Genomic DNA, 57,671 nt, shown 5'->3' with positions numbered 1-57,671 from the left:
CGGACCACGTCCACCACCTCCCAGGCGACGTCCCGTCCGGTGGGCGCGACGGTCCCGAACGGGGTGTGCAGCACGCCGGTGTGGGTGCCGGTCAGCAACTGCTCGACCGCCGCGCCACCGGCCGTGCGTACCGCACCGAGCGGCTCGACCCGCAGGTCGGGAAAGGCACCAGTCCAGGTACGCAGCAGGGCCGGCAACTCGCTCGGACGCACCGTGACGCCCGGCATGGCGTAGTGGGCGTCCGTCGCGTACAGCTCCGGCAGGCAAGCCACGTCCCGCCGCAGGAGCATCTCGTACTGCTGCTGGATCAACCGGTCCGCGCCACGCATCACGCCTCCCCACGCGGGACAGGTTCCGCCCGCGCCCGCAGCTAGGGCATTACCCGCCGATCAGCCCGCCCAACCCGCGACGGATCGACCGACGGCCCACCGTGGTCAGCCGGTGCCGACCATCCGGCTTGCCGCCCACACCCGCATGATGTCGCGTACCGAGATCACCCCGGCGACCTCACGACCGTCGAGGACGACGAGGTGCCGGAAGCCACCCCGAGCCATCGCCGCCGCCGCTTCCTCGATCGTCCATTCCGGCCCCGCGTAGACGACGTCCCAGGTCAGGTGGGCCCCGGTCCGCTCTATATCGCAGTCGAGCCCGGCTCCGATCGCGTTGAGCACGTCGCGCTCCGTCATGATCCCGATCCCCTCGGAATCCGGGTCGATCACCACTGCCGACCCGATACGGCGCTCCGACATCATCCGCGCCGCCTGCCGGAGCGTGTGCTCCGGACCGACCACGAGGATCTCACTGGACATGGCTTCCCGAACCTGCATGACACATCACCCCTTTGGGACGGCTGCACCCGGTTACCCGCAATGGTGAGCCCCGCAGGTTTCCAGGACAAGACCGGACATCGTCGTGCCGGTACAGTCGCGACTACTCTGCTTGACGTGCCCACCGAGCCGCTGCGCTGCGCGGGAGCGCTGATCGTCGCCCCCGACGGACGCCTGTTCTTCCAACGCCGCTCGCCACACCGGCGGCTCTTCCCCAACTGCTGGGACATCGTCGGCGGGCACCTCGAACCGGGCGAGTCCGTGCAGGACGCGCTGCATCGGGAGGTCACCGAGGAGACCGGCTGGCGGGTCACCGAGGTGATCGCCGAGATCGGCGAGTACCGCTACGTCGGGGACGACGGCCTGGCCCGGATCGAGAGTGACTGGCTGGTTCGGGTCGACGGCGATCTGGCCGCTCCCGTGCTGGAGGCGGGCAAGCACACCGAGTACCGCTGGCTCGGCCCCGGCGACCTCGACCTGCTCGACGAGCACCGTGACGTCAACGACGGGCTGATCCGGCACATCGCCGAGCGGGCCTTCGCCGTCCTGCGGTCCGCCGGTTCGTGAGGGTCGGGCCCCGGTACACGGGTGACGAGCCGACCCGGCGGTTCTGCCGGGGCTGACCGGGGTTGCCGCCGGACGGGGACGACCGGTGGCCGGTTGACCGGCGACGGCGCCGCCCCGGGCGGCGCTATCCTCCTTCGGTGAACGCTGCGAGAACAGGAACTGATGCGGGCATGGTCGGAATGGTGCTGGCAGCTGGCGCGGGTCGCCGGCTGCGCCCGTACACCGACACCCTGCCCAAGGCGCTGGTGCCGGTGGACGGTGAGATCACCATCCTCGACATCGCGCTGCGCAACCTGGCCGAGGTGGGGCTCACCGAGGTCGTGGTGGTGGTCGGCTACGCCGCCGACGCCGTCCGCGAACGCCAGGCGGAGCTGGAGCGTCGGTACGGCGTCACGATCACCCTGGTGCCCAACGACAAGGCCGAGGAGTGGAACAACGCGTACTCCCTCTGGCTGGCGCGTGACTGGTTCTCCCGAGGCGTTCTGCTGGTCAACGGCGACACCGTGCACCCGGTGAGCATCGAGAAGACCCTGCTGGCCGAGCGGGGGCCGGGCGTGCTGCTCGCGGTCGACACCCTCAAGCCGCTGGCCGAGGAGGAGATGAAGACCACCTTCGACGCCGCCGGCCAACTCACCCGGATCACCAAGCTGATGGACCCGGGCGAGGCGTACGGCGAGTACATCGGGGCCACCCTCATCGAGCCGCAGGTGGCCGAGGCGCTCGCCGACGCCCTGGAGGCGACCTGGCGACGTGACCCGAACCTGTACTACGAGGACGGGTACCAGGAGTTCGCCGACCGTGGCGGCGAGGTCCGGGCCGCACCGATCGGTGATGTGGCCTGGGTCGAGGTCGACAACCACGCCGACCTGGCCCGGGCGCGGGAGATCGCGTGCCGCTACTAGCCCGTACCGTCGCGACGCCGCTGTCGATCGAGGTCCGCCGGGGTGCGGTGGCCGACCTCGGCTCGCTGCTGGCCGACCGCCGGATCTCCAGCGGCGGCGACGTCGCGGTGGTGGTCGGCCCGGGTCAGGGCGAGAAGATCGTCGAGCTGTGCCGGCCCTCGCTCGGGTCGGCCGACGTGTTCACCGTCGCCGGCGGCAGCGTCGACTCCGCCAACGAGCTCGGCGACCAGCTGCGTCGCCGCAACTACGACGCCGTCGTCGGTATCGGTGGCGGAAAGACCATCGACACCGCCAAGTACGCCGCCACCCGCTACGGCATCCCGATGGTCACCGTGGCGACCAGCCTCGCCAACGACGGGATCGCCTCTCCGGTGGCGTCGCTTACCCACGAGGGCGGCAAGGGCTCGTACGGGGTGCACATCCCGATCGCCGTCCTGGTCGACCTCGACTTCGTGGAGAACGGCCCGGATCGGCAGACCCAGGCCGGCATCGGCGACGCGGTGAGCAACCTCAGCGCCTGCGCCGACTGGGAACTGGCCCACGAGGTGCGCGGCGAGCCGATCGACGGGCTGGCCGTGACGCTGGCCCGCACCGGCGCGGAGGCGCTGGTCAACCATCCCGGGAAGATCACCGACGACGGGTTCCTGACCACGCTGGCCGAGGCGCTGATCCTGGGCGGCATCTCGATGTCGATCTGCGGGTCCAGCCGGCCGGCCAGCGGCGGCGACCACGAGATCTCGCACGCCATCGACCACCTCTTCCCGAGCACCGCCTCGCACGGGGAACAGGCCGGCCTCGGCGCGCTGTTCTGCACCTTCCTCCGGGGCGACCTGGAACGGTTCGGCCAGCTCGCCCGCTGCCTGCACCGGCACGGGCTGTCCACCCGACCCGCCGACCTCGGGCTGACCGACGAGCAGTTCGTCGAGGCGGTGGCCTTCGCCCCGCACACCCGGCCCGACCGTTACACGATCCTCGAGCACCTGGCGCTGTCCGCCGACGACCTACGTACCCGGCTGGGAGACTACGTTGACGCCCTTCGTGAGCACCTTGGCTGAGCCGTCCCACCCCACGGTCACCGACTTCCACCGGGTGAACCGGGGCGGTGGCCTGTTCAGCGAGTCGGTCAGCCAGTGGATCGGCGCGGTCTTCGCGCTCGTCGCCCAGCGTCTCGGGCTCCGGCCGACCGCGTTGACCATCACCAACCTGCTGCTCGGGCTGGCCACCTCGGTCACCGTGGTCGCGCTCGCCGGCCCGGTCGCCAGCGGGGACGTGCCGGCTCCGGTGGTCGGGCTTGTCGCCCTGGTCGGCTGGCAGATCGCGTACGCCCTGGACTGCGCCGACGGTCAACTGGCCCGGGTGACCGGGCAGGGCAGCGCGGCGGGCGCCCGGGTCGACGTGCTCTGTGACGTGGCCGCCCAGATCGCCCTGGTCGCCGCCCTGTCCGCCACCGCCGTGGCGCAGCAGCCGGCGACGCCGACCTGGCTGGTGGCGGCGTTCGCCGGCACCTGGATGGTCAACCTGGTCACCTCGGTGATGCAGTCCGGCCCGAACGCGGCCAGCATGGTCACCTCCACCAGCCTGCCCGTACGCCTGGTAAAGCTGGTCCGCGACTACGGCGCCGTCATCTTCGTGGCCGCCCTGGTCCTGGCCCTGGCCCCAGCCCTCACCCTGTGGGTGATGCTCGCCTTCATCGCAGTCAACGGGGGCTTCCTCCTGGCCAGCATCGCCTTCTCGGCCCGCGCCAGCCTCCGCTGACCGACGTCGCGGCACCCGTTCGTGAGATGCGGGATGTCGCGGCTTCCTGTCGCCGGGAAGCCGCGACATCCCGCAAGCCGTGCCGCCCTCAGCGGCGCAGGCCGGCGTAGATGTCGATCAGGCGCTGGGTGACGGTGTCCGGGTGGAAGTTGCGCTCGTAACGCAGCCGGGCGGCAGTCGAGAGCGCCGAGGCACCGGCGGCGGCCATCGGCAGGGCGGCGGCCAGGGCGGCCGGCTCCGGCGGCACGACCCAGCCCGCCTCGCCGGTCATCACACCGGCCGGCACCGCCCACCGCTGCCCGGCAGCGTTGCCCGGTACCGAGGACCCGGCGTCGGGCCGGTCGCCGGAGTCCGGAGCCGAGGAGCCGGGCACGGCACCGGAGACGGCTGGGGCGGACGCCGAGGCGGCCACGGCCGGACCGGTACCGGCGGGCTCCCGAGGGGTGTCCGCGCCGACCAGGTAGGGAATGCCGCCGAGTGCGGTGCCGAGCACCGGCCGGCCGCTGGCCAACGCCTCGATGATCACGGTCGGCAGCACGTCGTGCCAGGTGGACGTCGCCAGCACCACGGCGCTGTCGGCCAGCGCCTGCCGGACGCCGGCCCGGTCCAGCGGGCCGAGGTAGGCCACGTCGGAGCGCTCTGCCGCCAGCGCTTCGACAAGCGGGCGCAGCTCACCGTCTCCGGCGACGCGCAGCGGGCCCAAGGCGCCGTCCGGGTGTCGCCGCCAGGCCTCCACTAGCAGGTCGAGGCCCTTCTCGGGGGAGAGCCGGCCGAGGAACAGGAAACCCTGGCCCAGCGGTGCGGGCGCGCCCGGGTCGGGGATTCCGTTCGGCTTCACGACGATTCGCGAATCGGGGATGCCGTAGTCACGCAGGTGATCGGCGACCGCGGTGGTCAGCGCGATGAACCGGTCCACCGACTTCCAGGTGCCCCGGTGCACGGCCAGCGTGGTGGCCATCAGCGCGCTCTGCGCCCGCGATCCCCGGTAGCAGCGGTGCACCACCGCCGGCACGCCCAGGGCCCGGCCCCGGCAGTCCTGGCAGATCATGCCGTCCCGGAAGTACAGCCCCGAGGAGCAGACCTGTCGGTAGTTGTGCACCGTCTGCACCACCGGCACCCCGTGCCGGTGCGCGGTCCGCACCACCCAGGGCGACAGCAGTGGGTACGGGTTGTGCAGGTGCAGCACGTCCGGCCGGTGCTCGGTGAGCAGCTGGGCCAACTCCTGCTGGGCGCGGGGAGCGTAGATCGGGGAGATCGGCAGCAGCGCCTTCGCCGTCCTCGGCATCGTCGGGATCTCGTCCGAACTGCGCAGGAACGGCAGCACCTCCACCCCGGCGGCGGTGAGCTGGGCGATCTCGGCGTCGACGATGGTGTTCTCACCGGACGGCTGAGCTTCTCGGTACCGGTTGTGCGCCACCACGATTCTCACGGGAAAGAAGGCTACCGTTGGACGATGCCCGAACTACCGGAGGTGGAGGCGCTCGCCGGTTACCTGCGACAGCGTGCGGTGGGCCGGCGTGTCGACCGTCTGGAGGTCGCCGCCATCAGCGCCCTGAAGACGTACGACCCGGCGCCGACCGCCGTCGCGGGCCGGGCGGTGATCGACGCCCGGCGGTACGGCAAGTTCCTCGACGTGGTCTTCGACGGCGGTCTGCACCTGGTGGTCCACCTGGCCCGCGCCGGCTGGTTGCACTACCGGGAGGCGTTCGCCTCGACCGTTCCGCTACGCCCCGGCAAGGGACCGATCGCGATCCGGGTACGCCTCGACGACGGCTCCGGCTTCGACCTGACCGAGGCCGGTACGCAGAAGAAGCTCGCCGCCTACCTGGTGACGGACCCGCAGGCGGTGCCGGGGGTGGCCAAGCTCGGGCCGGACGCGCTCTCGGCCGACCTGGCCACCTTCGCCAGCGCGCTGCGTGGCCGCCGGGGCCAGGTCAAGGGGGTGCTCACCGACCAGTCGGTGCTCGGCGGGGTCGGCAACGCGTACTCCGACGAGATCCTGCACGCCGCGAAGCTGTCGCCGTTCGCGTTGACCGACCGGCTGTCCGACGATCAGATGGCGACCCTGCACGCGGCGACCCGTCGGGTGCTGGGTGACGCGGTGACCAGGTCGCTGGGGCAGCGGGCGGCGGAGTTGAAGGGCGAGAAGCGGTCCGGGCTGAAGGTGCACGCCCGCACCGGGCTGCCCTGTCCGGTCTGCGGCGACACCGTCCGGGAGGTCTCGTTCGCCGACTCCAGCCTCCAGTACTGCCCGACCTGCCAGACCGGCGGAAAGCCCCTTGCTGACCGACGGTTGTCCAGACTCGTACGGTGAGTAACGCCACTCACTGATTACGGAGCGGAATCGGACGCGCGGTGCGCAACCACCGGTCCGGCGCTCTACCGGGGCCGCCATCCATCGGTATAGTGGCCCCGGTCCCCGGCTTCCGAATGGCATGGGGCCGGCCAGATCCCAGGCGGTAGGTGGCCGCCGCGCAATGTCCCTCGGGTCGGCGACGGAACGGAACTCGCGTGGGAAACTGGAACGGTGAGCGACCCGGGCGGTCACGGCGAGTGAACGCCATGGGTCATGCGGGAGGACATGGGTGAGGTGACGGCTAGCCTCCAGCGCCCGGTGACCAACGAAGGCCGGAGCAGACTCGTGCGGCACGTCGACAGCTTCGAGATCCAGCCGCCCAACCCGCCGTCTCCGAACGGCGTACCCCGATCGGCGTGGGCCCGGGCCCGGCGGCGCGTGTCGCGCTGGCACCGGCCGTACACGGCGATCCTGCTGCTGCTCGACTTCGCCGCCGCGGCCTTCGCCAGTTACACCGCGATCCGCACCTTCGACCAGGCCACCGCGGGTTTCCACCAGGCCCAGAACGATCCGACCTGGTTCTACACGGTGGCGTTCCTGCTGCTGCCACTCGGCTGGCTGGTCACCCTCTGGTTCAACGGGGCCTACGACCGGCGCTGTCTCGGGCTGGGGCCGGACGAGTTCAAGCGGGTGATCCGGGCCGGGGTCGCCGTCTGCGCGGCGCTGTCGTTCCTCGCCTTCGCCACCAAGACCGACCTGTCCCGGTTCACCGTCGGTACGGCGCTGCTGCTGGCGCTGCTGCTGATCCTGCTGGGCCGGATCCTGGCCCGTTTCGTGCTGCACACCGTCCGGCGCAACATCCAGCAGGCGGCGCACCGGATGGTGCTGGTCGGCACCCTGCCGGAGTGCCTGGAGGTGTACACGGCCGTCACCCGCACCCCGGCCGCCGGGCTGGTCCCGGTCGCCATCCACATCACCGACGGGTACGCGGCCGCCAAGGGCGTGCAGACGCCGGTCCCGGTGTACGCCGGTCGCGACGTGCTGGCCCTGGTCCGCGAGATGGGCGCGGACACCATCGCGGTCTGCGGCTCGGCCAGCGCCGAGCCCGGTGAGCTGCGCCGCCTGGCCTGGCAGTTGGAGGGTTCCGGGGTCGACCTGGTGGTGGCCCCACAGCTGACCGACATCGCCGGGCCCCGGGTGCACATCCGCCCGATCGAGGGCCTGCCGCTGCTGCACGTCGAGGAGCCCACCCTCTCCGGGCCGGCGCTGCTGGCCAAGAACATGATGGACCGGGTCGCCGCCGGGCTCGGACTGCTCGCGCTGATCCCGGTGTTCATCGCGATCGCCATCGCGATCCGGATCTCCGACCCGGGTCCGGTCTTCTTCCGGCAACCCCGGGTGGGACACGAGGGGCGCACGTTCCGGGTGTGGAAGTTCCGGACCATGTACGTCGACGCGGAGGACCGGCTGGCCAGCCTGGTCGACCAGAACGAGACCGACGGCATGCTGTTCAAGATGAAGCAGGATCCACGGGTGTTCCCGGTGGGCCGTTTCCTGCGCGCCTCGTCGCTCGACGAGCTGCCGCAGCTGATCAACGTGCTCAAGGGTGAGATGTCGCTGGTCGGGCCGCGTCCGCTGCCCGCCGACGACGGTGACTTCCTCGGTGATGTCCGACGCCGACTGCTGGTCCGCCCGGGAATGACCGGATTGTGGCAGGTGTCTGGTCGCTCCGATCTCTCCTGGGACGAGGCGGTCCGACTGGACCTGTACTACGTCGACAACTGGTCGCTGGCGTACGACCTGAGCATCCTGTGGCGCACGGTCGGCGTGGTGGTCGCGCGCAAGGGCGCCTACTGACCGGCGTCCACCCCTTTCCCGCAGCGTCCGCAACCAGCAGGATCGTCGACGTGGGTGGCAACATCTCCGCCGTGATCGGCGTCTTCTCACTGGTCAGTGTGCTGGCCGGGGCGCTGTACGCGGTCGGCCGGCTGCGCGGTCGGCGCGGCATCGCCACGCCCGGGCAACGGGCGACCTACGAGGTGCTGCACACCGCCGGACTGGCGGCCGAACCGCTGCGGGCCGGGCTGAACCCGGCCGGCGCGGCGAAGGCCGCCCGTCACCTGCGCACCCTGGTCGGCGCGGAAGGGCTGGCGTTGACCGACGCCGACGACCTGCTCGCGCTGGACGGACGCGGCGCGCACCACCGGGAGCAGCTCCGGACCGCCGCCCGACGGGTGATCGCCTCCGAGCGTTCCACCGTGCTGGGCGAGGCGGAGCTGACCTGCGACCGGATCGACTGTCCGGTCCGGGGCGCGGTGGTGGCCCCGCTCGGTGGGGCGTCGGGCCGGATCGCCGGTGCGCTGGTCGCCGTCACCGACGGTGCACCGGCACCCGGTCTGGTCCAGGCCACCCTGGAGACCGCCCACTGGGCCGGCAGCCAACTGGCCCTGGCGGAGCTGGACTCGTCCCGGGAGCGGTTGGCCCGGGCTGAGGTACGCGCCCTGCGCGCCCAGATCAGCCCGCACTTCATCTACAACGCGCTGACCGCGATCGGTTCCTTCGTCCGTACCGACCCGGAACGGGCCCGGGAGCTGATCCTGGAGTTCGCCGAGTTCACCCGGTACTCGTTCCGGGCGCACGGCGAGTTCACCACGCTGGCCGAGGAGCTGCGCTCGATCGACCGCTACCTGACCATCGAACGGGCCAGGTTCGGCGACCGGCTCCAGGTGCGGCTCCAGATCGCCCCCGAGGTGCTGCCGGTGATCCTGCCGTTCCTGTGCCTGCAACCACTTGTCGAGAACGCGGTACGCCACGGGTTGTCGCGCAAGCCGGGCACGGGCATGGTGAGCATCGAGGCCCGGGACGCGGGCGCCGAATGCCACATAACGGTGGAGGACGACGGAGTGGGGATGGATCCGGCCACGCTGACCGCGGGGATCGCCGAGCTGGCCGGGTCGACCGGCGACCCGGGGGACGATCCGGGCCAGCACGTCGGGTTGTCGAACGTCGACGAGCGCCTGCGGTCGGTCTTCGGCGACGGCTTCGGCCTGGTCGTCGAGACCGGCGTCGGCTCGGGTACGAAGGTGAGCATGCGGGTGCCGAAGTTCCACCCCGGCGTACGGGCCGGTTCGTGACCGGCTCCGGCCCGGCCCCCGGCACCGGCTTCCTGCGGGTGCTGGCGGTCGACGACGAGCCACCGGCACTCGACGAGTTGGCGTACCACCTGCGGGCCGACCCCCGGGTGGCCCGGCTGCACACGGCCGGTGACGCGACCGAGGCGCTGCGGGTGCTGCGCGACGACGACGTGGACGTGGTCTTCCTGGACATCCGGATGCCCGGCCTGGACGGCATGGAGCTGGCCCGGGTACTGCGCCGCTTCGCCCGCCCCCCGGCGATCGTCTTCGTCACCGCGTACGACGACGGTGCCGCGGACGCCTTCGACGTGGGCGCCACCGACTACGTGCGCAAGCCGGTACGCGCCGAGCGGTTGGCCGAGGCGCTGCGCCGGGTGGTCGGCTCGCGGGTGGTACCCACCCATCCCGCCGCGCTGGCCCGGGCCGAGGAGGATCCCACCATCCCGGTCGAGCTGGCCGGCACCACCCGGATGCTGCCCCGGTCCGCGGTGCGGTGGGTCGAGGCGCAGGGCGACTACGCCCGGCTGCACACGGCGGACGGGTCGCACCTGGTACGGGTTTCCCTGGCGACGCTCGCCGAACGATGGGCCGATGCGGGGTTCGTCCGGATCCACCGGTCGTACCTGGTGCAGTTGCGGCTCATCGCCGAACTCCGCCTGGTCAACTCCGGCTACGTGGTGGTCATCGACGACACCGAGCTGCCGGTGAGCCGGCGGCACACCCGGGAGCTGAAGGACAAGCTGGTCCGGGCCGCCAAGCAGGAGTGGAGCCGCTGACCGACGGTGTTGTCCACCGGGTTGTCCACAGGCCCGACCGGTTGTCCACACCGTTGTCCACAGGCCGCTTGACATTCCCGTCGGGCCGACGAGACTGCCGGGATGGCCGCCGAGGATGCACCGCCGGCACCCCGCCGCCCCGACCCCGCCGGAACTCCCGATGCGACCGCCGGATCCGGACCACCGGCGCGTACCCGGGTGGTGCTGGCGGAGGTGTCCCGCCGGTCGCGCTGGCCCGCCGGCACCCACACCGAACTGACCCAGCAGACCCGGGTCGGTGAGGCGCTCGTTCGCGGCCTGGTCCGCGCTCAGCTGGCGCTGGCCCTGCAACTGTCGGCGGTGGTGATGGTCGGGCTGGGCGGGCTGCCCTGGCTGTTCGCCATCGCACCCTCCGTCGGCCGGATGACCGTGCTCGGCGTCAACCTGCCGTGGCTGCTGCTCGGGGTGCTCTCCTTCCCGTTCCTGGTCGCCGTCGGGTGGACGTACGTCCGCCTGGCCGAGCGCAACGAGCAGGACTTCACCGACCTGGTCCAGCGGCCGGAGCGCTGACGTGGGCAACGATCTCGTCGTACCGGCGATCGTGGCGGTCACCCTGGTCACCGTCGCCATCGGCTTCTACGGGCTGCGGCTGGCCCGCACCACCTCCGACTTCCTGGTCGCCTCCCGGGTGGTCAGCCCCACCTGGAACGCCGCCGCGATCGGCGGCGAGTACCTGTCGGCGGCGAGCTTCCTCGGCGTCGCCGGGCTGATCCTCAAGTACGGCGTGGACGTGCTCTGGTATCCGGTCGGGTTCGCCGCCGGCTACCTGGCCCTGCTGCTGTTCGTTGCCGCGCCGCTGCGTCGGTCCGGCGCCTTCACCCTGCCCGACTTCTGCGAACTGCGGCTCGGCTCCCGCCGGCTACGGACGCTGGCCACCGTCTTCGTGATCTTCATCGGGTGGCTGTACCTGGTGCCGCAGCTCCAAGGTGCCGGTCTGACGCTGGCCACGCTGGCCGGCTCGCCGTACCCGGTCGGCGCGCTGGTGGTGGCCGCCGTCGTCACCGCGAACGTGGCCCTGGGTGGGATGCGGGCGGTCACCTTCGTGCAGGCGTTCCAGTACTGGCTCAAGCTGACCGCGCTGGCCGTACCGGCGATCTTTTTGGCCTTGCAGTGGCAGGCCGACGGTCGCCCGGCGGTGACCCCGCCCGACGGAGCCACGTTCCGGACGGCGACCACCGTGGTGGTCGAGCAACGCGCCGTGCTCACCCTCTCCGACGGTCAGACCCTGGAGGTACGCCCCGGCGACGAGCTGAGCTTCGCCGAGGGTGAACCGGTGCCGGAGGTCTCCGGGGTGGCCAACGGGGCCGCCGACTGGCTGCTGCCCAGCGACGCCGGTTCCGACGACCGGGGACTGTTCGGCACGTACTCGCTGATCCTGGCCACCTTTCTGGGCACCATGGGGTTGCCGCACGTGCTTGTCCGCTTCTACACCAACCCTGACGGGGCCGCCGCCCGGCGGACCACGCTGGTGGTCCTGGCCCTCGTCGGGGTCTTCTACCTGCTGCCCACCATCTACGGCGTACTGGGCCGGATCTACACACCGCAACTGCTGGTCACCGGCCAGACCGACGCGGTGGTGGTGCTGCTGCCCGAGGCGGCGCTCGGTGCCGGGACCACCGGCCGGCTACTGGCGGCGCTGGTCGCCGCCGGGGCGTTCGCGGCCTTCCTGTCCACCTCGTCCGGGCTGCTCACCAGCGTCGCCGGGGTGATCTCCACCGACGTGCTCGGTCGGGGCTCGGTGCGCGGTTTCCGGCTGGCCACGGTGATCGCCGGGGTGGTGCCGACGGTTCTCGCCCTCAACGTCTCCGGTCTGGACGTCTCGCAGGTGGTGGGCCTGGCGTTCGCGGTCGCCGCGTCCAGTTTCTGCCCGCTGCTGGTGCTCGGCATCTGGTGGCGGGGTCTCACCGACGCGGGCGCCGCCGCCGGGATCCTCGTCGGCGGCGGGGCCGCCGTGGCGTCGGTCCTGGTCACCGTCCTCGGCCCGGCCCTGACCGGCTGGCCGGCCACCCTCATCGCCCAGCCGGCCGCCTGGACGGTGCCGCTTGCCTTCACGGTGATGATCGCGGTGTCGCTGGCCACCCGCCGTCGCGCCCCGACCGACATCGGCCGCACCATGCTCCGCCTGCACGCCCCCGACGCCCTCCACTCTTGAGCGCGCCCTTGCGGCACCGGCTCGGCGCTGGTCCGCCTCGGGGATGAGCTGCGGATCCTCCTCCGGTCGGGCGGCGGGCTGGTCGGCACGGGATACGGTCGGGCGCATGACTGGTGAGCACCCGGCGTTGGCGCTGCGCGGCCTGGCCAAGAGCTTCGACGGCAAGGTCGCGGTGGCCGGCGTGGATCTCGACGTCCCAGCCGGCTCGTTCTACGGGCTGCTCGGCCCGAACGGCGCCGGCAAGACCACCACCCTGTCGATGGCCGTCGGGTTGCTACGGCCCGATTCCGGCGGCGCCTGGGTGCTCGGCCACGACGTGTGGGCCGATCCGGTCACCGCGAAGCAGTTGCTCGGCGTCATGCCGGACGGGGTACGCCTGTTCGACCGGCTCAGCGGGGCCGAGTTGCTGGCGTACCACGGTCTGCTGCGCGGCATGGACCCGGCCGTGGTCGACCAGCGGGCGGCGGAGCTGCTCGACGTGCTGGCCCTCGCCGACGCCGGCCGGACCCTGGTGGTCGACTACTCCGCGGGCATGAAGAAGAAGATCGGTCTGGCCTGCGCGTTGTTGCACGGTCCCCGGGTGCTCGTGCTCGACGAACCGTTCGAGGCGGTCGACCCGGTCTCGGCGGCACTCATCCGGGACATCCTGAAGCGGTACGTGGCCGGCGGCGGGACGGTGGTCTTCTCCAGCCACGTCATGGAGGTCGTGCAACGGCTCTGCACGCACGTGGCGATCCTCGCCGCCGGCACCATCAAGCGGGTCGGCACGCTGGAGCAGGTACGCGGCGACCGCTCGCTGGAGGACGTCTTCGTCGAGGTGGTCGGCGGGCGTACCGCCACCGGTGAGGAGCTGGCGTGGCTGTCCCGGTGACCGCACCGGCGAGCCAGGTGCGGTCGGTCTCGGCGCGTCACTTCGTCAAGCTGAAGCTGCGGGTGATGGGCAACAACTTCCGCGGTCAGGGCTGGCGGGTGGCGCTGTTCCTGGTCGGCTCGCTGATCGGGCTCTGGTTCGCGATCGCTGCCTTCTTCGGCCTGGCCGCTCCCGGGCTGGCCGGCGACGACCGGTACGCCCTGCTGGTCGCCGCGTTCGCCGGTGGTCTGACGGTGCTCGGTTGGCTGCTGCTGCCGCTGGTCTTCTTCGGCGTCGACGAGACCCTCGACCCGGCCCGCTTCGCGCTGCTGCCGCTGTCCCGACGCACCCTGGTGACCGGGCTGTTCGCGGCGGCGCTGGTGAGCGTGCCCACGGTCGCCGCGCTGCTGGCCCTCTCCGGGCTGGTGGTCACCGCCGGGGTGTTCGGCGGCTGGTCGGCCGCCCTGGTCGCCGCCGTCGGGGTGGTCTGCGGGCTGCTCCTCTGCGTCGCCGGTGCCCGAGCGGTGACCAGCGCGTTCGCCTCCATGCTCCGCTCCCGCCGGGTACGCGACCTGGCCGCCGTCCTGCTCGCGGTGCTCGCCGCCTCGCTCGGCCCGTTGCAGCTCGCCGGCGTGGCCGCGATCCAGGACACCGACTGGGACCGGCTCACCGGCGTGGCGACGGTGATCGGGTGGACTCCCCTCGGTGCCCCCTGGACGGTGGGTATCGACGTGGCGCAGGGCCGGGCCTGGGCCGCGCCCGTGAAGCTGCTGATCACCGTGGTGACGATCGTCGCGCTGCTGGCCTGGTGGTCACGCTCGCTGGAGTCGGCGATGGTGGGCGCGGCGACCGCCGGACCCACCCGGGCACGGCCCGGAGTCACCGGCGGCGTGGTGGCCCAGCTCTTCCCCCGGGCCACCGGCTGGCTGCACCGGGACCGGTTCGGTGCCCTGGTCGCCCGGGAGGCCCGCTACTGGTGGCGGGACGCCCGACGACGCGCCAACCTGATCACCATCGCGGTGGTCGGTCTCTTCGTGCCGGTGATGGTCAATTTCGGTGGGCAGGGCTTCACCTTCGACAGCGAGCAGGGCTTCAGCGCCGCCGGGGACTCCTCGCCGGTGCTGGTCAGCCTCTCCATGCTCTTCGTCGGTCTGCTCGCCGCGGTGACGCTGGCCAACCAGTTCGGCTTCGACGGCAGCGCGTACGCGGCAAACGTGGTGGCCGGTGTGCCGGGGCGGCTGGAGCTGCGCGCCCGGATCACCGCGTTCTCGCTCTACGTGCTGCCGATGCTGGCGGTGGTCGCCGTGGTGATCGCGCTGGTGCTCGGCGAGCCGACGTGGATCGGATTCATGGCGGGTGCACTGGTCGCCACCTACGGTGCCGGGTTGGCGGTCAACTCGTTCGTCTCGGTGCTGGGCGCGTACTCGCTGCCGGAGACGAGCAACCCGTTCGCGATGAACAGCGGAGCCGGGGTGGTCAAGGGCATGCTGACCCTGCTGGCCATGGTGGCCACCGGGGCGCTCGCCGCACCGATGGTGCTCGCCGCGGCACTGCTCGGCGACGCGTGGCTCTGGCTGGGCCTGCCGCTGGGCGTGGCCTACGGCGTCGGCGCGGCGCTGCTCGGCGCGTACCTGGCCGGCGACGTGCTGGACCGCCGCCAGCCCGAACTGCTCGCCCTGGTCACCCCCCGCCGCTGACCGTCGCACCAGATGCGGCATGTCGCGGTGTCCCTACCGGGAGACACCCCAACATGCCGCATCTCGCGAGCTGTAGCCGAGGCCCACGAACCGGGCGGACGGGTCACAATGTTTCACGTGAATCATGAGCCGGGTGCCCGGATCCACCACACCGACCCGTTCGCCGCGCCGGCCGAGGATCGTTCGCCCGTACGCCGGCTGCGGGGCCGGCTCGCCGCGCCGGTGACCCTCTGGACGGCGCCGGGGCCGGCCGGCCTGACGGTGTCGTCGACCCTGGTGCGAGAGCCGGGCCGACTGCTCGGGCTGGTGGACGCCGAGTCAGGCTGTGGGCGGCGGTCGAGGAGGCCGGCCGTTTCGCCGTGGCCCCGCTCGGTCCGTCGCACCGGCAGCTCGCCGACGGTTCGCCGGCCTGTTCCCTCGCCGGGCGGCCTGTTTCGCCATCGGTGGCTGGCTGGACACGCGGGCCGGTGCCGGACGACGCGGGCGGCCAGGCCGGCTGCCGCCTCGACGGTGCCCGGCAGTACGGCTGGGGTCTGCTGGTGGGGCGACCATCGAGCGGGTGGAACTGACCGACGACGTGGAGCCGCTGCTGCACCACCAGGGCCGCTACCGGGGGACTGGCCTGACCGTCCCGACGGACCGGCCACCGGGCTCCTTTAGGCTGACAACTCATGAAGGTTGAGCAGCGCTGGTCCCGGTCGCACCATCCTGGTCACCGGCCGGGGCCAGGTTCGTCCGTCGCACCTGGTGGATTCCCTGATCGAGCGCGGCTGCACGGTCGTCGCCCTCGACAACTTCGTCACCGGGTCCAAGGAGAACGTCGCACACCTGCTCGACACGCCGACCTTCACGCGCTGGTGGAGGGCCGACATCTCCGACAGGTTGCCTTCATCCGGCGGTGGCGGAGCGGTTCGACGCGATCCTGCACGTAAGCCTCGCCAGCCAGCCCGACGGACTTCGAGAAGCTGCCGGTGGAGATCCTGCAGGTCGGCTCCGGTGGCCGCCCTGCCGCCTGCTGGAGCGGGCCGCAGCCGACGCGCCCGGTTCCTGCTGGCCTCCACCTCGGAGGCGTACGGCGACGAAGGAGCACCCGCAGCGGGGAGACGTACTGGGGCAACGTCAACCCGATCGGCATTCGCAACACGTCTACGACGAGGCGGAAGCGCTTCTCGGAGGCCGCGACGATGGCGTACCGCCGCAGTCGAGGCGTGGACGCACGATCGTGCGGATCTTCAACACCACAGCGGGCCGAGGATGCGGCCCGACAGGCAGGCCATCCGGCCTTCATCTCGCAAACGTGCAGGGCGAGCCGATCACGGTACCTGGCACCGGCAACCAATTCCATCTGCTACGTCGCCGACCTGGTCGGGGCATCCTGCTGTTGCTGGACTCGACCGAGCGGGCCGGTGAACTGCGGCACCGGCACGAGATGAGCATGCGGGAGCTGGCCGAGACGATCATGTCGCTCTGCGACAGCCGCTCTCCAGGTGACATTCGTCACGCGTAGCGCCGACGATCGAGTGCGTCGTCCGGATCTCACCCTCGCCCGAGAAGCGCTTCGGCCACGAACTCGACCGTCGCGCCGGAGGAGGGACTGCGGCGCACCATCGAACGCTTCCGCAAGCGGCTGGGGTAGTCGCACGGACGGGGCAGGGCGACACCGCCGTCGTCCCCGGAAACCGCGGTAGGGGCGAGACTGGCTCGTGCTGCGTACATTGAGTTACATGTCAGCGACCATTTCCGCCGCCCTGCCGGCCCTTCACCTGCACCGCAGCGCCGGGCGGCAGTGCCGGGTGGGACGCGGGGGCCGGGCCGGCGGACCGGCCGACGCCAGTGGCACCCGGCGTACGACGACGAGCCGGTCCCGCCTGCCGCCCGGAGACCGCGCGGTCCGCTGGTCCGGGTGACTCCGGTGGCGTCCGTCGCCGCGACGGCGGCGACCGCACTGGCGCCGCATCGCACTGGTGGCCGGCGTCGCCGTGCTCGTGCTGGCCCTGATCGGCGGCGCGGGTGCCTGGTTCTACGCCCGCAGCCTGGACAACAACATGGCCCGCACCGACCCGTTCTCGGAGATCACCGGCGACCGGCCGGCCAAGGCGGTGAACGGTGCGCTCAACATCCTGATGGTGGGCACCGACTCGCGGGATCCGGACGCGCCGATGGACCGGGCCGGTGAGTGGCGGGCCGACACGATCATCGTCATGCACATCCCCGCCGACCACAAGCAGGCGTACCTCGTCTCCATCCCCCGGGACCTGTACGTGCCGATCCCGGAGAGCGCCGGTGCCGGATGTGAGACGGGTCAACGACGCAAGATCAACGCTGCGTTCGCGTTCGGTGGTCTACCCCTGGCGGTACGCACGGTCGAGTGCTTCACCGACGTGCACATCGATCACGTGATGGCCATCGACTTCGCCGGGTTCAAGCAGGTCACCGACGCCCTCGGCGGGGTGGACCTGGAGGTGGAGCGGACCATCACCTCGATCCACAAGCCGTACCGGAAGTTCACCAAGGGCACCAACCACATGAACGGCGCCGAGGCCCTGGACTGGATCCGTCAACGCAAGCAGTTCCCGGACGGCGACTTCGCCCGGATGCGCCACCAGCAGGATTTCCTCCGGGCGCTGATGGACAAGGCGGCGAGCACGGGCACGCTCACCAACCCGAAGAAGCTCAACGCCTTCCTCCAGTCGGTCACCGAAGCGGTCACCGTCGACCAGGGCTTCTCGCTCACCGACATGGCGGTGCAGTTCCGCAATCTGCGCGGCGAGAACCTGACCTTCGTCACCAGTCCGCACCTGGGCAGCCAGACCATCAACGGTGAGTCGGTGGTCGTCTCCGACCGGGAGAAGGCGCTGACGATGTACCGGGCGATGGCCGGGGACACGATGGCCGACTGGATGCGGGCCAACAAGCAGTCGACCACCGGCAACGGCTGACCACGACCGGTACGCCAGGAACGGCCGATCGTCTACTTTGCTGTGGACGATCGGCCATTTCGGCAGGATGACGTGGTAAAGAACGTGAACTGGACACCACGTGAACTCGCCAGCACCGGAATGCGAACGTAAAGTGTTCCCGCCCCCTTCTGCGTACACGAGCTGGAGCACGCATGCCGGTTCACAGCCCCTCCCTGCTTGAGCCGCCGCGCGCGTCCGCCGCCCCGCCCACCCGCAACGACGGGTCCGGCAAATCCGGCAAGAAGCGCACCCGGCGCAAGGATCCCCTCTGGGCCCGACTCACCGTGGTCTTCGGTGCCGCGCTGATGATGACGAGCGGTGTGGCGATCGTCGGCAGCAAGGCGGTGATCAGTCAGGCCACCGGCAGCATCTCCCAGCGCAACCTGCTCGGCGAGGCCGGCAAGACCTCCGCGGAGGGTGGGGCCGACCTCAAGGGCCCCATCGACATGCTGCTGCTGGGGGTCGACGCCCGGGAGCGCTGGGCGGCCGACGACGTACGCGCGGACAGCATCATCGTGCTGCACATCCCGGCCACCCACGACCAGGCGTACCTGATCTCGATCCCCCGGGACACCGAGGCGCGGATCCCGGCGTTCGAGAAGACCGGTTACCCGGGCGGCGTCGGTAAGATCAACGGCGCGTTCCAGGCCGGTGCCCAGAACGGCGGCGGCTGGGAGGGCGGTGCCCAGTTGATGGCGCAGACCATCAAGGGCATGACCGGGGTCAGCTTCGACGGTGCCGCCATCATCAACTTCGGCGGCTTCAAGAAGGTGATCGACTCCCTCGGCTCGGTGCGCATCTGCCCGAAGCAGGAGGTCACCTCGATCCACATGTCGTACGTCGACGGCGAGCCGATGTGGAACGCGGACGCCAAGAAGACCGGCAAGCCCCGCACCCCGGTGGTGCACAAGAAGGGCTGCCAGGAGATGGAGGGCTGGGCGGCCCTGGACTTCTCCCGCCAGCGGTACGGCCTCAAGAACAGCGACTACGACCGGCAGCAGAACCAGCAGCAGCTGATCAAGGCGATGGCGAAGAAGGCCACCCAGAACGGCAGCCTGACCAACCCGGTCAAGCTGAACCAGCTGATCAAGGCGGCCGGCAAGGCGTTCATCCTGGACACCGGTGGTGTGCCGGTGGAGGACTTCGTGTTCACCATGCGTGGGGTGACCGGCAACGAGTTGATCATGCTGAAGACCAACGGCGGCACGTACAACGCCAAGGGCAACGGCACCGAGGCGCTGAGCGAGCAGACCCTGGACATGTTCCAGGCGGTTCGCAAGGACAAGCTCGCCGAGTTCGTGTTCTACAACCCCGAGGTGATCTCCTCGCGGAAGTGACCGGCCGGCTCGCGATGGCCGAACCGCCGACACTCTCGGTGATGACTCCGTAACCTGATGTGAGAATGATTCATGTCAGGCCTTGCGGGAGGGACGTCACGGCCAGGACGGGGCGTACGAGCGGAAAGCGGTCGCCGGGCGCGCAGGCCCGACGACCGCGATGGCCCCGCGTGCTACTCGGCATCGGGCTGAGCGTGCTGCTCCTGGCCACGCTCGCCGTGGTCGGGCTGCGGGTGCTCACCGACCGGTACGAAGCCACGATGACCCGGGCGGAGCTGCTCGACCCGAGCGCCCGCGCCGACCGCACCGACCTGGACGGCCCGCTCAACTACCTGCTCGTCGGTTCGGACCGGCGTCCAGGTGACGCCGACTCCGAACAGCGCACCGACACCATCCTGATCGTGCACGTGCCGCCCGGGCTACGCGAGGGCTACCTGGTCTCCGTGCCGCGCGACCTGCTGGTGGCCATTCCACCGGGCGGCGGCTACCCCGGCGGTGAAGACAAGATCAACACGGCGTACGAGTACGGCGGCGGCGGCCAGCCCGGTGCGCACCTGCTCTCGGCCACCCTGGCCCGACTCACCGGCATCCGCTTCGACGGGGCCGCACTCGTCGACTTCGCCGGCCTGCGAAACGTGATCGACCTGCTCGGCGGGGTCGAGATGTGCGTACGCAGCGAGGTGCGGTCGATCCACACCGACCGGGTCTTCCGGCCGGGCTGCCAGCGGATGGACGGCGCGCAGGCGTTGGACTACGTGCGCCAGCGCTACGACCTGCCGGGCGGCGACTACGACCGGCAGACCCATCAGCAGCAGTTGCTGGGGGCGATGCTGGAACAGGCCGGCGAGACCCGGCTCCGCACCGACCCGGTACGGCTGCACCGGCTGATCGGGGCCGTCGGCGGCTCGCTGACCGTGGACACCAACGGTGTCCCGGTGGAGGACCTGTTGCTGGCCCTGCACGGCCTGGCCACCGACGGGCTACGGGGCGTACAGGTGCCGTCCTACCCTCAGATGATCGACCAGGTGTCCTACGTCCGGCTCGACGACGAGGGTGACGGGCTGTTCGCGGCGGTACGCGGCAGCCGGATGTCGGAGTGGGCCGGCGCCCATCCGCGCTGGGTGACCCGGCTCTGACCGACACCGGACCGGGCGCGGGCGGTGCTCGCCGTGCGGTCGCGGGGGCAGCCGCGCGGCGAGGTTCTAGGCTTGGTACCCGTGTTCGGACCTCAGATACCCACCGTGACCGTTCCCGAGATCAGCGATCAGACGTACCTGCTCGACGTCCGGGAGGACGACGAGTGGGCCGCCGGTCACGCTCCCGGCGCCCACCACCTGCCGATGATGGAGCTCCCCGCCCGCCTGGCCGAGGTGCCGACGGACCGCGACGTGGCCGTCATCTGCCGCTCCGGCGGTCGATCCGCTCAGGTCGTGGCGTATCTGCTGCGCAACGGCTGGGAACAGGTGAGCAACGTCGCCGGCGGGATGGGCGACTGGGCGGCGGCCGGTCGGCCGGTGGTCGGCTCCGACGGGCAGCCGGGCCGGGTCCTGTAGGGCGCCAACCGTGGCCGGACCCCTCGTCTTCGCCCACCGTGGCGCCTCGTACGACCTGCCGGAGCACACCCTCGCCGCCTATCTACGCGCCCTCGACGAGGGCGCCGACGGGCTGGAGTGTGACGTCCGGTTGACCCGGGACGGGCACCTCGTCTGCGTACACGACCGGCGGCTGGACCGGACCAGCAACGGCCGCGGTCTGGTCAGCGCCCGTACGCTCGCCGAGTTGGAGCAGTTGGACTTCGGTTCCTGGCATCCCGGGGGTGTTCCGGCCAACGGCGACGAGGTGCTCGACGACTCACACACCCGGCTGCTCACCCTCGAACGGCTGCTGGAGGCGGTGCTGGCCGCCGGCCGGCCGGTCCGGCTGCTCGTGGAGACCAAACATCCGTCCCGCTACGGCGGCAACGTGGAGCGGCGGCTGGTCACCCTGCTGCACCGGTACGGGCTGGCCGAGCCGCGTCCGGACGCACCCGTACGGGTCACCGTGATGTCCTTCTCCCCGCTGGCGGTGCGCCGGATCCGGACGCTGGCCCCGGCGCTACCGACCGTGCTCCTGCTGGAAGTGCTCCCCCGGTGGTTGCCCATGGGTCGGCTGCCCTTCGGTGCCGGCATCGCCGGACCGGGGATCGCGCTGGTCCGCGCCCGCCCGGCCCTGGTGCCGGCGCTGCGGCAAGCCGGCAACCAGGTCTACGTGTGGACCGTCAACGAACCGGCCGACCTCGACCTGGTACTGGCAGCGGGGGTGGACGGCGTGATCACCGACCGTCCGGCGCAGACTCTCGCCCGGCTGCGTCGGTAATCGCAGCCGGGCCGGGGGTGCCCGCAAGCGCGGTCGGCAGGCACACTCGGGTCATGCCGGACCGCACCGACTACTCGGCTCTGATCGCCGGGCACACCGCCGTCATCGAGATGATCAACTCCGGCGACGCGGGTCTGCCGGTGCTGACCCAGCTGCTCCGGGTGGCCCAGCCGGCGCTCGGGGCCGCCGGGATGGCGTTCGTGGAGTTCGCGCCCAGCGGCGGCCGGGTGATCGCCGCCACCGGTGCCGCCGAGTGGACCGTCGGCCGGCCGCTGCCCGCCAACGACCCGGCCACCATCTGCCTGCTCGCCGGTCCCCGGGTGCAGTGCGTACGGACCGACCGGTTCGCCAACGCGCTCGCCAGCGAACTGGCCGAGCGCGGCCTGCGGCGGATGGTCGTCTCCCGGGCCGAGATCGGTGGCCACACCGTCGGCAGCCTGCACGCCCTCTACCTCGCCGGCGACGAGGAACCCACGGCCGAGGAACGCGGCGTGGTCGGATACCTCGGCTCCTGCATCGCCCACATGTACGGCGACCAGAGCGGCCTGCCCGTGCACGGCGACGGACCGGTGGTCGCGGCGCTCGCCGACGGCCTGGCCGTGGTCGACCGGGACGCCCACGTACGACTCTGGAATCCGGCCGCCGCGCAGGTGACCGGCCGGTCCACCGCAGAGGCGATCAACCAACCGCTACCCTTCCCGCTGCCGCCGTCGGGGCAGGTTCTTGATCATCGACTGCCGGGCGGACGCTGGTTGCGGATCACCTCCGGTGAGCTGCCGGGCCCCGGTGCCCTGCGGGTGGTCACCTTCCGGGACATCACCGACCAGCAGCGGCACGACCACGAACGGGATCTCTTCGTCGCGGTCACCAGCCACGAACTGCGTACCCCGGTCACCGTCATCAAGGGCTACGCGGACACCCTCACCGACCACTGGGAGTCGCTCAGCGAGACCGACCGGCGGCAGGCGGCCCGGGTCATCGGCCAGCGGGCCAACGAGCTGGCCCGGCTGCTGGACCGGCTGCTCTCGTCCGCGGCCGAGGCGTGGCCGGGCGACGGACCGCCGGCCCCCTTCGACCTGACCGAGACGCTGCGGATCGCGATCGACGACCTGCCCACGGATCTGCGTCGGCGGACCACCCTGGAGGTGCCGGCCGAGCTGCCCAGGGCGATCGGGCATCGGCAGAGCCTGGCCACCGTGCTCACCGAACTCGTCACCAATGCCGGCAAGTACTCCCCACCCGACTCCCCGATCGACGTCGCCGCCGGTGCCGACGGCCAGACCGTCTGTTTCCGGGTCGCCGACCGGGGCATCGGCGTACGCCCGGAGCACGTGGAACGGGCCTTCGACCGGTTCTGGCAGGGCGACTCCGGCGACCGGCGTCGCTATCCCGGCACCGGTCTCGGCCTCTATCTGGTCCGCCGGATCGTTGAACAACAGAATGGCTGGGTATTCCTTCGTCCGAGAAGTGGTGGGGGTACGGTCGCAGAGGTGCGGCTGCCCCGCAGGTGACAGTGGGGGTCACGGGGCGAAAGAGGGGCAGAGGTGGCGACGACAGCTGTCGAACGGGCGTGGTGCGTGGTGGTGCCGCACCATCCCAGTGGGGCGCGGATCGCCCGGCACCGGCTCGCCGCCGAGCTGGCCGGAACCGTCTCCCCGGCGATGCTCGCGGACCTGGTGGCGGTCCTGGCCGAGCTGGTCGGCAACGCGGTGCGGCATGCCGACCCGCTGCCGGGCGGCGTGGTCCGGGTCGCCTGGCGGCTGCGCTACCCGCCCGAGGGACCGCAACTGCGACTGCGGGTCACGGATGGCGGGGCCGCGAGCGGCCCACGTGTCCGCCCACCCGACCCGGACGCGGCCGACGGGCGCGGCCTGCACATCGTCTCCGGTCTGGCGACCAGCTGGGGCGTGGAACGCGACGGGCTCGGCCAGAGCGTCTGGGCCGACTTCGATCCGGTCGGCGACCGGCCGGCGCTGGTGACGACCGGCTGAACCGGTAGGTCGACCCGTTGTCGCGGCGCGGAGGCGGGTCCGGCCCCCACCGGCCGCCGGAGGGCTCTAGGCTGTGTCGCCGTGAGCAAGCGTCGAAAGAACCAGCGGGCGGCCACAGCCGGCAAGCGGGAACGGATCCGGGACGTCTTCGTTCCCCGGCCCTTCGAGGGGCTGGTCGACGAGCCCGAGTGGATCGCCCTGCGGGAGCTGGTGCCGGCCGCCTCCGCGCCACTGCGGCTGATCCCGGCACTCGTCGACGAGCACGGCGACCGGCCGGTCACCCTGGCCACCGTGCTGCCGATGGCCGCTCCCGCGATGAGCCGGGACGACGGTCACATCTTCATCGGGCTTCAACGTCATCTCCAGTCCGGTGACGTCTCTCGCGACCTGGCCGAGTCGCTGCTCTGCGCACTGCGTACCGCCCCGGGCGCGCAGGTCGCGGTGCCACCGCTGCCCGGCCCGGGTCCCCGGTTGCAGGACATCCTGGTCGACGGCCCGTTGGAGATCAGCCTGCACGAGGGCTTCGAGTTCTGGCTGGCTCCCGAAGCCGCCGAGGATCCGACCGTGCGCGCCTCCCTGGAGCGGGCCAACGCGGCGATCTATCCGACGCAGCGACTGGCCGCCGCGCGCGCCGCGTACTGGTGCCGGGTGTCGGAGAAGGCCCACGTCCGCTGGGTGCTGCCGGAGGCCGAGGAGGCCGCCCTGGACGCACTGGCCCGGCTCGGCGCGGCCGGCTCGCTGACCCTCGGCGAGGCGACCCGGTTCGCCGGCATGTTCCGGGCCCACGGGCGACTCGTGCCGGTCTGGGACCTGCCCGAGGACATCCCGGCGGGTGACTGGGAGCAGCCGGTCGCCGACTTCGCCAAGCGGTACGCCGACGCCCTGTCCGAGACCGGCCCGCTCGACGCCGACGCCCGCCGGTCCCGGCAGGGGCTGCTCGGCCGCCAACTCACCCTGCGCTGAGCCACCCGCCGGTCATCCGGACCGGACCGGGCTGCGCTCCCGCAGCATCGGGCAGGACATGCAACGGGGGCCACCACGCCCCGAGCCCAGCTCCGAGCCGGCGATCGGAATGAGTTCGATGCCGGCCCGCTCCAACTGGGCGTTGGTCTCGACGTTGCGCTCGTAACCGACGCAGAGTCGGGGCGCGAGTGCCAGGGTGTTGTTGCCGTCGTCCCACTGCTCCCGTTCGGCGGTCACCGGGTCGAGCCCGGTGTCGATCACCCGTAGCCGGTCCAGGTCCATCGCATCGGCGGCGGCCCGCAGGAACGGCGACGGTCCGTCCACCCGCGGGTCCTCGCCGTCAGCGCCGGCGATGACGGTGTACGCCGACAGAGTGCTGGCCACGTTCGGGTACATCAGCACCGCGTCGGTGTCGACCATCGTGCAGATCGTGTCCAGGTGCATGGTGGCCCGTTCCTGGGCGATCGGTACGACGAGGATGGTGTGCGCCAGTCCGGCCGCGAAGACTCGCCGCGCGAGGCGTTCGGCACCGGCGGGAGTCGTCCGCTCACCGACACCGACGGCCAGCACCCCGGGTGCCAGCAGCAGCACGTCACCGCCTTCCAGGGGCTCCAGGCCCGGCCGGTAGACGAACTCGGTGCCGGCGAACCGGGGATGGTGGCGGTAGATGGCATCGGTGAGCGTGGTCTCCCGCCGCCGGGCGGGCATCGCCAGACTCGTCACGCCGACCCGGTCACCGATCCACAGTGACGAGTCACGGGTGAACAGCAGGTTGGGCAGCGGGTCGATGATGAAGTCGTGTCGGTCCATCAGGGTGTAGACGAGGCCACCTCGACGGTCCCGGCCTACCCGCAACTCCTCGTGGGCCAGTCCGGCCACGAGGACGCCGGCCAGCGCGGCCGGATCGAGGTACGCCAGGTGCGCGGCGACCCGGGCGCGCAGGGCGTCGCCGAGCCGGGGCGAGTCGAGCACCTCGGCGGTCAGCTCGTTCCGAGCGTCCGGCACGGCCAGCGTCTCGGTGAGCAGGTCGGTCAGGTAGAGCACCTCGACGCCGCGTTCCCGCAGGGCCCCCGCGAAGGCGTCGTGCTCCTCCTGCGCCCGGCCCACCCACGGGATAGCGTCGAAGAGCAGCGAGTCGTTGTTGCGCGGGGTGAGTCGGGCGAGTTCCGGCCCCGGCCGGTGCAACAGGACGGTGCCGAGCCGGCCGACCTCACTGTCCACGTAGTGGCTCACCCCCGCAGCGTAGGGCAGGGTTTGGCGGTATCCGGTAAAACAACCGTGGGTGAATATGGCATTCATCCACAGTCATTCCGGCGCTCCGGCTTGCCGACCACCGGGACTGGCAACGTAGGGTAGTGAGAACGTAACTTCGAGGGACCTTTTGCCGGAGGTCGCGATGACTGTCTTCCCCGCACGTCGAGCCGTACCGTCCGCCAGGGCGCTGCCGCCAGTGGCGGTACCGCACCCCCGGGTCGAGTCTCCCGGGGTGGTCGCGACTCCTCGTCCGTCTCCGTTGGAGTGGGCCCGCCGCCGCCGGGCGGAGCGCGGCGCGCGACGGCTGGAGGCGGCCGGCGCCCGCGCACTCGGTCAGCTCGACCACCTCGGGCCGGCCTGGCACGTCATCGACTGGCCCCGCACCGACGCGGCCGACGTCCTGCTCGACGACCCCGCGGACAACCGGGCCGGGTTCCTGGCCATCGGCCCGAGTGGGCTCTTCGCCGTCACCATCGCCGACCACGGCCGTGCCCGCGTTCTGGTCGCCGGTGACGTGGTGCAGATCAACGGCAAGCGCCCGCCGTACGTGGCCGAGGCCCGTCGCGACGCCCGACGGGCGAGCAAGGCGCTGAGCGAGGCCGTCGGTCATCCGATCCCGGTGACCCCGGTGCTCACCTTCGTGGGATCCGGGGTCATCAGCGTCTACGGCCTGCCCAAGGACTGCCTGATGGCGACCCACCGGGAACTCGACCGACTGCTGGTGGCCGGCGGGAACCGGATCAGCCCGGCCACCGCCGAGAAGCTGTCCCGGGTCGCGCAGCACCCCGGGACCTGGGGAAACGGTGGCTACCCACCCGCGGCCGACTACCGGTGGTACGAGGACGGCCGAATGGCCGCTGACAAGCCGGCCGGCCGCCGGTAACGTCAGCGGCGACGCCACGCGGCCGGGGCGGCCCAGCTTCCGCCGGCCCGCGCCGTCGCCGACCGGGCACTGATCAACACCGACGCAACCGTACTTCCAACGCGGTCGGCGGTCGCTGCCGCGACCGGCTAGCGTGGACGGATCGTCGGTGTGCATAGGAGGCTCGGTGGCCCACGTCGAACTCTCGCTCTCGGAAGTGTTCGCGCCCTCCGGGGGGACACCGACAGAGCCTGGGTGCGACAACATCAGCCGCTGGTCGGCCACGGTCTCCAGTGCCCACGAGCCCTGCCTGCTGATCGACGCCGAGACCCGGGTGCTGGCCGTCTCCGCCGCCGGTTGTGAGCTGCTCCAACTGGGCGCACCGGAGGACGTGATCGGTCTGCCGCTGCTCGACGGCGGGCTGCGACTGCTCGACTTCACCGCCTACCGGGGCGAGTTGGCCGAGCCCGAGATCGACAAGATTCCGCCGTTGCTGGCGCTCACCTCCGGCCGGCTGGCCCGTGGTCTGCTCCGGATCGAGGCGGCGACGGAGGACGTACCGGACGCCACGGTGGACGCGATCTCCACCCCCGTGGTCGCCGACGGCGCGGTGGCCGGCTCCCTCACGTTCTTCTCCGAGGTCTGACTTCCTCCTACCATGGGCTCGGCTCCCGCCACTGTCGTGTCTCCCGTCATGAGGACCACCCCGTGCCGCCCACCTCGCCGTTCCACGCCGTCCCCGGCCGGCCGACCACCGGCTTCCGGTCCGCTGCCGACGTGGCCCTCCGCCCCCGCCGACGGCACCGCCGACTGGTCGGTGTCACCGTGCTGGCCGCACTGCTGACCGTCGGATGCGGCGCGCCCCCGGAGGTACGCGACAGCGGCGGCCTGCCGACCCGGGTGCCGACCCGTACACCGAGCAGCCCGACCAGCCCCGCCACCCCGTCGTTCGGCGTACTCCCCGGTGCCGTGCCGACCACCCCCGCGACCGACCCCGGGCTGGTCGCGGTGGCCTGCACCGGGGAACCGTCCGCGAAGCGGATCATCGAGTTGGTGCGGGGTCGGCGTGGGCTGCTGCCCGGCAGCGCCCGGGTCAGCGTCGGCAACGGTCCGTTGTGTGCCGCCGACTGGCACCTGACCACCCTCGACGTGGCCGGCTACGAGCCGCTCCAGGTGGTCACCCGGGACCGAGCCGGAACCCTGCGCCTGGTGACCGCCGGCACCGACGTGTGCACGGCCGAGGTACGGGTCGCCAGTCCGCCCGGTATCCAGACGCTGGCCTGTGGCAGCGACGGCGGCGGCGTTCCGGTGCCGGTCCCCCCGCCGTCGCCGACGCCGTCGACCCCGTCACCCACGCCGTCGGGCTCGTCGCCGACTCCGGGTGCGTAGGCTGAGCACATGCCGGGAACGCCGCCGACCCGTTTCGTCTACCTCGGCCCCGAGGGCACCTTCGCCGAGCAGGCACTGCGTACCGTGCCGGCCGCCGAGCGGGGCAGCCGCACGTCGGCCCGCAGCGTCGGTGAGGCGCTGGAGGCGGTCCGCGCCGCCGAGGCCGATGCGGCTCTGGTGCCCCTGGAGAACTCGATCGGCGGCGCGGTCGGGGTCACCCTCGACGAGTTGGCCGAGGGAGAGCCGCTGGTCATCACCCGGGAAGTGATCCTGCCGGTGGAGTTCGTGCTCGGGGCACGCGCGGGAACCCCGCTGCCGTCGGTGCGCAGCGTCGCCGCCCATCCGCAGGCGTCCACCCAGTGCCGAGGTTGGCTGCGTACGCACCTGCCGGACGCGGTCGTGGTGGACGTGCTGTCCAACGGTGCGGCGGCAGCCGGCGCGGCCAACGGTGAGTTCGACGCGGCCATCTGCGCGCCGATCGGCGCGACCCGACACCGGCTCGCCGTCCTGGCTGACAAGATCGCTGATCATCCGGACGCGGTGACCCGCTTCGCGCTGGTGTCGAGGCCCGGGCCGCCTCCACCGCCCACCGGCGACGACGTGACGTCGCTCGCCGTCTACATCGCGCACGACCGGGTGGGCGCGCTGCTGTCCGTGCTGATGGAACTGGCGGTCCGGGGCGTCAACCTGACCCGGATCGAGTCCCGGCCCACGGGCGAGGCGCTCGGCCGATACGTGTTCTTCCTCGACTGCACCGGTCACGTCGCGGACGTGCGGATGGGCGAGGCGTTGCAGGGGCTGCGCCGAATCTGCGCCGACGTACGCTTCCTCGGCTCGTATCCCCGACACCGCTGGGACGGGTCGACCAGGGAGCGGCCGGTGGCCGCGCCGGCAGGTCCTTCCGACGCGGACTACACCGACGCCGCGGCCTGGCTCGCCCGGCTACGCGCGGGCGAGCTGACCTGAGCGTCCGGGCGCGCCGCCGGCCGGTGCAACCGGGTCTGGCTGCGCCGGCAGGCGTGAGCCGCCGTCCGGACCGGCTAGCGGAACAGGCCGCCGAGCACTCCGCCCTGGTCCTGCTGACCGCTGCCCATGATCGGTGGCTCCTCGGAGGGCTGGACGACGACGAAGCCGTGACCGGCGAAGCTCATCGTGTACGCCTCACCGGTGGTGCGACCGAGCAGCGTGCCGAGCCCGAGCTGGTCGGCCCGGTGGTAGCCGGTCTGCAGGCTCGCCGACCAGCAGACGGCGGCCTGCGGGTCGACGTAGGTGGGCGCGTCGACGTTGAGGACGACCGGCGTTCCCCGGGTGGTGACGGCGATCCTGCCGTGCCCGGTGAAGACGCAGTTGAACAGGCCGGACGAGGCCATGCCGGCCCCGCCGACCATCTTGATGTCGTAGCGGAGAGTGGCGTCGAAGGCGAGCACGCTCGAGCCGTTGATGGACAGGGCGTCGCCCGGCTCCAGGTCGATGACGTGCACATCCTTGGCGAAGTCGGCGAGGAAGACGTCGCCACGTCCGGTGAGTTTCATGAGCGGTACGCCCTCACCGGTGAGCTTCTGCTTGATGAAGTTGCCCAGTCCGCCGGAGCCGAGCGCCTGAAACTGCACCTGCCCCTGGTAGGCCACCATCGAGCCGACCCTGGCCATCGCCTCACCGTCGAGTTCGATCTTCAACATCTTGGAGTTCTGCAACCGCATGCCGGGTTGCGTCGACTCCTGCTCCAGATTCGCCGCCGAGAACAGCTCGCTGCGCATGATTCCTCCCGTACTCGCCGTACCTGGCCGAGACGGTAGGGCCGGCCCGCAACCCCGGGCGGCGGCCCTCAGCCCCAGCCCAGCTCATGCAGACGCGCGTCGTCGATGCCGAAGTGGTGGGCGATCTCGTGCACCACCGTGACGGCCACCTCGTCGACCACGTCCTCGTCGCTGGCACAGATGCGCAGGATCGGGTTGCGGTAGATGAGGATCCGGTCCGGCAGGACTCCCGCGTAGTCCCAGCCACGTTCGGTCAACGCGTGTCCCTCGTACAGGCCGAGCAGATCCTCCCCGGGCGGCGGGTCGTCCTCGACCAGGATCACCACGTTGTTCATCAGCGCCAGCAGTTCCTCCGGAACCTCGTCGAGCGCCTCCCCCACGAGCTCCTCGAACCGCTCCCGCCCCATCTCCACCGCCACGCCTCCATTCTTCCCCACCCCACCCGCGATCTTGCACTTCCGGTCGCCGCGAACCGGCACGGAAGCCGCGTACCGGAGACCGAAAGTGCAAGATCGACGCGGATGGGAGGGGGTTGGTCAGGAGGTGAGGCGGGTGGTGAGGGTGATCTCGGCGCCGGGCGAGAGCAGACGGGAGATCGGGCAGTTCTGCTTGGCGGTCTCGGCCAGCTTGGCGAACTGCGCCTCGTCGATGCCGGGCACCTCGCCGACGGTGTCCAGCTCGATCCGGGTCACGGTCATCCCGGCGTCGGTCTTGTCGAGGTGAACCTTCGCGGTGGTCTCCACGGAGGTGGGCGTCGTGCCGGCGTCGGCAAGCGCCTTGGAGAAGGCCATCGAGAAGCAGCCGGCGTGTGCGGCACCGATCAGTTCCTCGGGGTTGGTGCCCTCACCCTCCTCGAAACGGGACTTGAAGGAGTAGTTCCCCTCCAGCCCGCCCTTGCCGGTGCGGATGGTGCCGGACCCCTCGGTGAGGTTGCCCTGCCAGCGTGCGGAAGCGGTACGGATAGGCATGCACCTGACGCTAGTCCACCGACGGCCGGCAGGCGACCGACCACCGGTGGCCACGCGGTCGTTCCTCGGCGTCGCGTCCCGGCTGTGTCATGATGCGACCCGGACCCCGCGGCGCGGCGGACGCCCGGCGTCCCCGGCCACCAGGAGAGGGTGAGTGATGACCCACGACCTCCCCATCCCCCGTCAGGACGACCGTTCCGACGACGCCAGCGTCATCGAGTGGGGTGCGGAGGACGAGTCGCCGGCGACCGGCCGGTTCCGGCGGGCTCTCGGTGGCCTCGGCGGGGACCACCGGGTGCCGGTGCTGCTGGCCGGGCTCGGTGTGGCGGCAGCCCTGGCGTCGCTGCTCGGCGAGTGGTCGACGATCACCATCCCCAACGGCGGACCGGACCCGGAGACCCCGCTCCAGGTGACCAGCGGCGTCTCCGACCTCGGGCTGGGCTCGGCGTACCTGGTCGGGCTGCTCGCGCTCGGTGCGACGGTGGCCCTCGCGGTGCGGGGCACGGACCCCGTCCGGGCGAATGCCCGGGTGGCCGGACTGGCCCTCGCCGCGGGTGTGCTCGCGCTGCTGGCCACGACCGCGACGGCGCTCGACGACACCCTGGGACGGGGGATGTACCTGAACCCGGAACTGACCGTCGACGTCGAGTACGGCCGCGGCCTGATCGTCGCCTTCGTCGCCGTCGGGCTGTTCGCGGCCGCGCTCCTGCGGACCCCGTCCGGAGCGGCCGAAACCCGGCCAGGGGTGGACGGGCCGCGCCGGCGCCGCACGCCGCCGGACGCGGAGCAGGAGGGGGAACGCCCGCCTGCGGACATCACCGTCACACCGACGGTGCCCTTCGCCCGGGAGGCACCGCCCGACTGATCCACCGGCCCTGGTCGAGAGGTCATCTCCGGTGCGTCGCCCGTTGGCACCCGATTCGCCTGGAAGCCATGGTTGCGACCGGTTCTACGAGGTACGGTTGCTGCCCGCCGTCACGCCGGGTCGCCAATCGACGAGGTGAACGGCTGGTCGCGACGGCGGCGGGCGAAGGAGGAACGATGACCCGCCCGGGCCTGCCCAAGCTGATCGCCACCGACCTCGACGGAACGCTCGTCCGCAGCGACGACACCGTGTCGGCCTTCACCCACGAGGTCCTCGACCGGGTACGCGCCGCCGGTATCCCGGTGGTCGGCGCCACCGGTCGCGGCCCCCGGCTCACCGAACTGACCCGCAACGACATCCGCGCCGCCGACTTCCTCGTGCTGGCCGGCGGTGGCCGGGTGGTCGACCAGAGCGACCCGGACGGACCGGTGGTGCTCCGTGACGAACGCCTTTCCAGCGAGGTGCTGGCCGTCCTGCTGACCGAACTGGAGGCCGCGGTCGGCCCGCTGACGGTCATGGTCGAGGCATCGGACGAGCACGACGCCCCGCTCTGGGGTGACTACCACCCCGCCTGGCCCTATCAGGACGCGTTCGAGGTGCGCAGCCGCGCCGAGTGCCTCGCCGGTGACGTGATCAAGGCGTTCGCGCGTACCGCCGATCACCATGTGGACGAGTTGTTGGCCACCGCCCGCGGGATCGTCCCGCCACACCTCGCCACCCTCACCCAGGCTGGCCTGGGCTTCATCGAGATCTGCCCGCCCGGGGTGGACAAGGCTTCCGGGCTCAGTGTCATCGCGCAGACCCTCGGCGTGGACCCGGCGGAGGTTCTGGTCTTCGGCGACATGCCGAACGACCTGCCGATGTTCGAGTGGGCCGGCTGGGGGCGGGTGGCCGTGGCCAACGCCCACCCCAGCCTGCGCGCGGTCGCCGACGAGATCACCCTGCGCAACGACGACGACGGGGTAGCGATCTATCTCGACCGGCTACTGTCCCGGTGATGGACTCCACGCCGCACCTGGTCGCCACCGACATCGACGGGACACTCCTGCGCGACGACCGCACCCTCAGCGCCCGCACCGCCGCCGTGCTGGCCCGGGTCGCCGACCAGGGCACCCCGGTCGTGCTGGTCACCGGCCGGCCGATCCGCTGGCTCCGGCTGGTGTACGACCAGCTGGCCGCGCCGTTGCCGGCGATCTGCGCCAACGGCGCGGTGGTCTACGACCCGACCACCGACGAGGTGCTGCGGGCCGACCCGCTGGCCCCGGAACTGCTCGCCGAGGTGGTCCGCCGCCTGCGGGCCGAGGTACCCGGGGTGAGCCTGGCCGTGGAGATCGTCGACGGTCGGGAGATGCGTCACGAGGCGCACTACCCGTTGCGGTGGGACGCCGACGACGAGGCGATCCGGGCCGTGCAGACCGCCGAGGAGCTGTTGTCGGTGCCGGCCGTCAAACTGCTCGCGCGGGCCGGTGAGCAGGACCCTGACCGCTTCACCCGGCTGGTCGCCGCCGCCCTCGCCGGGCTCGCGGAGGCCACCCACTCGTCACACTCCGGGCTGGTGGAGATCTCGGCGGCGGGGGTCACGAAGGCCGCCGGCCTGGCCTGGTACTGCCACCGCATCAATGTCGCGGCGCCGGACGTGCTGGCCTTCGGCGACATGCCCAACGACCTGCCGATGCTCACCTGGGCGGGACGCGCTGTCGCGGTGGGGAACGCGCACCCGGACGTGCTGGCGATCGCCGACGAGGTAGCCCCGGCGAACTCGTCCGACGGTGTGGCCGCGTACCTGGAGAAGGTCTTCGGAGTGCGGTGAGTCGTCCCGGTGCGACGCGCGGCGAGCGCGACCGCACCGGGACGGTGGTCAGAGGTACTGGCCGGTGCTGTGTCCTTCGCCACTCGGCTGACCCATGCCGGGCATTCCGGGCAGCATCGCCCCGGCCGGACCGCTGGGCAGCGCCTGCCGGCCGGAACGCATCTGCTCCAGTTGCACCCGGGCCGCCATCTGCTGCGCGACCAGAGCTGCCTGGATGCCGTGGAACAGTCCTTCCAGCCAGCCGACCAGCTGGGCGTGGGCGATGCGTAGCTCGCCCTCACTCGGTGCCTGGTCCTCGGAGAACGGCAGCGAGATCCGTTCCAGTTCCTCGCGCAGCTCGGGGGCGAGTCCCTCCTTCAGCTCGACGATTGACCGTTGGTGGATCTCCCGCATCCGATGCCGGCTGGCGTCGTCCAGGGGAGCGGCCTTGACCTCCTCCAACAGCTGCTTGATCATGCTGCCGATCCGCATCACCTTGGCCGGCTGTTCGACCAGGCGCGACGGGTCCTCGCCAGGTCCGTCCTCGGTCTGCACGGTGCCGACGGGCCGGCCGTCCGGTCCGACCACCACCACGGTTCCGGACCGTCCGGCACCGTCCCGGTCGGGCTCGTCGTTCTGTCCAGCGGAGTGCGCTTCGGTCATGCCCTCCATCTTTACCCAGTGGCGCCCCGCCCTGCCCGCCGGCCCGCTGCCGCTGCCCCGGTCGGGCACCCATCCCCGGCAGGCCGTGAAGCGCGCTACCGTCGCCCGATGCCCTCCGATCCCCGGGCGGTGCTGACTCGCGCCGCGCCTGAACCGGACGTCACCGTCGCCTACGGCGAACACCCGGACCAGATCGCCGATCTGCGTCGCCCGGCCGGCTCCGGGCCGCCCCGGCCGCTGGTGGTGGTGGTGCACGGCGGTTTCTGGCGTGCGGAGTACGACCGGCGGCACACCGGTCCGCTGGCGAGCGCACTGGCCGCGCTCGGCTACCCGGTGGCCCAGTTGGAGTACCGGCGGACCGGGCAGCCCGGTGGTGGCTGGCCCGGCACCCTCACCGACGTGCTGGCGGGAGTCTCCGCGCTGCCCCGGTTGGCCGAGGCCGCCCTGTCGGACCGGATCGCCTCGACGCCGCCGCTGCTGCTCGGTCACTCGGCCGGCGGGCACCTCGCGTTGTACGCGGCGGCCCACGCACCCGGTGCCGTCGGCGGGGTGCTGGCCCTCGCTCCGGTCGCCGACCTGGCCGAGGCGTACCGGCTGGACCTGGACGCCGGTGCGGTGGCCGCGCTGCTCGGCGGCGGCCCGGCCGACGTGCCGGAGCGGTACGCGACGACGGATCCACGATCCCTGGTCCCCCTACGGCCACGCACGGTAGTGATGCACGGCACGCTGGATCAGCAGGTCCCCGTCGACCTGTCTCGAAGTTACGTGACGTCCGCCCGCGCCAAGGGAGCCGATATCCGCCTTATTGAGCTGCCAGATTGCGAGCATTTCGGTCTTATCGCCCCCGGCTCGTCGGCATGGCCGGAAGTTACCGCCGCGTTGCGGTCTCTGCACGAAGATCACTAGCCATTGACGCAGCGTCGCCGAGCAGGTAGAACGCCGAAGGGGCGGATGCGCCCGGCAACACATTCGAAGGGAACCCGGTGTCGCAGATGAACCGCAGGCGGGCACTCCAGCTGCTGGCCGCGATCGGTACGAGCGGACTCGTCGCCGGGTGCGGCTCCGACGCCGAGCCCGAGGTCACCAGCTCAGCGAGCCCGGTCAAGATCGGGCTCATCGCGCCACAGTCGGGTGCGGGCAAGGCCATCGGCGACGAACTCACCAACGGCTTCGAGCTGTACCTGGACCTGAACGACAGGCAGCTCGGCGGTCACCCGGTCGACCTGATCACGGCCGACGAGGGCGACAACGTCAAGTCCGGACAGGCCGCCGTCGAGGGACTGCTCAAGCAGGGCGTGCTCGCCCTGACCGGGGTGGCCAGCTCGGCGGTCATGTTCGGCATCCGGGACATCGTGGAGCAGGCCCGAGTCCCGTTGATCGGTTCCAACGCCTCCCCACCGAGCCTGCAGAGCGTCGTGTACATCTGGCGTACCTCGTACGTGCTCGACGAGGCGGGCCGGGCGCTCGGTCGCTACCTGAAGGACGAACTCACCGCCGCCGACCGGATCGCCACGATCCTGCCGGAAGGGGTCCTCGGCGTCGAGGACGTGCTACGTGGCTTCCGTGAGGAGTTCGGCGAATCCGACCCGCGGATCGCCTCCCCGGTGGTCTGGACCTCCGGCGACAGCAGTCCCAGCAGGACCGCCTACGTCTCGGACATCAACCGCGCGCTGGCCGGCAACCCGTCGGTCGTCTTCTGCTTCTACTCCGGCACGGCGGCCGTGGAGTTCATCATGCAGCTGCGTGACGCCGGGTTCCGCGGCCGGATCTACGCCCCCGGTTTCCTCACCGAAGGCTCGGTGCTAGAGGACATCCGGCCGACGAGCGACGCACTGGGCATCCGCACCGCCTTGAACTACTCCGCCGACCTCAACAACGCCGCCAACCGCCGATTCGCCTCGGCGTACCGCAAGAAGCACAACACCTCGCCGACCACGTACGCGATGGCCTCGTACGACGCGGCCAAGGTGCTCGACCAGGCGATCCGTCTCGCTGGCGAGGCACCCTCCCCGCAGCAGGTGAACCTCGCGCTGGGCCGGATCGGGCAGATCGACAGTCCACGCGGTGCCTGGCAGTTCAACCAGCCACGTACGCCGCAGCAGAAGTGGTACCTGCGCGAGGTGCAGCGCGACGGCCAGGTGGTGTCGAACGTGCTGGTCAACGAGTTGGCCACGCTCGGCTGAGTGGTGCAACGACACGAGGCCGTCCCCGGACAGGGACGGCCTCGTCGCTCGGTCTGGGCTCAGTACCGGAGCTCGGCGACGCAGCACTTCACGCTGCCACCGCCCTTCTTCAGCTCGGCCAGCTCCACCGGCACCGGGGTGTAGCCGGCCACCTTGAGCCGACCGGCGAGCCGGGTGGCCTCGCTGTTGAGCACCACGTTGGCGCCGTCGCTGACCAGGTTCAGCCCGAAGGCGAGGGCATCCTCGTCGTCCGCCAGCACCGCGTCCGGGAAGAGCTGGGCGAGCACCCGCTGACTGGCGGCGGAGAAGGCACCGGGGTAGTAGACGATGTTGCCGTCGTCGATCGAGGCGAGCGCCACGTCCAGGTGGTAGAAGCGCGGGTCGACCAGCCGCAGTGAGATCACCGGCCGGCCGAGTGCCTCCTGTGCCTCGGCGTGCGCCGGCAACTCGGTACGGAAGCCGTGCCCGGCCAGGATCAGCCCGCCGTGCGCCTCCGGCAGGTACGCGAAGTCGCCCTCGCCCTCGTTCGTCTCGTTCGGCGCGATGAACCGCCAGCCCTGCGACTCGTGGAAGGCCCGGTGCGTGGCCGCCTCGGCGGCCCGCTGCTGGTGCTTGAACTGTGCCCCGTAGACCGTGCCGTCGACCATGAACGCACCGTTGGCCGCGTAGACCATGTCGGGCAGACCTGGCTCCGGTACCAGCAGATGCACCTCGTGGCCGAGGTCGACCAGGGTCTCCCGCAGGCGGTCCCACTGCTTGACCGCCAGCTCCACGTCGACCGAGGCGGTCACGTCCATCCACGGGTTGATCGCGTACTCGACCGCGAAGTGCTCGGGGGAGCACATGAGATATGTCCGCTTTCGCGGCACGCGCTGCTGGTTCACGGTCACCAAGAGTAGGTAGGGTAGAACTTTGGTAACAGCCGCAAACATTGCTTCCCAGAGGCGGAACATTGCAGATCGACGCCGTTGACCAGCGAATCATTGCGTTGCTCGTCGCTGACGCCCGCGCCTCGTACGCCGACATCGGCACCCGGGTGTCGCTCTCGGCTCCGGCGGTGAAACGGCGGGTCGATCGACTGCGGTCCGCCGGCGTGATCCGGGGATTCACGGCCATCGTGGATCCGGCCTCGGTCGGCTGGACCACCGAGGCCTTCGTGGAGCTGTTCTGCGCCGGACGGACCACCCCGGCGCAGATCGGCGCCGCCGTGCGCCGTCATCCCGAGGTGGTCGGTGCGTACACCGTCTCCGGGGAGGCCGACGCCCTGGTGCACCTGCGGGCCGCCGACATCGCCCACCTCGAGGAGGCGCTGGAGCGGCTGCGGGCCGAGACGTTCGTGACCTCCAGCCGCAGCACCATCGTGCTCTCCCGGCTGGTCGAGTCTCCCGGAGTGGGCCCCTCCACCGGCTGAAACCGCAACAGCCCACCCGGGCTGGAACCGAACGCGGAGCCACCACGTCGAACCGGCCATGAAACGGGGAACCAAGGTCGCCACGGCGGGCGGGTCGCTTGTCGCGCTCGCTCTGCTCGCCGGCAGCATGACCGTGACGCAACCTCCGCCGACCGGACCCGACACCGCCGGAGCACCGATGGTGCCGGTCGGCCTGGTCTCCTTCGACTCCTGCGCCGACGCCCTCACGGAGCTGCGGGCGGCGGCCACCGCCTCGGTCGGCCCGTACGGCCTGCCCGGTGACGTGCTGAAGGCGGCGATCGGTGGCGCGGAGTCGGCGGCCCGTACCTTCGCCGGAGCGCCGGGAGACGCCGCCGGTCGAGACGCCGGGGCAGACTATTCGACGACAAACAACCACGAGGCCGGCGCCGACGAACCCGACCTGGTGAAGACCGACGGCCGACGGATCGTCACCGTCACCGGCGGGGTGCTGCGGGTGGTCGATCCGGTGAGCCGCCGCGTCACCGGCCGACTCGACCTGGCCGGCGGTCACGAGGAACTGCGCTGGCAGGACCACCGGCTGTTGCTGCTCGGCGACCGCGCGCTGGTACTCGGCGAGGCTCCGCCGCGTCCGGCCGACGCGCTGCGCTCGATCAGGCGTCCCGGCGGCGCCCGCCTGCTGCTGATCGGCCTGTCCGGCCGTCCCGTGGTGCTCGGCACGTACCGCATCCAGGGCAGCACCGTCGACGCCCGGCTGACCGGCGACACGGCCCGGGTCGCGGTCCGTTCGTCGGCCCGGCTGGAGTTCCCGCTGACGGCCGAGGGCACCGACCAGGTCCGCACCGAACGCAACCGCGAGGTGATCGCCCGGGCCGGTGTCGAGGCATGGCTGCCGGAGTACGAGTGGACCGCCGGACCGGAGCGGCACACCGGTCGGGTCGGCTGCGACCGGCTCAGTCGACCCGAGCGGATGACCGGCTGGTCCACCCTCACCGTGCTCAGCTTCGACCTCACCCGTGACCGGCTGGGCGACGGCGATCCGGTCTCGGTGGCCGCCGACGCCGACACCGTCTACGGCACGGCGACCAGCCTCTACCTGGCGGGTCCACGTCCGGAGCCAATCACCGGTAAGCCGCGCTGGCGGCCGTCGTCGGCCGAGCCGGTCACCGACATCTACCAGTTCGACACCGCCGCGCCGGGGCGTCCCCGCTTCCTGGCCGCCGGTTCGGTCCCCGGCCGACTGATCAACCAGTACGCGCTCTCCGAGTGGGCGGGACACCTTCGGGTGGCCACCACCACCGGCGAATTCCGGGACGACGGCAGCGAATCCGAGTCGGCGGTTCGGGTGCTACGCCGCGACGACGGGACGCTGCTGCCGGTCGGCGTGGTCGGCGGCCTCGGGCGGGGTGAGCGGATCTACTCGGTGCGCTACCTCGGCCCGGTCGCGTACGTCGTGACGTTCCGGCAGACCGATCCGCTCTACGCGCTCGACCTCGCCGACCCGGCCGCGCCCGTGGTCACCGGCGAGCTGAAGATCACCGGCTACTCCGCGTACCTGCACCCGCTGCCCGAAGGGCGCCTGCTGGGCGTCGGGCAGGAGGCCGACGCCCGGGGCAGGACCAAGGGCGTGCAGGTCTCGCTCTTCGACGTCCGTGATCCCGGCCGGCCGGACCGGCTGGACCAGTGGCACCTGCCCGGCGGGTGGTCCCACGCCGAGCACGACCCGCACGCCTTCCTGTACCGCCCGGACACCGGCCTGGTGGCGCTGCCGGTCGACGCCGGTGTCCGGCTGCTGCGGGTCAGCGGCGACACCGTCAGCGAGATCGGCGAGGTGACCCACCCGGTCGGCGGCGACAGCAGCCGGCGGCGGTGGGGCCCGCCGGTACGACGGTCCCTCGTGGTCGGCGACGTGCTCTGGACGGTCTCCGAGGCGGGCCTGCGCGCCACCGACCCGGCGTCGGCCCGGAGCCTCGCCTGGATCGCCGCAACCTGAACTTTCCTCCCGCGCGGGTGGGGCCCGGTTTCTCGGGGTTTCCGGGCCCCACCCGCCTTGACCTCAACCACGCTTCAACTGGTCGACTCGGCGGGAAGCGGCGGTTAGGGGGAGACATGCAGGCGGTGTGGATCCATGAGTTCGGCGGTCCGGAGAAGCTGGTGCCGGGTACCGCACCCGATCCCGTGCCCGGACCGGGACAGGTGCTGATCGACGTGGTGCACGCGAACATCACCTTCGTGGAGACCCAGTTCCGGGCGACCGGCTTCGGCCCGTCCGGCGCGACGCTGCCGGTGATCCCGGGCAACGGCGTCGGCGGTCTGATCAGCGGCATCGGGCCGGGTGTCGACCCGGACCTGGTCGGCCGACGGGTGGTCAGCGGCACCGGCGGCTCCGGCGCGTACGCCGAGCGGGTCGTCGTGGACGCGGCGCTGCCGGTTGCGGTGCCGGACGGGCTGCCGCTCGACCAGGCGGTGGCCCTGCTCGCCGACGGTCGTACGGCCTTGATGCTCGCCGAGGCGGCCGAACTCCGGTCGGGCGACCGGGTGCTGGTCGAGGCCGCCGCCGGTGGGGTGGGCAGCCTGCTCGTCCAGCTCGCCGCAGCCGCCGGAGCACGGGTGGTCGGCCTCGCCGGCGGTACCCGCAAGGTAGCCCTGCTGCCTCCGCTGGGCACCGAGATCGCCGTCGACTATCGGGAGCCGGACTGGGTCGGGCGGGTACGGTCGGCGACCGGTGCCGTCGACGTGGTCTTCGACGGGGTCGGAGGCCCGATCGGGCGGGACGCGTTCGACCTGCTCGACCGGGACGGGCGGATGTTCAGCTTCGGGCTGGCCAGCGGTGAGTGGGCGGGCATCGACGCGCGGGTCGCCGCCGAGCGGGGCGTGACGCTGGTCCGGCCGACGCCGACCCCCGCCCAGCTGCGGGCGTACACCGAGCGGGCGCTGGCGGAGGGTGCGGCCGGGCGGCTGCGCGCGGTGATCGGCCAGCGTTTCCCGTTGGCTCGGGCGGCCGAGGCGCACGCGGCCATCGAGGCCCGGTCGACGGTCGGCAAGACCCTGCTCGACGTGCGCTGACCACCCTCAGAGGTACATGCCGGTGCGGTGCTCGCCGCGTCCCGGCTTGTCTCCCTCGCCGAAGAACCGCTTGCCGCCGAACTCGCCGTGCAGGCGGTCGTCCAGCTCGTCCGCGAGCCCGGTCATCACCTGCACCGCGAGCATCAGGTGCGTCGGCTGGAAATTGCGCCCGAAGACCGGGATCGACGCCCACACCGTGTCGTCGGCACAGTAGAGGCGCCCGATCGGCATCCGGTTGGTCAGCTCGGAGAGCTTCACGTACAGCCGCTCGGTCGGCTCGACCTCGGTCAGCACCGGCGAGAAGACGTCGACGAGCGGCGGATTGTCCCGCACCCGGACGAAGACCATCGCCGAGCCGGCCCGGATGTTGATGTCGCCGTCGGAGTCGACCTGGAGCCGGTCGGAGTCCGACTTGAGCATGGTCGAGACGACCGTGCGTACCCGCTCGGCCAGATCCAGCACCTCGGTATCGGCATCGGCCTCGTCGGTCGCCGCCAGTGCCTTCTCCAGCTCGGTGCCGATCTCACGGGCCAGGTTCACCTCGCTGCGGGCCGTCCCCAACGCCTTGCCGGGGATCGGCTCGCCCTCGCCGTCGGCGATCGCGTACACGAGAAACGCCGGGTGCGGGGCACCGTAGATGTCGCGCAGGGTACGGGAGAGCAGCGCGGCCAGTCGGGTGGCTTCGTCCGCCGTGGCGTCCAACCCGAAGTGGTCCCCCGAGCCGTCCACCACACCCGGCGGTGACCAGCCCAGCGCGACCATGTCCGCGACCGCCGACCGGTCCAGCCGGTACCCCTGCGGCAGCGCGGCGTTGCCCACCGCCCGGGCGGCGAACCGGCCGTCGCTGCGCACCTCGACGTAGACGGAGTAGACGGCGTCGTCGGTGCCGGAGGCGGTCGGGTCGAGGGTCAGTGCCACCTCCGCGCCCGGCGGCAGGGTGGACAGCCGCTCCGCCAACGCCCGGGCGAAGTCCCGCCACGCCTCGGTCACCTTCGCCCGCAGGTCGGCCGTGCTCGGCTCGTCGAGCAGGATCGACTCGTGGTGCACCGGCGTGCCGGGCGGTGCCGAGGGGTGGTCAGCCGTCATGATCGCCTCCGTCCGTTCCGGTCACCCTACCCAGCAGGCCGCCGGGACGGATCAGCCCGGACCGTGATCGGACAACGCGGCCGTCAACCGTGGTCGGGGCCGGCCGGGTCCGCCCGCGGGTGCGGATCGCCGCCCAGTTCCACCGGCCAGCTGGCGGCCAACCCGGCGAGCCGGGCCACGGCCACGGCCGGATCAGCGCCGCGCCCGACGGCCAGACCGAGCAGGTACGCGGAGACCGGCGCACCGGGTCGCAGCACCTGGTGAGCCACGTCGCGGGCCAGATCCAGCACGGTCGGCACCGGCACCTCCGCGGGATCGAGACCGAGCTCCGCACAGGCGGCCGTGACCCAGTCGTCCAGCACCGTCATCGTGTCCACTCCTCCGCCCGCCGTAGGTCACGCTCAGTGTCGCAGTCGAACCAGGGCTCCGGGCCGGCACCGTGCCACGTCACCTCGCGCACGGTGAGGCCGGCGAGCAACTCCCGCAGCGGCGCACCGGCCACCGCACCGCCGCGTCGAACGGTGAGTCGATCGACGGCCGTCCGCAGGGCCGCTGACCGCCACACCCCGCACAGCGTCTGCCGTCGCCCCGACCGGTCCACGTAGCAGGCTCCGTCGACCGTCACCGTCCCCGGCCCTCGCCTGCTCGCCGGCTCGGCGGACCGGGGACGGTCGACGCCGTGCAGGTGGTCCAGCAGGTCGCCGACGGCGTCCCGGGTCAGCAGGGGCAGGTCGGCGGCGAGCAGGGCGACGACGGGTACCTCCGGGTCGAGCAGGGCCAGCCCGGCCGCGACGGCGGCCACCGGTCCGCCGCCCGGTGGCGTCTCCCGGGCCAGCCGAACTCCGGTGATCGCCGGTCCGGGGCCGACCAGGATGCGGGGCGACGCGTCGGCCACGGCGGTCAGCACCCGCTCGCGCATCGGCACCCCGCCGACCGGTAACACCGGCTTGTCCCGCCCGCCCATCCGACGCCCCGCCCCACCGGCGAGCACCACCGCCGCGTACGCCGTCATGCCGCCACGCTAGCCGCCCGCACGCCCCCGGAGGAGCCGACGGCGGCAGGCATGGTGGCCAGCCCCTGTCGAGCTGAACGCACGGACGAATCATCCGCGCGGCGCAACCGGCGCATCCTGGCCGGGGCGGCGTGCCGCAGGTCGGGTGACCCGAGGCAGGATGGATGACGTGGGACGGGCCTCGGATCGACGTCATGTGGTGCGGGTGGATCTGGACGCGGCCGAGACCGGCCGACGCCGGGTGCGGCGACCGGACACGCTCGCCGCGGAGGAGCCGTTGGAGATCCGGGTCGGTTCCGCCGGACCTGGGCGTCGTCCGCCGCTGACCGTCACCATGCGTACCCCGGGTGACGATCTCGACCTGGCGATCGGTTTCCTGTTCAACGAGGGTCTGATCCGCTCCGCGGACGACGTGTCCACCGCGCAGCTGTGTGCCGGCACCGACACCCCGAACACCTACAACGTGGTCGACGTGACCCTGGCGCCCGGGGTACCGGACCCGGTGACCGACCCGACCCGGCACTTCCCCACCACAAGCGCCTGCGGGGTGTGCGGCAAGGCGAGCATCGACGCGGTCCGTACCCGGTCGCGGTACGACGTCGGCGACGACCCGCTCAGCGTGCCGGCGGAGCTGTTGGCCGAGTTGCCGCAGCGGCTGCGGGCCGGGCAGCGGGGCTTCGACCGCACCGGCGGTCTGCACGCGGCGGGCCTGTTCTCCACGGCCGGCGAGCTGGTGGTGCTGCGCGAGGACGTGGGTCGGCACAACGCGGTCGACAAGGTGGTGGGCTGGGCGGTACGCGAACATCGGCTGCCGCTGACCGGGCAGGTGCTGCTCGTGTCGGGTCGGGCCAGTTTCGAGCTGACCCAGAAGGCGTGGATGGCGGGGGTGCCGCTGCTCGCCGCGGTGTCGGCACCGAGCACCCTCGCGGTCGACGTGGCCGCTGAGGCCGGAATGACCCTGGTCGGGTTCCTGCGGGGGCGGACGATGAACGTCTACACCGGCGGGCACCGGGTCGCCGACTGACCGCGTCCCGGCCCACCGTCAGCGGTTGGCCAGCATCTCGAACAGCTCCAGCCGGGCCGCGGCGTCCCGAGCGATCAGGAAACCCGCGATGCCCAGCACCCAGCCGAGCATGCTGCCCGAGGAGCGGACGATCCACGCGTTGAGCCGGGCGAGCACCGGCTCGACAAGCCTCGGCCAGGCCACCCGGGCGCCCAGCAACAGCATCGCCGGCAAGACCATGACCAGGCAGTAGCCGACGAGCAGCGCCATGCTGGTGGGCACCGCCAGGCCGGAGGTGGCGAGTAGACCCAGCGCGCCGAGGTACGGCAGCATCGTCGCCACCTCGGCCAACGCGGCGAACAGCGCCAACCCCACCAGCCAACGCGACGACGAGTCACCGGCGGTCACCCGGTCCCGCCAGCGCAGCACCCGACCCGTACCGGCACCCCGCTTGCCGTCGTACCGGAAGCTGAGCACGAGCAGGCCGACGCCGAGCACCAGCTGACCCCAGAGCACCAGCCGGTTGTCCAGCGCACCGCCCAGCAGCTCAGCCAAGCCGCTACCACCGAAGTACAGCAGCAACCCGACCACGAAGTAGATGCCGGCGATGGTGCCGAGGTAGATCATCACCCGCCGGACGCTCACCGGCCCCGGTGCCAGCAGCAGCCACACCGGGATGAACAGGGTGCCGATGCTGGTGCTGTCCACCAGCGCCAGCCCGGCCAGGGACAGCAGCAGGGCAAGGCTCATGCCGTACCAGGAGCAATCTCGGGCATGCGGCGATTATCCGGCACCGCCGCCAGGGCGGTGACCCCGCCGATCGCCCGCGTCGCCACCGCCCTGGACGGTAGCGCCGGCGTCGAGCAGACGCCGCCGACACCTGCCGGTTGGGCTCTGTTCGGGGAGCCGGTCATCGAGGACGCCGTCGTGCGCGCCGCCGCGCCCGACGCCGCGCTCTCGGCAGACCGGTCGCCGGCCAGCCGTCCAGCCGGGACGGTGGCACTCCCGGCGGAGCAGGTCGTCCAGCAGCACGGCGAGCGAGTAGTCCGGATGGTCGGTCAGCACCCGCTCCAGGGCCACCGCCGCCAACGCGCCCTGCCCGTCCCGCCAGGCGGCGAACGCGAGCAGGAGCCCGGGGCGGCGATCAGCTCCGGCGCGGCGCGGCGCAGCACCTCGGCCCAGAACGCGATGTCCTCGTCCCGGCCGTCGGTGCGCTCCCAGGCGTGGTCGCGTACCGGCAGGTGGGTGAGGAGCAGGCAGAGCCAGGCCAGCTCGTCGTCGGTCAGCCGCTCACCAGCACGGTGGCGCCGCACCGTGGCCCGCAACGCCGCCGTGCCGGCCGCCCGTGGGCCGGGCACCGAGCAGGTCGGCGGCGGGCGCGGTGGCCAGCAGGTCGGTGAGACGTTGCTCCGCCTGCTCGACCGCCACCCGCATCGCCTCCCCACCGACCGGAGCCACCTGTGCGGCGAGGGCCGCCCGGTCGGGCAGGGCAACCTGTCCGGCGAAGACCGCCGCCGCCGGCACCGCGCTGGACTGCGGGTCGTAACGGGTGCCCTCCGGCGGGCAGCACTCCGGCTCGGTGCAGAGGTAGGACCACCACCGCCCGTCGGTGACCCGCAGCGCGTCGAGCACGGCCAGCCCGGCCTCGGCCAGCGCGGCCCGGACCGCGTCCACCGCCGGGGTCACCCGGGTGGCCGGACCGTACCCGACGACGGTGGCCGAGTCGGCACCCTGTCGGGCGGTCACCGCGGCGATGTGCTGACCGGGCTCGTAGGGGTCGGCGTCGCCGGGCAGGTCGCCGCGCGCCGCGAAGACGATCCGCTTACCGGACAGCGCCACCACCACGATGCTGTCGGTGGGATGGAAGCCGAGCAGGTACGGCACGGCGGCGATGAGGTCGGCGGGAGAGCGTACGGACAGTCGGGGCAGCTCGGTCGAGTTCATGCAGGCAGCCTGCGAGCCCGGCATCCCGCGCCGCTGCCCCTGTGGACGACACGCCACTTATCCACAGTTACACAGAGTGTTCTCGCTGCTCACCAGGAATCGGCGGCCGTCGGGAAGTGGAAGCCGTCCCGTTGGCGATACGTTGCGGGGATGGATCTGGCGTACCTGCGGGCGCATCCCGAGCAGTTGCCCACCTTCCTGACCCATCAGCGGATCCGGGAGACGCCGGTGTCCGGCGGCGACATCTGTGCGGCTTCCCGGTTGACCCTGGACGACGGTCACTCGGTGTTCGCGAAGTCCTGGCCGGAGCACGCGGATCGGCCGGTGCCGGAGGGATTCTTCGCCGCGGAGGCGGCCGGGCTGCGGTGGCTACGCGAGGCCGATGCGGTCGCCGTACCGGAGGTGCTGGTCGCGTTGCCGCAGTTGCTGGCCCTTCAGTGGATCGAGCCGGGGGAGCCGAGCCCGGCGGCGGCCGACCGTCTCGGGCGGGAGTTGGCCGGACTGCACCGGGCTGGTGCCGACGCGTTCGGCGCTCGGTGGCCCGGGTTCATCGGCGCGCTGCCGGCGGACAACACGCCGGACGACGGCCCGTGGCCGGAGTGGTTCGCTCGGGCCAGGCTGCTGCCCTACCTGCGCCGATCGGTCGACGGTGGAGCCCTCACCAGCGCCGACGCGGCCCTGGTCGAGCAGGTCATCGCCCGGGTCGACGAGTTCGGCGGTGACGAGCCACCCGCCCGCATCCACGGTGACCTCTGGCCGGGCAACCTGCTCTGGGGTGACGACGACCGGGTCTGGCTGGTCGACCCGGCGGCGCACGGTGGGCACCGGGAGACCGACCTGGCCCAGTTGGCGCTCTTCGGCGGCCCGCCGCACCACGACCGGATCATGGCGGCGTACCAGGAGAGCTGGCCGCTCGCCGACGGATGGCGGGCCCGGGTGCCGCTGCACCAGCTGCACCTGCTGCTCGTGCACACCGCGCTCCTCGGTGCCGCGTACCGCGATTCGGTAACCCGCAGCGCCCGGGACGCCCTGAACGGGGTCGGTCGCGCTACCGTCGACCAGTGAGCCTCCCCCCGCCCACCGGCCTCGTCGACCGGTACGGCCGCGTCGCCCGAGACCTGCGGGTGTCGCTGACCGACAAGTGCAACCTGCGCTGCACCTACTGCATGCCCGCCGAGGGGCTGCCCTGGCTGGCCGGGCCGCACCTGCTCACCGACGACGAGGTGGTCCGGCTGATCCGGGTCGCGGTGTGCCGGCTCGGGGTCGACGAGGTGCGGTTCACCGGCGGTGAACCGCTCATCCGTCCCGGTCTGGTCGGCATCGTCGAAGCCGTCGCGGCCCTCGACCCGCGCCCCCGGATCTCGCTCACCACGAACGGCATCGGCCTGGACCGACTCGCCCCCGCGCTGCGCGCCGCCGGACTGGACCGGGTGAACGTCTCGCTCGACACGCTGGACCGGGAACGCTTCACCCGACTCACCCGTCGGGATCGGCTGGCCGACGTGCTGGCCGGTCTGGCCGGCGCGGCCACCGCCGGGCTGACGCCAGTCAAGATCAACGCCGTGTTGATGCGCGGTGTCAACGAGGACGAGGCACCGACGCTGCTGCGCTTCGCCCTCGACCACGGCTACGAGCTGCGGTTCATCGAGCAGATGCCGCTGGACGCGCAGCACGGCTGGGATCGCGCCGCCATGGTGACCGCCGACGAGATCCTGGCCGCGCTGCGTGCCGCGTACGACCTCAGCCCGGACCCGACCGAACGCGGCACCGCGCCCGCCGAGACCTGGCTGGTCGACGGCGGCCCGGCCCGGGTCGGCGTGATCGGCACGGTGACCCGGCCCTTCTGCGGCGACTGCGACCGGACCCGGCTCACCGCCGACGGGCAGATCCGCAACTGCCTGTTCGCCACCGAGGAGTCGGACCTGCGCGGTGCGCTGCGGGCCGGAGCCGACGACGAGGAACTGGCCCGCCGCTGGCGGGCGGCGACGCTGGGCAAGCGGGCCGGGCACGGCATCGACGACCCGTCCTTCCTGCAACCGACCCGGCCGATGTCGGCCATCGGAGGCTGACCGTGGCGAGCGTCACCGTCCGCTATTTCGCCGGGGCCCGGGCCGCGGCCGGCCGCGCCGAGGAGACCACCACCGCTGGTCGGTCGCTCGACGAACTGGTGGCCGAGCTGGCCGAGCGGCACGGCGGCCGGTTGGCACCGGTGCTGGCGGTGTCGAGTTTTCTGATCGACGGCGTGACCTGTCATGATCGGCAGAAGCCGCTGCCGGCCGGGGCGACGATCGACGTCCTGCCTCCCTTCGCCGGCGGCTGAGGGGGAGCCACACGTGTTCGCGGTACTCGGCTTCGTCATCACCCTTGCCGTGATCACCGGGTTGATCCATCTCTACCTGTGGAAACGGTTGGTGAAGGACACCACCACCGCCGGACGCTGGCGGCGGGCCGGCACGGTCACCGCCGTGGTGCTGGCCCTGCTGGTGCCGGCCACGATGGTCGGCACCCGAGCCGGGATGTACTGGCTGGCCTGGCCGGGCTACCTCTGGCTCGCGCTGATGTTCTACCTGCTGGTGCTGCTCGTCGTGCTGGAAGTCCCGATGGTGGTGGCGCGGCTGGTGCTGCGCCGCCGGTCGGTCCTGGTCGCTCCGGAGCCGGTACTGGTCGGTCCGGCCGCCGCCCCCGTGCCCGGGTCGTCGACCGACGAGCCGGCCGACGGCGAGCCGGCCGCGCCGGGTGCACCAGCCCAGCCGACCGCCGACGGTCCGACGGATGGACCGGCCGCCGGCGCGGTCGGCCCCGACCACGATCCGGGCCGCCGCCTGCTGCTCGCCCGGGGTGCCGCGATCTTCGCCGGACTCACCGCCACCGGCCTGGTCGGCTACGGCGTACGCACCGCGCTGGGTCCGCCCCGGCTGGACCGGGTGCAGATCCGGCTGGCCAAGCTGCCCCGCAGCATGGACGGCCTGCGCATCGCCACCGTCTCGGACATCCACATCGGCCCGCTGACCGGCCGGGCGCACACCGAGCGGATCGTGGCCGCGATCAACCGGCTGGACGCCGACATCGTCGCCGTGGTCGGCGACCTGGTCGACGGCACGGTGGCCGAGCTGGGCGACGACGCCGCACCGCTGCGCGACCTGCAAGCACGCCACGGCAGCTACTTCGTCACCGGCAACCACGAGTACTACTCCGGGGTGGAGGAGTGGGTGGCCGAGGTCGACCGGCTCGGGCTGCGGGTGCTCCAGAACCAACGACTGGAGATCGCCACCCGTGGTGGAGTGCTCGACCTGGCCGGCGTCAACGACGTCTCCGCCGTCGGCAACGGTGTCTCCGCGCCGCCGGACTACGACGCCGCGCTGGGTGACCGTGACCCGTCCCGGCCGGTGGTGCTGCTCGCCCACCAGCCGGTGGCGGCCCTGGAGGCGGCGCGGTACGGGGTCGACCTGCAACTGTCCGGCCACACGCACGGCGGTCAGATCGTCCCCTTCAACCTGCTGGTGAAGCTGGAACAGCCGGTCGTCTCCGGGCTCGGTGAGGTGGACGGGACCAAGGTCTACGTGACCAACGGCGCCGGCTTCTGGGGGCCTCCGGTACGGGTCGGCGCGGAGCCTCAGGTCACCCTCGTCGAGCTTCATTCGGCATAGCGCAGCTCACCTCCGTGCGTGGCGGCGCGCGGGAGCGCAGCCGGTCGTGACAGGATGCGGCGTGCCCCCGTTCAGCGCCGTACCCCCCGGTGGCCTGTCGCCCTTCGTCGCGGACCTGCACATCCACTCGAAGTACTCGCGGGCCTGTAGCCGCGACCTGACCCTGCCGAACCTGGGCTGGTGGGCGCGACGCAAGGGCATCGCGGTCCTCGGTACCGGTGATTTCACCCATCCGGCCTGGTACGACCACCTGCGGGAGACCCTGCATCCCGCCGAGCCGGGCCTGTACCGGCTGTCGCCGCAGGCGGAGCGGGACATCGCCCGTCGGCTGCCGCCCCGGCTGGCCAGCGAGGCGGAGGGCGATCCGGTCCGGTTCATGCTCAGCGTGGAGATCTCCACGATCTACAAGCGGGACGACCGGACCCGCAAGGTTCATCACCTGATCTACCTGCCGGACCTGGACGCGGTGGGCCGGTTCAACGCCGCGCTCGGCCGGATCGGCAACCTCGGCTCGGACGGCCGGCCCATCCTCGGTCTGGACTCGCGCGATCTGTTGGAGATCACGCTGGAGGCGAGTGGGGACGGATACCTGGTACCGGCACACATCTGGACGCCGTGGTTCTCCGCGCTGGGCTCGAAGTCCGGCTTCGACGCGATCGCCGACTGCTACGCCGATCTGGCCGAACACATCTTCGCGGTGGAGACCGGGCTCTCCTCGGACCCGGCGATGAACTGGCGGGTGGGCAGCCTGGACCGCTACCGGCTGGTCTCCAACTCCGACGCGCACTCACCACCCGCCCTCGCCCGGGAGGCCACCGTCTTCGCCTCGGCCCGGGACTACTTCGCCATCCGGGAGGCGCTGCGTACCGGTGACGGGCTGGCTGGGACGATCGAGTTCTTCCCTGAGGAGGGCAAGTACCACGCCGACGGCCACCGGCTGTGCGGGGTGAACTGGGCACCGGAACGGACCCGGGAGGCCGGCGGACGCTGCCCGGAGTGCGGTAAGCCGTTGACGGTGGGCGTACTGAGCCGGGTCGAGGATCTGGCCGACCGGCCCGAGGGGTACCGGCCGCAGCACGCTCCCGACGTGACCCACCTGATCCAGCTCGCCGAGATCCTTGGCGAGATCCACAAGGTTGGTCCGCGCTCGAAGCGGGTCGAGGGGAAGCTCACCGAGCTGGTCGCCGCGCTCGGCGCGGAGTTGGAGATCCTGATTCGCGTTCCGCTGGACGAGATCGGCCGGATCGGCGGCGAGTTGCTCGCCGAGGGCATCGGCCGGCTCCGTCGCGGTGAGGTCCGCCGGGTGCCGGGCTACGACGGCGAGTACGGCGTGATCACCCTGTTCGACCCGACGGAGCTGACCGACGGCACCGGGGTGTCCGCCGGGCAGGAGACGCTGTTCGACGTACCGGTGGTGCCCGCACCGCGACGTGCCTCGGAGTCCATGGCCAAGACGGGTGCTGCGACGAAGCCGGCGACCGGTGCGCAGCGCCCGCCGGCGAAGCCTGAGCCCAAGCGCAGGCCGGCGGTCCCGGCACCGCCGATCGCGCCGGCGCCCTCTCCGCACGAGCCGTTCGAACCGATGCTCGCCGGCATGGAGGAGGTCGGCACCGGCCTGCTCGACCGGCTCGACGCGATGCAGCGGGTCGCCGCCTCGGCCCCCGGAGGTCCGCTGTTGATCGTCGCCGGTCCCGGTACCGGCAAGACGCGCACGTTGACCCACCGCATCGCGTACCTGTGCGCCGAGTTGAACGTCTTTCCCGAGCAGTGCCTGGCCATCACGTTCACCCGGCGGGCCGCCGAGGAACTGCGGCACCGCCTGGACGGCCTGCTGGGCCCGGTCGCCGAGGACGTCACCGTCGGCACGTTCCACTCGCTCGGGCTGACCATCCTGCGGGAGAACACCCAGGCCGCCGGGCTGGTCGAGGGCTTCCGGATCGCCGACGACGCGGAGCGGGCCGCCGTGCGGGCCGAGGCCGGGGACGATCCGGCCCGCTACACGACGCTGCTGCGCAAACAGGGTCTGGTGGACCTGGACGAGTTGCTCACCCTGCCGGTGGCGCTGCTGCTTCAGGACCGGCGGCTGGTCGACCGGTACCGCGAGCGCTGGCGGTGGATCTTCGTCGACGAGTACCAGGACGTCGACGCGGTGCAGTACGAACTGCTGCGCCTGCTCAGTCCACCCGACGGCAACCTGTGCGCGATCGGCGACCCGGACCAGGCGATCTACTCGTTCCGTGGTGCCGACGTCGGGTACTTCCTGCGCTTCTCGCAGGACTTCACCGATGCCCGGCTGGTCCGGCTCAACCGCAACTACCGGTCGTCGGCGCCGATCCTGGCCGCCGCGGTGCAGGCCATCGCGCCGTCATCGCTGGTGCGGGGTCGCCGGTTGGATCCGGCCCGGCTCGACCCGGAGGCCCCGCTGGTCGGCCGGTACGCCGCCACCTCCGTCGCGGACGAGGCCGACTTCGTGGTACGCACCGTCGACGAGCTGGTCGGTGGCCTGTCCCACCGGTCGCTCGATTCCGGCCGGATCGACGGCCGGTCGACCACGCTGTCCTTCTCGGACATCGCGGTGCTGTACCGCACGGACTCGCAGGCGGCCCCGATCGTGGACGCGCTGGCCCGGGCCAACATCCCGGTGCAGAAGCGCTCGCACGACCGGCTGCGGGACCGCCCCGGGGTCACCGCCATCGCTCGCGAGCTGCGGCACGCCCCCGGTGTCGAGGGTGCCCTGCCCGCCCGGGTACGCCTCGCCGGCCAGGTGCTCGCGGACCGGTTCGCCATCCCGACCCTGGACGGGTCCGGCGGGATACGCCCGGAGGACGTCCGGACCGCCGTCGACCTGCTGACACCGCTGGCCCGCCGGTGCGGCGACGACCTGGAGATGTTCCTGTCACAGCTCGCCACCGGCGCCGAGGTGGACGCGATCGACCCGCGTGCCGAGGCGGTCACCCTGCTGACCCTGCACGCCGCGAAGGGTCTGGAGTTTCCGGTGGTCTTCCTGGTCGGTGTCGAGGACGGGCTGCTGCCACTGCGTTGGCCCGGCGCCCCGACCGACGAGGCAGCGGTGGCCGAGGAGCGGCGACTCTTCTTCGTCGGGTTGACCCGGGCCCAGGACCGGCTCTACGTCAGCCACGCCGCCCGTCGGTTCCGGCACGGCTCGGAGCGGGACTGCCGCCCGTCACCGTTCATCGACGCGGTGGACCCGGGCCTGTTCGAACGCCTCGGCGACAGCGCGGGCCCCCGGCGACCCAAGGACCGCCAGCTGCGCCTCATCTGACGCTGGTGCGCTGTCCAGACAGCGCACCTGGGCCGGTCGGGTTGCCGACCGGCTCGGCGGCTGTGCCACCTTGGACCGTCCGCACGCACTACGGTGACGGTGGCGGTGCCGGTTGGTCGTCCGACCACCCACCGGCTCCACCCGAGGCTCAGGAGGGCGTGCATGGCGAACTACGGACCACCGGGGCCGGGCCCGCAGCCGTGGCACGAGCCGCAACCCGGCGAGTGGTACGGCCACGGCCGGCCGCCCGACGCACCGCCGCCGCACGACCCGGACCAGACCCGCGAGTTCGGTCGCCCGTACGGCGACCAGTCCCACGGTCGCGCCCCCGGACAGAACTACGGGTACGGCCAGGACCCCGGCAGCGGTCAGGACCACGGGTACAGCCGGGACCACGGAGGTGGACAGCGCTACGGGCCCGGCGAGTCCTACGACTCCGCAGGTCACGGCGGCGGTTGGTACGGCACCACCGACCCGGGACACCTCCCACAGGCTCCGGATACCTGGGAGCGGTCCGCCCACCAGCACGACGCGGAGACCGGGTACGCCGGCACCCCCGCGCCACCGCCACCGCGCCGGCGCGGACGGATGCTCGTCGTGCTGGCAGCCGGTCTGGTGCTGATGCTGGGCGGTGCGACGGCGTTCTATCTGCTCGGGCGGGACGGCGAGGCACCGACCCCGGTGGCCGCGCCGACCGAGGAGGGGGCACCCGCCCCGGACGCTCAGGACGACGAGACCACGCCCGACGACCCGGCCGCCGCATCCTCCGCCGACCCCCGCTTCGTGCAGGCGGGGCAGTGTGTACGCAACGACTCGGGGGCCGGCGGCAAGCCCAGGCTGCTGCTGAGTGAGTGTGCGCCGAGGTCGTACGAGGTGCTGCGGCGCATCGACGGCAAGACCAGCGGAGAGCGTGACGCCGAGGAGAAGTGCGCGGCGGTCGACGGCTACACCAACTGGTACTTCTACGACAGCGAGTTGGACTCGCTCGACTTCGTGCTGTGCCTCAAGCAGCGCGGCTGAGGACCTATCACCGAAACTAGTGCTGTCTAGCCTGCAGACTAGACAGCACTAGTTTTTGGTCGAGGGCAACACGCCGGTACCGCCGTCTATCCATCTCTAGCCTCTCCTCTAGACGGCCCGATACTCTGCGATGCGTGGATCCGGTCCGCAACCCCTACGCGCCGGGCGCCGGCCAGCGTCCGCCCGAACTCGCCGGGCGGGGGCGGGAACTGGACGTCTTCGACATCGTCCTGGAACGCATCGCCCGCGGCCGACCGGAACGCAGCCTGATGCTCACCGGGCTCCGCGGCGTCGGCAAGACCGTCCTGCTGAACACGTTGCGCTCGCAGGCGATCAACCGGCTCTGGGGCAGCGGAAAGATCGAAGCACGACCGGATCAGTCGTTGCGCCGACCGGTCGCCGCCGCCCTGCACATGGCCGTCCGGGAGCTGGCACCGAGGCACCGGGCACCGGAGCGGATCGACGCCTTCCTCGGGGTGCTCAAGGCCTTCGCCCAACGTGGCGCGCCGACCGGCCGGGGTGGGGCCGCTCCGAAGCTGCGCGACAGGTGGCAGCCCGGCATCGACGTGCCAGCGGCAAGTGGGCGGGCCGACTCCGGCGACATCGAGATCGACCTGGTGGAACTGCTCACCGACGCCGCCTCCGTCGCCAGCGACGTGGGCACCGGCGTCGCCATCTTCATCGACGAGATGCAGGACCTCGGGCCGGAGGACGTCTCCGCGCTCTGCGCCGCCTGCCACGAGCTTTCGCAGCTCGGCGCGCCCCTGATCGTGGTCGGGGCCGGGCTGCCGCACCTGCCGGCGGTGCTGAGCGCGGCGAAGTCGTACTCCGAGCGGCTGTTCCGCTACCAGCGCATCGACCGCCTCGACCGGATCGCCGCCGACCACGCACTCTGCGCGCCGGCCGAGCGGGAGGACGTGGCGTACGAGGCAAAGGCCCTCGACCTGCTCTACGAGAAGTCCGGCGGATATCCGTACTTCGTGCAGGCGTACGGGAAGGCGACCTGGGACCACGCCCCCCGGTCACCGATCACCCCGGCCGACGTACGCGTCGCCGCACCGGAGGCCGAGGCGGAGCTGGCCGTGGGCTTCTTCGGCTCCCGCTTCGAGCGGGCCACCCCCGCCGAGCGGGAGTACATGCGCGCGATGGCGACGCTGTCGCTCGTCGAAGGGGACAACGACGGCGGCGGCCGGGACGACATGGACGCGGCGGCGCCGACCTCGGAGATCGCCCGAGCCCTCGGCCGTAAGCCTGCCAGCCTCTCGCCTGCTCGGGATGCGTTGATCAAGAAAGGGCTGATCTACTCCGGGGAACGCGGCACCGTCGCCTTCACCGTCCCCCACTTCGGCCGCTACCTGCGCACCCAGCCCGCCTGAGCTGGATCTCCACGGAGACCGGCCAGAGTTGGCGCGGCTGCGGCGCGCCACGGCACGGCGTTCGGTGGTCGATGCCCTCCTGCGGTCCTGTCGAGCCACTCACATGAACTCGCCGCGCCGGACCGAGCGATCCGCATCGTGTGGTCGGTCAGCGGTCCGAGCTGTGACATGGCAGGCGAGTCCAGGTGAGACAGCGGTCAGACCTTGGACCAGGGCGGTGGGAAGACCACCTCGCCCCGCGGGGGTGGCGGCTCGCCGCTGGTGGCCGGCGGCAGCACCAGTGCCTGCCACGGCTCGCCGAGGCCGGACCAGGGGCTGGTCAGGCCCAACTGGTCGGCCCGGCTGAAGCCGAAGCGCCGGTAGTAGGCCGGATCGCCGAGGACCACCACCAGCCGCTCACCGAGTTCCGTAGCCGCCTCCAGGGCGGCCTGCACCACCGACGTGCCGAGCCCGATCCGCTGCCGGTGCGGCGCCACACCCACCGGGCCCAATGCCAGCGCCGGTGTGCTGGCCGTGCCCGAATTGACAAGCACCCGGGTGAGCAGGGCACAACCGACGATCTTCCCGCCGTACTCGGCGACCATCGCCAGCTCCGGCAGCCACGCGTCGCTGCCCCGCAGCTCGTCGACGAGGCGTACCTCCGGTGGGACGGCGACGTCGGGTCGGGCGAACGCCGCGGCCAGCACCCGGCGGATCGCGCCGGTGTCGGCCGGGTCCTCGGGTCGCAGCCGCAGGGTCGTCACGCGGCGTAGGGTACCCCGGAAGACCCGTCCATCCGCGACGGTCCTCGATTCCGGGCGCGGCGGCACCGACACACTCGATCGATCGACATACCCCGTTGCGGGGCGTAGTCACGCCCCGGACAGGGTATGACTGTTCCATGACGCCCGTACGATCCCTCGCCCGCGCCATGCTGAGCGGCATCTTCGTGGTCAGCGGCGCCCGCAACTTCGCCAACCCCGGCCGCCTGACGCCCACCGCGAAACCGATAACCGATCGGGTGACGCCGCTGCTGGAGCGGGCGCATCCGCGGATCCCCACGGATACTGAAACCCTGATCCGAGCCAACTCGGCCGTGCAGCTCGGTGCCGGGCTCATGCTGGCCACCGGGCGGTTCACCCGGCCGGCGGCCCTGGTGCTGGCCGGCACGCTGATCCCGGTCACCCTCGCCGGGCACCCCTTCTGGCTCAACGACGACCCGGCAGCGAAGAGCAACAACCAGATCCACTTCCTGAAGAACCTCGGTCTCTTCGGTGGGTTGCTGCTCGCCGCCGCGGACACGGAGGGTAAGCCCGGACTACGCTGGCGGGCCGGTCACCGCATCGGCCACTCGCGACGGTCGGTGCGCCGCGCCGTCCGGACCGCCCGTCGGGAGGCCCGGATCGCCCTCCGGTCCGCCGCCACCGCTCGGCGGCTGCCCGGCTGAGCGGTAGGCGTCCCCCTCACCCCCGCTGAGCTGCGATCCAACCACCCCCACCCAGGCTAAGGCCGCGAATCACCTGAACCGCCCGGTAGGCGTTAACGCGGTGGAAATGTCAAAAGAATGTGTGGGATCGGACACGGTCGCATAACGCGGGAGGCACTGACGTGAGGCGCCGTTCTAGGCTCCGTACTGGACCTGGACGGGTAGGACGACCTTGGTACGGGGGTGGCCACGCCATGCCGACGATCGTCGGTAGAGGGCTGGACCGCCTCGCCACAGTCCGTCGCGTAACGCGTGGGATCGATCGTAGGACAGTCGTACGGGCGGGCATCGTCGCCGCCGTCGCCTACGCCGCATGGCTTGCCATCGGCGCTTTCGGGCGTCCGTACAACTTCTTCGACATGAAGATCTACCACGGCGCGGTGGTCTGGTGGGCGAGCGGTCACGAGCTGTACGAGTTCGTAGCGCCCGACACAACTCTGGGTTTCACCTACCCTCCCTTCGCCGGGCTGGCCATGCTGCCGATGGCGCACCTGCCGGTCACCCTGGCCGGTCTGGTCAACGCCGCGGTCAGCATCGCCGCGCTGGCCGTGGTGCTGGCCGCGCTGCTGCGCCCGATCGTCGACCGGCTGGGCTGGCCACTGTGGTACACGGTGGCCATCGCCACGCCGCTGGCCGTCGCCATCGAACCCACCCGGGAGACGCTCGGCTACGGGCAGGTCAACCTGCTGCTGTTCGCCCTGATCCTGGCCGACCTGGTCGCCCTGCGCTGGCGCTCACGCCGCGGCACCCACCAGGCCGAGGACGACGGCCCGCTGCTGCGGTTCGTCTACGGCGGTGCCTGGGCCGGCGTGGGCATCGGCCTGGCCACCGCCGTCAAGCTGACCCCGGCCCTGTTCATCTTCTACCTGATGATCACTCGACAGTGGCGGGTGGCCGCGACGGCCGTCGGCACCGCCGTCGGAGTGACCATCGGCAGCTTCGGCATCGTCGGCGCGGAGTCCCGCGACTACTTCGGCAGCGTGCTGTGGCAGACCGAACGGGTGGGCGCCGCCGACATGACGCCCAACCAGTCCCTGGCCGGTCTGCT

General features: G+C 71.9%; 54 protein-coding genes and 5 pseudogenes (2 of these 59 only partly in view). 44 read left to right on the top strand and 15 right to left on the bottom strand.

Annotated elements, in window-relative coordinates; all coding sequences use genetic code 11:
* Together ENC19_RS21205 and ENC19_RS21200 are read right to left on the bottom strand one after the other, a co-directional pair.
* On the bottom strand, positions 1–329 hold the 5' portion of the coding sequence (locus tag ENC19_RS21205) for an ester cyclase (RefSeq protein WP_164448849.1). Its footprint begins 127 nt before the window's first position; the window shows 329 of its 456 coding nt (coding positions 1–329); it begins with the start codon at positions 327–329; its stop codon lies beyond the left edge, outside the window.
* A gap of 105 nt (positions 330–434) precedes the next feature.
* On the bottom strand, positions 435–827 hold the full coding sequence (locus ENC19_RS21200) for a CBS domain-containing protein (protein ID WP_164448848.1): 393 nt from the start codon (positions 825–827) through the stop codon (positions 435–437).
* A 117-nt stretch (positions 828–944) separates the two neighbouring features.
* Here ENC19_RS21200 and ENC19_RS21195 point away from each other — a divergent pair, with 117 nt between their 5' ends.
* The 4 genes from ENC19_RS21195 to ENC19_RS21180 all read left to right on the top strand — a co-directional run bounded on the left by ENC19_RS21195 (position 945) and on the right by ENC19_RS21180 (position 4,051).
* Positions 945–1,394 (top strand): NUDIX domain-containing protein, encoded by a 450-nt coding sequence (locus ENC19_RS21195; protein WP_309246259.1) that lies wholly within the window; start codon positions 945–947, stop codon positions 1,392–1,394.
* Positions 1,395–1,564: 170 nt separating this feature from the next.
* Positions 1,565–2,296: a phosphocholine cytidylyltransferase family protein gene (locus ENC19_RS21190; protein ID WP_164448912.1), complete on the top strand. Its 732-nt coding sequence runs from the start codon at positions 1,565–1,567 to the stop codon at positions 2,294–2,296.
* Positions 2,284–3,351, top strand: coding sequence for an iron-containing alcohol dehydrogenase family protein (locus tag ENC19_RS21185; protein ID WP_164448846.1), 1,068 nt, complete (start codon positions 2,284–2,286; stop codon positions 3,349–3,351). Before ENC19_RS21190 ends, ENC19_RS21185 begins: the two co-directional genes overlap by 13 nt.
* On the top strand, positions 3,335–4,051 hold the full coding sequence (locus ENC19_RS21180) for a CDP-alcohol phosphatidyltransferase family protein (RefSeq protein WP_164448845.1): 717 nt from the start codon (positions 3,335–3,337) through the stop codon (positions 4,049–4,051). The genes ENC19_RS21185 and ENC19_RS21180 overlap by 17 nt, the downstream gene beginning before the upstream one ends.
* 88 nt (positions 4,052–4,139) lie before the next feature.
* Here ENC19_RS21180 and ENC19_RS21175 read toward each other — a convergent pair whose 3' ends face one another.
* On the bottom strand, positions 4,140–5,480 hold the full coding sequence (locus ENC19_RS21175; protein ID WP_164448844.1) for a glycosyltransferase family 4 protein: 1,341 nt from the start codon (positions 5,478–5,480) through the stop codon (positions 4,140–4,142).
* A 24-nt stretch (positions 5,481–5,504) separates the two neighbouring features.
* On the opposite strand from ENC19_RS21175, the gene ENC19_RS21170 reads away from it, so the two are divergent.
* From ENC19_RS21170 to ENC19_RS21085, 18 genes and pseudogenes are all read left to right on the top strand, one after another.
* Complete coding sequence (locus tag ENC19_RS21170) at positions 5,505–6,365, top strand: Fpg/Nei family DNA glycosylase (protein ID WP_164448843.1); 861 nt, start codon at positions 5,505–5,507, stop codon at positions 6,363–6,365.
* 267 nt (positions 6,366–6,632) lie between these two features.
* Positions 6,633–8,204 (top strand): sugar transferase, encoded by a 1,572-nt coding sequence (locus tag ENC19_RS21165; protein ID WP_164448911.1) that lies wholly within the window; start codon positions 6,633–6,635, stop codon positions 8,202–8,204.
* A 50-nt stretch (positions 8,205–8,254) separates the two neighbouring features.
* Positions 8,255–9,481 carry a sensor histidine kinase gene (locus ENC19_RS21160; RefSeq protein ID WP_164448842.1) on the top strand — a complete coding sequence of 409 codons (1,227 nt, stop codon included), beginning with the start codon at positions 8,255–8,257 and terminating at the stop codon, positions 9,479–9,481.
* Positions 9,478–10,257, top strand: coding sequence for a LytR/AlgR family response regulator transcription factor (locus tag ENC19_RS21155; RefSeq protein WP_164448841.1), 780 nt, complete (start codon positions 9,478–9,480; stop codon positions 10,255–10,257). The genes ENC19_RS21160 and ENC19_RS21155 overlap by 4 nt, the downstream gene beginning before the upstream one ends.
* A gap of 102 nt (positions 10,258–10,359) precedes the next feature.
* Positions 10,360–10,806: a DUF485 domain-containing protein gene (locus ENC19_RS21150; RefSeq protein ID WP_235944967.1), complete on the top strand. Its 447-nt coding sequence runs from the start codon at positions 10,360–10,362 to the stop codon at positions 10,804–10,806.
* A gap of 1 nt (position 10,807) precedes the next feature.
* Positions 10,808–12,448: a sodium/solute symporter gene (locus ENC19_RS21145; RefSeq protein WP_164448840.1), complete on the top strand. Its 1,641-nt coding sequence runs from the start codon at positions 10,808–10,810 to the stop codon at positions 12,446–12,448.
* Between the two features lie 106 nt (positions 12,449–12,554).
* Positions 12,555–13,319 carry an ABC transporter ATP-binding protein gene (locus ENC19_RS21140; protein WP_164448839.1) on the top strand — a complete coding sequence of 255 codons (765 nt, stop codon included), beginning with the start codon at positions 12,555–12,557 and terminating at the stop codon, positions 13,317–13,319.
* Positions 13,304–14,995, top strand: coding sequence for an ABC transporter permease (locus tag ENC19_RS21135; protein ID WP_164448838.1), 1,692 nt, complete (start codon positions 13,304–13,306; stop codon positions 14,993–14,995). Before ENC19_RS21140 ends, ENC19_RS21135 begins: the two co-directional genes overlap by 16 nt.
* A 12-nt stretch (positions 14,996–15,007) precedes the next feature.
* A pseudogene (locus tag ENC19_RS21130) lies at positions 15,008–15,677 on the top strand (flavin reductase family protein).
* Positions 15,667–16,631: pseudogene (locus tag ENC19_RS21125) on the top strand (NAD-dependent epimerase/dehydratase family protein). Before ENC19_RS21130 ends, ENC19_RS21125 begins: the two co-directional pseudogenes overlap by 11 nt.
* Positions 16,632–16,719: 88 nt before the next feature.
* A pseudogene (locus tag ENC19_RS21120) lies at positions 16,720–17,934 on the top strand (LCP family protein).
* Between the two features lie 173 nt (positions 17,935–18,107).
* Positions 18,108–19,292, top strand: coding sequence for an LCP family protein (locus tag ENC19_RS21115; protein WP_164448837.1), 1,185 nt, complete (start codon positions 18,108–18,110; stop codon positions 19,290–19,292).
* Positions 19,293–19,462: 170 nt separating this feature from the next.
* Positions 19,463–20,428, top strand: coding sequence for an LCP family protein (locus tag ENC19_RS21110; protein WP_444968377.1), 966 nt, complete (start codon positions 19,463–19,465; stop codon positions 20,426–20,428).
* 81 nt (positions 20,429–20,509) lie between these two features.
* Positions 20,510–20,845, top strand: coding sequence for a rhodanese-like domain-containing protein (locus ENC19_RS21105; protein WP_164448836.1), 336 nt, complete (start codon positions 20,510–20,512; stop codon positions 20,843–20,845).
* 10 nt (positions 20,846–20,855) lie between these two features.
* Positions 20,856–21,647 carry a glycerophosphodiester phosphodiesterase gene (locus tag ENC19_RS21100; RefSeq protein WP_164448835.1) on the top strand — a complete coding sequence of 264 codons (792 nt, stop codon included), beginning with the start codon at positions 20,856–20,858 and terminating at the stop codon, positions 21,645–21,647.
* Positions 21,648–21,700: 53 nt separating this feature from the next.
* Positions 21,701–23,158, top strand: coding sequence for a PAS domain-containing sensor histidine kinase (locus tag ENC19_RS21095; protein ID WP_164448834.1), 1,458 nt, complete (start codon positions 21,701–21,703; stop codon positions 23,156–23,158).
* A 66-nt stretch (positions 23,159–23,224) separates the two neighbouring features.
* Entirely contained in the window at positions 23,225–23,638 is a 414-nt protein-coding gene (locus tag ENC19_RS21090; protein WP_281604633.1) for an ATP-binding protein, read from the top strand.
* An 81-nt stretch (positions 23,639–23,719) separates the two neighbouring features.
* Positions 23,720–24,601 carry a DUF5926 family protein gene (locus ENC19_RS21085; protein WP_164448832.1) on the top strand — a complete coding sequence of 294 codons (882 nt, stop codon included), beginning with the start codon at positions 23,720–23,722 and terminating at the stop codon, positions 24,599–24,601.
* Between the two features lie 12 nt (positions 24,602–24,613).
* Here ENC19_RS21085 and ENC19_RS21080 read toward each other — a convergent pair whose 3' ends face one another.
* On the bottom strand, positions 24,614–25,834 hold the full coding sequence (locus ENC19_RS21080) for an arginine deiminase (protein ID WP_164448831.1): 1,221 nt from the start codon (positions 25,832–25,834) through the stop codon (positions 24,614–24,616).
* A 163-nt stretch (positions 25,835–25,997) separates the two neighbouring features.
* Between ENC19_RS21080 and ENC19_RS21075 the strand changes: the two genes are divergently transcribed.
* From ENC19_RS21075 to pheA, 4 genes are all read left to right on the top strand, one after another.
* A complete protein-coding gene (locus tag ENC19_RS21075) occupies positions 25,998–26,738 on the top strand; it encodes a hypothetical protein (RefSeq protein WP_164448830.1) in 741 nt (246 codons plus the stop codon).
* 166 nt (positions 26,739–26,904) lie between these two features.
* Positions 26,905–27,363, top strand: a complete 459-nt coding sequence (locus tag ENC19_RS21070) for a PAS domain-containing protein (protein ID WP_164448829.1) — start codon at positions 26,905–26,907, stop codon at positions 27,361–27,363.
* A gap of 62 nt (positions 27,364–27,425) precedes the next feature.
* Entirely contained in the window at positions 27,426–28,106 is a 681-nt protein-coding gene (locus ENC19_RS21065) for a hypothetical protein (protein ID WP_309246258.1), read from the top strand.
* A 9-nt stretch (positions 28,107–28,115) separates the two neighbouring features.
* Positions 28,116–29,072 (top strand): prephenate dehydratase, encoded by a 957-nt coding sequence (gene pheA / locus ENC19_RS21060; RefSeq protein WP_164448828.1) that lies wholly within the window; start codon positions 28,116–28,118, stop codon positions 29,070–29,072.
* A gap of 74 nt (positions 29,073–29,146) precedes the next feature.
* Here the strand turns inward: pheA and ENC19_RS21055 are convergent, their stop codons facing one another.
* From ENC19_RS21055 to ENC19_RS21045, 3 genes are all read right to left on the bottom strand, one after another.
* Entirely contained in the window at positions 29,147–29,863 is a 717-nt protein-coding gene (locus ENC19_RS21055; RefSeq protein ID WP_164448827.1) for an AIM24 family protein, read from the bottom strand.
* A gap of 68 nt (positions 29,864–29,931) precedes the next feature.
* Positions 29,932–30,276 carry a metallopeptidase family protein gene (locus tag ENC19_RS21050; protein ID WP_216592783.1) on the bottom strand — a complete coding sequence of 115 codons (345 nt, stop codon included), beginning with the start codon at positions 30,274–30,276 and terminating at the stop codon, positions 29,932–29,934.
* A 123-nt stretch (positions 30,277–30,399) separates the two neighbouring features.
* Positions 30,400–30,831, bottom strand: coding sequence for an OsmC family protein (locus ENC19_RS21045; RefSeq protein WP_164448826.1), 432 nt, complete (start codon positions 30,829–30,831; stop codon positions 30,400–30,402).
* Between the two features lie 157 nt (positions 30,832–30,988).
* On the opposite strand from ENC19_RS21045, the gene ENC19_RS21040 reads away from it, so the two are divergent.
* From ENC19_RS21040 to ENC19_RS21030, 3 genes are all read left to right on the top strand, one after another.
* On the top strand, positions 30,989–31,696 hold the full coding sequence (locus tag ENC19_RS21040) for a hypothetical protein (protein WP_164448825.1): 708 nt from the start codon (positions 30,989–30,991) through the stop codon (positions 31,694–31,696).
* Positions 31,697–31,872: 176 nt separating this feature from the next.
* Positions 31,873–32,694 (top strand): HAD family hydrolase, encoded by an 822-nt coding sequence (locus ENC19_RS21035; protein WP_164448824.1) that lies wholly within the window; start codon positions 31,873–31,875, stop codon positions 32,692–32,694.
* A complete protein-coding gene (locus tag ENC19_RS21030; protein ID WP_164448823.1) occupies positions 32,694–33,506 on the top strand; it encodes an HAD family hydrolase in 813 nt (270 codons plus the stop codon). The genes ENC19_RS21035 and ENC19_RS21030 overlap by 1 nt, the downstream gene beginning before the upstream one ends.
* A gap of 48 nt (positions 33,507–33,554) precedes the next feature.
* Here the strand turns inward: ENC19_RS21030 and ENC19_RS21025 are convergent, their stop codons facing one another.
* Complete coding sequence (locus ENC19_RS21025; RefSeq protein WP_164448822.1) at positions 33,555–34,157, bottom strand: bacterial proteasome activator family protein; 603 nt, start codon at positions 34,155–34,157, stop codon at positions 33,555–33,557.
* Positions 34,158–34,256: 99 nt separating this feature from the next.
* Here ENC19_RS21025 and ENC19_RS21020 point away from each other — a divergent pair, with 99 nt between their 5' ends.
* Both ENC19_RS21020 and ENC19_RS21015 read left to right on the top strand, forming a co-directional pair.
* On the top strand, positions 34,257–35,054 hold the full coding sequence (locus tag ENC19_RS21020) for an alpha/beta hydrolase family protein (RefSeq protein ID WP_164448821.1): 798 nt from the start codon (positions 34,257–34,259) through the stop codon (positions 35,052–35,054).
* 77 nt (positions 35,055–35,131) lie between these two features.
* Positions 35,132–36,331, top strand: coding sequence for an ABC transporter substrate-binding protein (locus tag ENC19_RS21015; protein WP_164448820.1), 1,200 nt, complete (start codon positions 35,132–35,134; stop codon positions 36,329–36,331).
* Positions 36,332–36,390: 59 nt separating this feature from the next.
* On the opposite strand, the gene ddaH is transcribed toward ENC19_RS21015, so the two are convergent.
* Positions 36,391–37,224 carry a dimethylargininase gene (gene ddaH, locus ENC19_RS21010; RefSeq protein WP_348650310.1) on the bottom strand — a complete coding sequence of 278 codons (834 nt, stop codon included), beginning with the start codon at positions 37,222–37,224 and terminating at the stop codon, positions 36,391–36,393.
* Positions 37,225–37,283: 59 nt separating this feature from the next.
* On the opposite strand from ddaH, the gene ENC19_RS21005 reads away from it, so the two are divergent.
* From ENC19_RS21005 to ENC19_RS20995, 3 genes are all read left to right on the top strand, one after another.
* Positions 37,284–37,742 (top strand): Lrp/AsnC family transcriptional regulator, encoded by a 459-nt coding sequence (locus ENC19_RS21005; RefSeq protein WP_164448819.1) that lies wholly within the window; start codon positions 37,284–37,286, stop codon positions 37,740–37,742.
* 58 nt (positions 37,743–37,800) lie between these two features.
* Complete coding sequence (locus tag ENC19_RS21000; RefSeq protein ID WP_164448818.1) at positions 37,801–39,714, top strand: beta-propeller domain-containing protein; 1,914 nt, start codon at positions 37,801–37,803, stop codon at positions 39,712–39,714.
* Between the two features lie 116 nt (positions 39,715–39,830).
* Positions 39,831–40,787 carry a zinc-binding dehydrogenase gene (locus ENC19_RS20995; RefSeq protein WP_164448817.1) on the top strand — a complete coding sequence of 319 codons (957 nt, stop codon included), beginning with the start codon at positions 39,831–39,833 and terminating at the stop codon, positions 40,785–40,787.
* A gap of 6 nt (positions 40,788–40,793) precedes the next feature.
* Here the strand turns inward: ENC19_RS20995 and ENC19_RS20990 are convergent, their stop codons facing one another.
* The 3 genes from ENC19_RS20990 to mobA all read right to left on the bottom strand — a co-directional run bounded on the left by ENC19_RS20990 (position 40,794) and on the right by mobA (position 42,885).
* The gene (locus ENC19_RS20990; RefSeq protein WP_164448816.1) at positions 40,794–41,873 is read right to left on the bottom strand and encodes a YbjN domain-containing protein; all 1,080 of its coding nucleotides are present in this window, start codon (positions 41,871–41,873) and stop codon (positions 40,794–40,796) included.
* Between the two features lie 83 nt (positions 41,874–41,956).
* Positions 41,957–42,241 carry a DUF6457 domain-containing protein gene (locus ENC19_RS20985; RefSeq protein ID WP_164448815.1) on the bottom strand — a complete coding sequence of 95 codons (285 nt, stop codon included), beginning with the start codon at positions 42,239–42,241 and terminating at the stop codon, positions 41,957–41,959.
* On the bottom strand, positions 42,238–42,885 hold the full coding sequence (gene mobA, locus ENC19_RS20980; RefSeq protein ID WP_164448814.1) for a molybdenum cofactor guanylyltransferase: 648 nt from the start codon (positions 42,883–42,885) through the stop codon (positions 42,238–42,240). The genes ENC19_RS20985 and mobA overlap by 4 nt, the downstream gene beginning before the upstream one ends.
* A 169-nt stretch (positions 42,886–43,054) precedes the next feature.
* Here mobA and fdhD point away from each other — a divergent pair, with 169 nt between their 5' ends.
* Complete coding sequence (fdhD, locus tag ENC19_RS20975; protein WP_164448813.1) at positions 43,055–43,909, top strand: formate dehydrogenase accessory sulfurtransferase FdhD; 855 nt, start codon at positions 43,055–43,057, stop codon at positions 43,907–43,909.
* Positions 43,910–43,927: 18 nt separating this feature from the next.
* Here fdhD and ENC19_RS20970 read toward each other — a convergent pair whose 3' ends face one another.
* Positions 43,928–44,638 (bottom strand): GAP family protein, encoded by a 711-nt coding sequence (locus tag ENC19_RS20970; RefSeq protein ID WP_164448812.1) that lies wholly within the window; start codon positions 44,636–44,638, stop codon positions 43,928–43,930.
* Positions 44,639–44,798: 160 nt separating this feature from the next.
* Positions 44,799–45,832: pseudogene (locus ENC19_RS20965) on the bottom strand (DUF4192 domain-containing protein).
* A 150-nt stretch (positions 45,833–45,982) separates the two neighbouring features.
* On the opposite strand from ENC19_RS20965, the gene ENC19_RS20960 reads away from it, so the two are divergent.
* The 7 genes and pseudogenes from ENC19_RS20960 (at position 45,983) to ENC19_RS20930 (ending at position 55,158) form a co-directional block, all read left to right on the top strand.
* Positions 45,983–46,897, top strand: coding sequence for a fructosamine kinase family protein (locus ENC19_RS20960; RefSeq protein WP_235944964.1), 915 nt, complete (start codon positions 45,983–45,985; stop codon positions 46,895–46,897).
* The gene (gene moaA, locus ENC19_RS20955) at positions 46,894–47,901 is read left to right on the top strand and encodes a GTP 3',8-cyclase MoaA (RefSeq protein WP_309246257.1); all 1,008 of its coding nucleotides are present in this window, start codon (positions 46,894–46,896) and stop codon (positions 47,899–47,901) included. The genes ENC19_RS20960 and moaA overlap by 4 nt, the downstream gene beginning before the upstream one ends.
* Entirely contained in the window at positions 47,898–48,152 is a 255-nt protein-coding gene (locus tag ENC19_RS20950) for a MoaD/ThiS family protein (protein WP_164448906.1), read from the top strand. The genes moaA and ENC19_RS20950 overlap by 4 nt, the downstream gene beginning before the upstream one ends.
* Before the next feature lie 13 nt (positions 48,153–48,165).
* Positions 48,166–49,479 (top strand): metallophosphoesterase, encoded by a 1,314-nt coding sequence (locus ENC19_RS20945; protein WP_164448810.1) that lies wholly within the window; start codon positions 48,166–48,168, stop codon positions 49,477–49,479.
* 61 nt (positions 49,480–49,540) lie between these two features.
* Positions 49,541–52,762 carry a UvrD-helicase domain-containing protein gene (locus tag ENC19_RS20940; protein ID WP_164448809.1) on the top strand — a complete coding sequence of 1,074 codons (3,222 nt, stop codon included), beginning with the start codon at positions 49,541–49,543 and terminating at the stop codon, positions 52,760–52,762.
* 561 nt (positions 52,763–53,323) lie between these two features.
* Positions 53,324–53,782, top strand: a pseudogene (locus ENC19_RS30475) (LppU/SCO3897 family protein); the annotation flags it as partial.
* 134 nt (positions 53,783–53,916) lie between these two features.
* Complete coding sequence (locus ENC19_RS20930) at positions 53,917–55,158, top strand: ATP-binding protein (protein WP_164448807.1); 1,242 nt, start codon at positions 53,917–53,919, stop codon at positions 55,156–55,158.
* Positions 55,159–55,355: 197 nt separating this feature from the next.
* Here the strand turns inward: ENC19_RS20930 and ENC19_RS20925 are convergent, their stop codons facing one another.
* Positions 55,356–55,901 carry a GNAT family N-acetyltransferase gene (locus ENC19_RS20925; RefSeq protein ID WP_164448806.1) on the bottom strand — a complete coding sequence of 182 codons (546 nt, stop codon included), beginning with the start codon at positions 55,899–55,901 and terminating at the stop codon, positions 55,356–55,358.
* A 137-nt stretch (positions 55,902–56,038) separates the two neighbouring features.
* On the opposite strand from ENC19_RS20925, the gene ENC19_RS20920 reads away from it, so the two are divergent.
* On the top strand, positions 56,039–56,584 hold the full coding sequence (locus tag ENC19_RS20920) for a DoxX family protein (RefSeq protein WP_164448805.1): 546 nt from the start codon (positions 56,039–56,041) through the stop codon (positions 56,582–56,584).
* Between the two features lie 233 nt (positions 56,585–56,817).
* A protein-coding gene (locus tag ENC19_RS20915; RefSeq protein WP_164448804.1) for a glycosyltransferase 87 family protein crosses the window boundary here: on the top strand, positions 56,818–57,671 show its 5' portion. Its footprint extends 586 nt past the window's final position; the window shows 854 of its 1,440 coding nt (coding positions 1–854); its start codon is at positions 56,818–56,820; its stop codon lies beyond the right edge, outside the window.

The sequence above is a fragment of the Verrucosispora sioxanthis genome (assembly GCF_010560025.1).
GTDB classification, from domain to species: Bacteria; Actinomycetota; Actinomycetes; order Mycobacteriales; family Micromonosporaceae; genus Micromonospora; species Micromonospora palythoicola.
Note: the sequence above shows the minus strand (reverse complement) of the source record. Positions and strands in the feature narration are given on the sequence as shown.

Coding starts and splice junctions, on each gene's coding strand:
- ENC19_RS21025 (WP_164448822.1), bottom strand. CDS start 34,157: ATGGAGGGCATGACCGAAGCGCACTCCGCTGGACAGAACGACGAGCCC.
- ENC19_RS20960 (WP_235944964.1), top strand. CDS start 45,983: ATGGATCTGGCGTACCTGCGGGCGCATCCCGAGCAGTTGCCCACCTTC.
- ENC19_RS20970 (WP_164448812.1), bottom strand. CDS start 44,638: ATGAGCCTTGCCCTGCTGCTGTCCCTGGCCGGGCTGGCGCTGGTGGAC.
- ENC19_RS20990 (WP_164448816.1), bottom strand. CDS start 41,873: ATGACGGCTGACCACCCCTCGGCACCGCCCGGCACGCCGGTGCACCAC.
- ENC19_RS21055 (WP_164448827.1), bottom strand. CDS start 29,863: ATGCGCAGCGAGCTGTTCTCGGCGGCGAATCTGGAGCAGGAGTCGACG.
- ENC19_RS20985 (WP_164448815.1), bottom strand. CDS start 42,241: ATGACGGTGCTGGACGACTGGGTCACGGCCGCCTGTGCGGAGCTCGGT.
- ENC19_RS21000 (WP_164448818.1), top strand. CDS start 37,801: ATGAAACGGGGAACCAAGGTCGCCACGGCGGGCGGGTCGCTTGTCGCG.
- mobA (WP_164448814.1), bottom strand. CDS start 42,885: ATGACGGCGTACGCGGCGGTGGTGCTCGCCGGTGGGGCGGGGCGTCGG.
- ENC19_RS21030 (WP_164448823.1), top strand. CDS start 32,694: ATGGACTCCACGCCGCACCTGGTCGCCACCGACATCGACGGGACACTC.
- ENC19_RS20995 (WP_164448817.1), top strand. CDS start 39,831: ATGCAGGCGGTGTGGATCCATGAGTTCGGCGGTCCGGAGAAGCTGGTG.
- ENC19_RS21035 (WP_164448824.1), top strand. CDS start 31,873: ATGACCCGCCCGGGCCTGCCCAAGCTGATCGCCACCGACCTCGACGGA.
- ENC19_RS21170 (WP_164448843.1), top strand. CDS start 5,505: ATGCCCGAACTACCGGAGGTGGAGGCGCTCGCCGGTTACCTGCGACAG.
- pheA (WP_164448828.1), top strand. CDS start 28,116: ATGCCGGGAACGCCGCCGACCCGTTTCGTCTACCTCGGCCCCGAGGGC.
- ENC19_RS21040 (WP_164448825.1), top strand. CDS start 30,989: ATGACCCACGACCTCCCCATCCCCCGTCAGGACGACCGTTCCGACGAC.
- ENC19_RS20920 (WP_164448805.1), top strand. CDS start 56,039: ATGACGCCCGTACGATCCCTCGCCCGCGCCATGCTGAGCGGCATCTTC.
- ENC19_RS21165 (WP_164448911.1), top strand. CDS start 6,633: ATGGGTGAGGTGACGGCTAGCCTCCAGCGCCCGGTGACCAACGAAGGC.
- ENC19_RS21075 (WP_164448830.1), top strand. CDS start 25,998: ATGACTGTCTTCCCCGCACGTCGAGCCGTACCGTCCGCCAGGGCGCTG.
- ENC19_RS21045 (WP_164448826.1), bottom strand. CDS start 30,831: ATGCCTATCCGTACCGCTTCCGCACGCTGGCAGGGCAACCTCACCGAG.
- ENC19_RS21115 (WP_164448837.1), top strand. CDS start 18,108: ATGCCGGTTCACAGCCCCTCCCTGCTTGAGCCGCCGCGCGCGTCCGCC.
- ENC19_RS21020 (WP_164448821.1), top strand. CDS start 34,257: ATGCCCTCCGATCCCCGGGCGGTGCTGACTCGCGCCGCGCCTGAACCG.
- ENC19_RS21140 (WP_164448839.1), top strand. CDS start 12,555: ATGACTGGTGAGCACCCGGCGTTGGCGCTGCGCGGCCTGGCCAAGAGC.
- ENC19_RS21200 (WP_164448848.1), bottom strand. CDS start 827: ATGCAGGTTCGGGAAGCCATGTCCAGTGAGATCCTCGTGGTCGGTCCG.
- ENC19_RS21150 (WP_235944967.1), top strand. CDS start 10,360: ATGGCCGCCGAGGATGCACCGCCGGCACCCCGCCGCCCCGACCCCGCC.
- ENC19_RS21190 (WP_164448912.1), top strand. CDS start 1,565: ATGGTCGGAATGGTGCTGGCAGCTGGCGCGGGTCGCCGGCTGCGCCCG.
- ENC19_RS21095 (WP_164448834.1), top strand. CDS start 21,701: ATGCCGGACCGCACCGACTACTCGGCTCTGATCGCCGGGCACACCGCC.